We start from the raw sequence: 57,671 nt of genomic DNA on the forward strand, positions 1-57,671 counted from the left end.
CGGTGCGGTCGTGCTGCACAGCGCCGCCTGGCAGGTCCCCGAGAGCCTGTCGCAATTTCGGGCCGACGAAGACTCCTTCGGCCTGCACCGGTTGCGGGGGCTACCGGACTACATAGTGCTCAACAAGTCGGTGGGCAACGCTGGCTGGCGCCTGGTGTACTACGCACCGGTCAGCCAACTGCTGCAGGACACCTCGGGCCCTCTGTACAGCAGCGCATTGCTGACCCTGCTGCTGTTCGCGGCGATCTTCCTCGGGGCGCGCTACATCCGCCTGCGCCTGGTGGAGCCTGCGATACGCCACTACAGCGCCTTGAACGACAGCGTCTCGCTCAATCGCCGCTTTATCGAGGTGGCACCGGTGGGCCTGTGCCTGATGCGTCGGGACAACGGCCGGCTGATCCTTTCCAATGCGGCGGGCCGGTGCTGGCTGGCCTCGACGCCCGAATGGCGCGAGCGAATCCTCGACACACCCCATGATCAGGTGCAAACCATCGACCACGCCCTGGCGGACGGCAGGTTCATCCAGCTGACGTGCGCCCCTACCGGCTACAACGGCGTGGCGGCGGTGCTGTGCTGCATCAGTGACGTCACCAACTTCAAGCTGGCCGAACAGTCGCTGCTGCAGGCCAAAGGTCTGTCGGACCAGGCCAACCGCGAGAAGACCCTGTTTCTGAGCACCCTCAGCCACGAAATCCGCACCCCCATGTACGGCATCCTCGGCTCCCTGGAAATGCTCCGTACCACGGCCCTCAGTCCCGAGCAGAACGACTACCTGGAAGCCACCCAGCAAGCCTCCTCGGTGCTGATGCGAACCATCAACGACACCCTCGACATGTCGTTGATCGAGTCCGGGCGGCTGACCCTCAACTGCGCACCGTTCTCGGCGGTGCGACTGGTGGAAGAGGTCGCCTTCAGCTACTCGGCCAGGGCCCGCAGCAAGGGTCTGCGGCTGTATGTGACTCTGGACCCGGACACGCCGGAGCAGGTCATCGGCGACGGCGGACGCATTCGCCAGATCCTCAACAATCTGGTGAGCAATGCCATCAAGTTCACCGAATCCGGCCAGGTGGTCATGCGCTTGCACTGCGAACTGCCTCCGGGCCAGCCACCCAGGCTGCGCTTCCAGGTGACGGACACCGGACCGGGGATCGATCCGCAGTTTCAGGCCAGCCTGTTCGAACCCTACTATCGGGTGCCCGACTGGCTGGGCCAGAAAGCCTCTGGCACCGGGCTGGGCCTGGCCATCTGCGAACGGCTGGCGTTCATGATGCAAGGCCGGCTCGCAGCCATCAGCGAACCGGGGCTGGGCTCCAGTTTCAGTTTCAGCCTGGACCTGGAGCCGTGCGCCATCGTCAGCGAAGCCGAGGCGCCGCGCCTGGGGGTGATCCCGGTGTACGTGCACGGCGATGTGCGGGAGGTGACCCTCAACCTCTGCCAATGGTTGCGCCGCTGGGGCGCCCTGGCGCTGCCCTACTCCGCGGACCGCAACCCGCAGGCGCGCCAGGCGGTGCTGGTGGAGGCCTTCTTCGGCACCTGCCGGGCCATCAACTGGAGCGGCCCTCGGGTGATCATGCACGCCCCTGGCCTGGGCCCGCCGCAGCCTCAGGCCGGCGACAGCTGGGTGGCCCGCACCTTCAGCCTCGACAGCCTGCGCAACGCCGTGGCCCAGGCCCAGGCCGGGATTGTCAGCGAAGGTCGTTTTGCCTCACCCCAGGCCCTGGCCCCAAACCTGGACCTCAAACTGCTGGCGGTGGATGACAGCCCGCTGTCGCTGCAAGTGCTGTTCCAGCAGGGCCGCTACCTGGGCAACCGGGTGGTGGCCTGCAGCAGCGCCGTCGAAGCCCTGAAACGTGGCGACCTGCTGTCCTTCGATGGGGTCCTCACTGATTTGCAGATGGCACACATGGACGGTCTGTCGTTCGCTCGCACCCTGCGCAAACAGGGCTTTTGCGGCCCCATCATCGGCATTACCGGTGAACTCTCGCCCTTGCTGCGTGGCCGTTGCGAAGCCGCCGGGATCCGTCACCTGCTGATCAAGCCGGTGCCTCTGGACGCCCTTAGCGAAGTGCTTCAATCAATCAAGAGGAAAGTCACGTGAGCCTGCCCAAGCCGCTGCGAGTGCTGGTGCTGGACGATCATCCGCTCCACTGCCTGCAAGTCAGTCAACTGTTGCAGGAAGCCGGGTTCGGCCCCGTGGACACGGCCTTCGACGGGCGCCAGGCGCTGGCCATGCTGCACCGCCAGGTCTACGACCTGGTGCTGCTGGACCTGCACATGCCGGAAATGGATGGCGTGCAGTTCATCCATGCCCTGACCGGCGTTGAGCGGGTACCGATTCTGGCGATCGTGTCCTCCTGCTCCCGCCGACTGATGAACAGCGTCAGCCTGATGGCCAAGGAAAAGGGCCTGGCGGTGCTGGGCACCTTCTCCAAGCCCCTGCAAGCCAGGCATGTCGAGCAAATCAGCGCCATCATCGGGGCCGGCCAGGGCCCTGCCCTGCCACTGCCCCCGGAGCATGAGCCGGTGTTCGAACGCGAAGTCCTGGAACGGGCCATCGCCCGTCGTGAACTGCGCGCACGGTTCCAACCCCGGCGCGCCCTGGACAGTGGCCGGATCGTCGGCGCCGAAGCCCTGGTGCGTTGGCACAATCCGTCCTTCGGCCTGTTGATGCCCGATTCCTTCCTGGCCTCCATCAGCCGCTGCCGGCTGGATCACGCCCTGTTGTTGCTGATGCTCGACGACGCCATCCAGGCGCAACGGCACTGGCAGCGCCTGGGCCATCGCCTCACGGTCTCGGTGAACCTGCCCACCGGCCTGCTGGAAGACCCCGGCCTGCCGGACCAGTTGCAACGCATCACCCTGGCGGCCGGGCTGGCCACCCGCGATATCTGCTTCGAGTTGCTGGAAACCGAGCGGCCGTTGTCCCCCGGCCAGTACCACATGGGCGCAAGCCGCCTGCGCCTGAAAGGTTTCGGCCTGGCCCAGGACGACTTCGGCATGGGCTACAGTTCGATGTACGCGCTGATTTCCACGCCTTTTACCGAACTGAAGATCGATCGCCACTTTGTCCATGGCGCCGCAGCCGATGAGGCCCGGGCCGCAGCCCTGGTGGCGGCGGTGCAACTGGGCCGGCAGTTGGGCCTTGAAGTGGTCGCCGAAGGCGTAGAATCGGCCCGTGACCTGGAGTTTCTACGCTTGATTGGCTGCGACAGCGCCCAGGGTTACCTTATTTCCGCGGCATTGGAGCTGGACGCTTTTACACAACTGCTGGGATGCAGTGTCACACCGCCCTTTTCGCCACCCACCCGGCCTGTCTCTCCCAACCCATGCCAGATATCCCGCTACGACGCATCGCCCAAAACTTCCGACGGCTGAATGTCGTCATGTTCGTCATTCTGCCCTTGCTGCTGATCATGGGCGGCGCCCTGTTCTGGGGGGGCCAGCGGATCATCCGTCAGGAGCAGGAACGGATGGCCGTGGATTTCCAGTTGCTGACCCGCTACATGGGCGAGCAGCAAGCCCTGCTCCGGCGCCTGGCCGGAGAACCCATACTCGAAGACAACAATGCAACCCAAGGCTCACCGCAGGTTTTCCACCTCATGCACCAACAGCAGGCACTGGGCGCCACACTGTTCCAGGGCCGCCTGTCGTCGGTGGAAGTCCCGTTCACCCTGGTGTGCGAAGACATGACCCAGTGTCCCCTGGACAGCCCCCGGGCCGTTGGCCTGGGTCGCTACCTGGCGGATCTCTATTCGAGTTTCTGGGTGCGTTCGAGTTATCCGGCCTCGGCCCTGCTGCTGGTGGATGCCGGTGTCGGCAGCACCTATACCGTGCCCACCGTCGGCAGCAGCCAGCCGCGGCTGTCCGCCGCCCTGGCGATGGCCAGCATCAAGGCCATACGCACCAGCGCCACGGATCACAACGAGATCCGCTGGATTCACCTCAAGGACTTTCCGGAACAGATGCTGGCCTTTATCCCGCTGCACGGCCTGTCCCTGGGCAACGGCGTGGGCAAGACCTATGCTGCCACCCTCACCTACCGGGACCGCATCAACGTCTTTTCCCGACCACTGCAGCGCAACTTCTACGATGCCTTCTGGCTGCAAAGCCAGCACGACGGCCTGTTGCTGGGGGAGCTCCCGCCGCCCACGCAGCTGACCCGGGAGGTCAACCTGCGCAGCGACGGCCTGGTGTTCCGGATCAGTGACGAGAGTGCCATCTGGACCGGCTACTACCTGCTCACCTACAGGACCCTGTTCCTCGGGCATAGCTGGCCCTTGGTGGGCGTCTTGCTGCTGCTGTTGCTCAGCCCTCTGGCCGGCCGCAGCTACGCACGCTGGTACCAGCGCCGGGTAATAGTGCCGGCGCAACGGGCCCACACCGAGCTGGTGGAAAACGACCAATTCAGCCGCACCCTGCTGGAAACCACCCCGGTGGCCCTGTGCGTGCTCAGCCGCGAACACAGTCGGATCGTCTTCGCCAACAACCTGGCCTTGAAGTGGTTCGATACCCAGGTCGGGCAAAGCCTGCAGGACAGCGGGCTGGAACACGAACTGCTGGAGCGGATCACCCAGGCCCGGGGCCCGGGAGAAGTGGAGAACTATCAGAGCCACGACGGCCGCTCGTTCTACATCGCCTATGCGCCCACCCGCTACCGCAATCAGGAGGTCCTGATCTGTGCCTTCGCCGACCTCAGCGTCCGGGCCCAGATGGAGCAACAACTGACCCAGGCCAAGCAGGCCGCCGACAAGGCCAACGGTGCCAAGTCGGTGTTCCTCGCCACCATGAGCCATGAGATCCGCACACCGCTCTACGGTGTCCTCGGCTCACTGGAACTGATGGGGCTGACCGACCTGGACCGGGAGCAGCGCCAGTTGCTCGAACGCATCCAGGTGTCCTCGGCGCTCTTGCTGCAGATCATCAGCGACATCCTCGACATCACCCGGATCGAGTCCGGCCAGCTGTCCCTCGGCGATCAGCCCTTCGATCCCCGGGCGCTGGTGCAGCGCTGCACTGCGGCCTTTATCGACAGTGCCCGGAACAAGGGGCTGCTGCTGTTCTCCTGGGTCGACCCGACACTGCCCCAGGCCCTGCTCGGCGACCCCGGGCGGATCAGCCAGATCCTCACCAACCTGATCAGCAATGCGATCAAGTTCACCCATTCCGGGCAGGTGATCGTCCGCGCCCGGGCCGAACCCGGCAGTGACGGCCGGACACGGCTATCGCTGCAAGTGGCGGACACCGGCATCGGCATCGGCCAGGAGGAACAGCAGCAACTGTTCATCCCCTTCTACCAGATCGATACCCACTCCCACACCGTGCACGGCGCGGGCCTGGGCCTGTCGATCTGCGCCAAACTGGCCGCGCTGATGGGGAGCCGGATCCACCTCACCAGCGAACTGGGCCTGGGCAGCAGTTTCTCCCTGCAATTGGATCTGCCGGTGGCCAGCGAGCCCCTCGCCGAACGCCAGCCGGAGCTCAGCGGCGCCCGGGTCTATGTCCAGAGCCCCCACCATGAACTCAGCAGCAACCTGTGCCAATGGCTGGAAAAATGGGGCGCCCGAGCCAGCCCCCTGGAAGGCTCGAACCCCGCTCCCCAGGCCCCGGGCATTGTCCTGTGCCTACTGGACGACAGCCCCGACACGGCCCCGCAGCAGGCCAGCGGCTTGATCCGCATCGACCTGGGAGGCCATTACCAGGGCCCCGGCGCGAACCTTGCCCAAGCCTGTGATTTCAGTGCCATCGGCCGGCTGATCGAACGCAGCCTGGGGCGTCCCGCCGACACCCCCAGCGAGCAGGCCGAGGAACTCAGCGCCCTGCCGGCCCTGGGACTGAACGTGCTGGTGGCCGAGGACAACCCCATCAACCAGGCGACCCTGAGCCATCAACTGCAGCAACTGGGCTGCCGCAGCACCCTGGCCGCCGATGGCGCCGAAGCCCTGGACCTGTGGCGCGTGGGCGACTACGACCTGTTGCTGACCGACGTCAACATGCCGCGCATGAACGGTTACGAACTCACTTGCATCCTGCGGGCCTCAGGGGATGACCGCCCCATCATCGGCATCACCGCCAATGCCATGTGTGACGAGGAGACCCGGTGCCAGGCCGCCGGCATGGACGCCTGGCTGGTCAAGCCGGTGCCCTTGCAGACCCTGCGGGCCAGCCTGCTGCGGCTCACCCAGCTCGACCCGCAGGAAGACGATGCTTCGCCCTCCACCCTGCGCCAGCCCCCGGAACCTGCGAGCCTATCGAGCAACCTGCGACAGATATTCATCAGCACCATGGCGGTGGACCTCGAACAATTGCGCCAGGCCATCGACAGACAGGATTACCCACACATCTTCCACCTGCTGCATCGGATCCGCGGGTCCCTGGCGGTGACCGGCTACGACGCCTTGATTCAACAGCTGGAAGCCTTGGGACATAGCCTGCGACAAGCCGGTTTGACGCCCACCACGCGCGCGAATAGCCTGACGCTGCTGCACGCCTTGCAGGACATCAGCCAGCCCGACTGAGCTCTCGCTGCACTCGCATCTCTGCGCATTTCCTATAGAAAATGGATCGTGTCCACCATGAAAAAAATCCGAGTTGCCCTGGCCGACGATCATCCCCTGGTGCTCGCTGCCGTCAGCGACCTGTTGCACAAGACACCCAAGTACGAGGTGGTGGCCGCCGTCACCACCCCCAGCGCGCTGATCCAGCAACTCTCGGACGACCCGCGGATCGACGTGGTGATTACCGATTACTTCATGGAGGGCGACGAGAAGTTCGGCGACGGCATCCGTCTGGTGACCTACTTGATCCGCCACTTTCCACGGGTCCAGGTGCTGGTGTTGACCATGATGTCCAACCCGATGATCGTCGCGGCGCTGTACGACATCGGTGTGCGCTCGGTCCTGCTCAAGCGCCACGACATGAGCGAGCTGCTGTGCGCCTTGAAGAACGTCCGCCTGGGACGCATCCATTACCCGCCAAGCCTTGAACAGAACGAGCTTCTGAGCAGCCCGGTGCGCTCCATGGCCGACGGCTTGAGCAGCCTCACGCCCAAGGAATACGAGGTGCTGCGGCACTTCGTGCGGGGCGAATCGATGATGCAGATCGCCGCCAACCTCAAGCGCAGTGTCAAGACCGTCAGCGCACAGAAGATCTCGGCGATCCGCAAACTCAACCTGGACAGCGACCAGGCCCTGGTCGCGTTCTGCCTGGAGTCCGGAGAGTTCCAGTAACCCGGGTTCGATTCAACGGGCCGGTGCCGGGGCAATCGCCAGGCGGCTGGTGGCCTTGATCTCCCGCAGCGCCAGGCTCGACTGGATCGAGGCGATGCCCGGCTGGCGCCTGAGCACCTGCTCGACAAAATCGCTGTAGCTGTCCAGGTCCTGGGCCAGCACCTGCAACAGGTAGTCGGCGTCACCGGTGATCTTGTGGCAGGCCTGGACCTCGGGCAGACGCATGATCACCGCCTCGAAGTCATCCGGCGTCTGGTCGGAGTGGGTGGCAAAACGCACATGCACGAAGGCCATGATGTCCAGCCCCAGCAGGCGCCGGTCGAGGTTGGCCTGGTAATCCTTGATCACCCCTTCCTCTTCCATGCGTTTGCGTCGGCGCCAGCAGGGGGTGAGGCTCAGGGACAGGCGCTCACTGAGTTCGGCATTGGAAATGCTCGCGTCCTGCTGCAGCAGGGCGAGGATTGCCAGGTCGGTTTCGTCCAGGGACACCCTTCGAGTCATTTTTTTCACAATCAGCCTCCCAATGGAAAAATATTACCCAAAACTCTAATTCCATCAGAACAAAAAGCAAAGAAGTCGCAGGCATGCCGGAACAAACTGTTTGCACCGGACAACCACAATGGATGCGTTCAGCATGCTTACCGTCTTCAGCGAATCCCACCGCCTGCACCACGGCACCGAGTTGAAGGATGGGGTGCTCAAGCCCTCCTTCGAGCAACCCAGCCGGGCCGATACGGTCCGCGACCGGGTCAGGCACGTGGGGCTTGGCGACATCATCGTCCCCCGCAGTTTCGACCGCTCCTGCTACGTCGCCGCCCACAGCGAACGCTACGTGACCTTCCTGGAAAGCGCCTGGAGCGAATGGCACGCCACTGGCCGCAGCCACGACGCCCTGCCCCTGGTGTGGCCGGTACGCGACCTGGCCAACCAGCAGGTGCCGGAGTTCATCGACGGCAAGCTGGGCTTCTTCGCCATGGATGCCGGCTCGCCCATCACCGCCACCACCTGGAATGCCGTGCGCACCAGCGCCGATATCGCCCTCACCGGCCTGGCGCTGATCGACGAAGGCCACGACAGTGCCTTTGCCCTGTGCCGTCCGCCGGGCCATCACGCGGCCCGGGAATACATGGGGGGCTACTGCTACCTGAACAACGCCGCCATTGCCGCGCAACACGCCGTGACCCGGGGCGCGAAGCGCGTGGCGGTGCTGGACGTGGACTTCCACCACGGCAACGGCACCCAGAACATTTTCTACGAGCGTGATGACGTGCTGTTCGTCTCGCTGCACGGCGATCCGGCGGTGTCCTACCCCTATTACTCGGGGTTCGCCGCGGAGCGTGGGGCCGGGGCCGGCGAAGGCTGCAACCTGAACTTCCCCCTGCCCCGAGGCACCACCTGGCAGCGCTACCGGGAAGCACTGATCCAGGCCTGTGCCCGGCTTCGCGAGTTCTCCCCGGAGCTACTGGTGGTGTCCCTGGGCGTCGACACCTTCAAGGACGATCCCATCAGCCACTTCCTTCTGGAAAGCGAGGATTTCCTCGGCATGGGCCAGGTCATCGCCAGCGTGGGCGTACCCACCTTGTTCGTCATGGAGGGCGGCTACATGGTGGATGAGATCGGCATCAACGCGGTCAATGTGCTCCACGGCCATGCCAACCGCTAATGCGCCAGCGTCGCACCGCCCAGCAGTTTTCAACGTTCTGACCGAGAGGGAAAAGACATGACCTTGTTCATCGATGTGGATCACGCAGCGGACCTGTATTCACGCTTGGGCATAGCCCGGGCGATCCGGGAAATGGCCGGCTACATCCAGGCCGACTACCAGCGCTGGCAAGCCTTCGAGAAATCCCCGCGCACCGCCAACCACTCCGCCACCGGGGTCATCGAGCTGATGCCCGCCGACGATGGTCAGCAATACGCGTTCAAGTACGTCAACGGCCACCCCGGCAATCCCGCCCGGCACCTGCTGACGGTGATGGCTTTCGGCGTGCTGGCCCAGGTCGACAGCGGCTACCCGGTGCTGCTCAGCGAGCTGACCCTGACCACCGCGGTACGCACCGCCGCCACTTCAGCCCTGGTGGCGCAATCCCTGGCGCGCCAGGACGCCCGCCGCATGGCGCTGATCGGCAACGGCGCCCAGAGTGAATTCCAGGCCATCGCCTTCCATGAAATGCTCGGCATCAACGAGCTGCGGATCTTCGATATCGACATCGAGGCGTCCCATAAGCTCAAGCACAACCTGCAGGCCTGGCCGGGACTCGAGGTGCGCATCGCCGACTCGGTAGCCGATGCGGTCAAGGGCGCGGACATCGTGACCACGGTCACCGCGGACAAGGCCTACGCCACCATCCTCACCCCCGAACTGATCGAGCCGGGCATGCACCTCAACGCCGTAGGCGGCGATTGCCCGGGCAAGACCGAGCTGCACGCGGACATCCTGCGCAACGCCCGGGTGATCGTCGAATTCGAACCCCAGACCCGCATCGAAGGCGATATCCAGCAGATGCCGGCACACTTCCCGGTCATCGAGTACTTCCGCATTGCCCAGGGCCTGGCTCCGGGCCGCGAGCACGAGGCCCAAGTCACGGTGTTCGACTCGGTGGGTTTCGCCCTGGAAGACTTCGCGTCCCTGCGCTACCTGCATGACCTGGCACGCCAGCACGGCATCGGCGAGCAGATCCAGCTGGTGCCTACGCCGGCCAATATCAAGGACCTGTACCAGTTGCTCCAACCGCGCCCCGCCCCCCTGGCGACGGCACCGCGACGGATCGCCGCCGGCTGAAAGAGCGCTCCCGTGGCCCATGAACAGGGAACCGGCCTCGTGCCCCTGTTCACGGGCATTACCTGAACCGGCTGCACCACAACAATCACAGACCGCAGCCCCCTACGACCTTCCACTGCCAAAACTCGACAACTATAAAATCAAGAGGTTTTGTGATGAATCCAGATACCTTCGGGGCCTGCGAGCACCCGACGCTGCAACGCACCCTGCATAACCGTCATATCCAGCTCATGGCCATGGGTGGCGCCATCGGCACCGGGCTGTTCATGGGCTCGGGCAAGATCATCGCCATGTCCGGCACCTCGATCATCCTGATCTACATGATCATCGGCCTGTTCGTGTACCTGGTGATGCGCGCCATGGGCGAGCTGCTGCTGTCCAACCTGAACTTCAAGAGCTTTGCCGATTTCGCCGGTGCCTACCTGGGCCCCCAGGCGGCGTTCTTCCTCGGCTGGTCCTACTGGCTGAGCTGGAGTGTGGCGGTGGTGGGCGACGCTGTGGTGGTGGGCGGCTTCTTCCAGTACTGGTTCCCCGATGTACCGGCCTGGATTCCCGCCATCGCCATGATGCTGACCCTGTTCGCCCTCAACGTGCTGACGGTGAAACTGTTCGGCGAGGTGGAGTTCTGGTTCGCCATCATCAAGATCATCGCCGTGGTCACCCTGATCGCGGTGAGTCTGGTGCTGATCGCCAGCGCCTTTGTCTCACCTTCCGGGGTGAGCGCCTCCCTGAGCCACCTGCTGGACCGCCAAGCCGCCTTTCCCAACGGCCTGCTGGGCTTCTTCGCCGGTTTCCAGATGGCGATCTTCTCCTTTGCCGGCACCGAGCTGATCGGCACCGCGGCAGCGGAGACCCGCGACCCGCGCCGGACCCTGCCCAGGGCCATCAACGCGATTCCGCTGCGCATCATCCTGTTCTACGTGCTGGCTCTGGCGTGCATCATCGCCGTGACCTCCTGGCAGCAGGTATCGCCGAGCAAAAGCCCGTTCGTGGAGTTGTTCCTGATCGCCGGCTTCCCGGCCGCGGCGGGCATCGTCAACTTCGTGGTACTGACCTCGGCGGCGTCCTCGGCCAACAGCGGCGTGTTCTCCGCCAGCCGCATGCTCTTCGGCCTGGCGGACCAGGGCAACGCGCCACGCTTGTTCAAACGCCTGTCGGGGCATAGCGTGCCGGTGATCAGCCTGGCCTTCACCAGCCTGCTGATGCTGCTGGGGGTGCTGTTGCTGTACGTGGTTCCAGAGGTGATGACCGCCTTCACCCTGGTGTCGACGGTGTCGGCGATCCTGGTGATCTTCACCTGGTCGACCATCCTCGCGTCCTACATCGCCTACCGCAAAAAGCACCCTGAACTGCACGCCGCTTCCCAGTACAAGATGCCCGGCGGCGTGCCCATGGCCTGGTTCGCCCTGGCGTTCCTGCTGTTCGTCCTGGCGTTGCTGGCCCTGCGCCCGGACACCCGCCTGGCCCTGTGCGTGATGCCGGCGTGGTTCGTCTGGCTGGCCATTGCCTATCGCCTGACAGCCGGGCGCAAGGGGCGGCTCCCTGTGCAAGCGGCGGCGCAATACCGCTGAGGCGCGAGCCTGAAGGACTGGGCCAGGGACCGGCCCTGTCGGAGCCTGGTCCTGCGTGCAAAAGCATCGACAGAGCCCCCCTCGTCTTGCTCTACTCCCGCCGCCATCGCCGTTGCCAGGGAGTGCCCACATGCAAGTCGCAGGACCCACCTTCGAAGAGGTGTTCAGGAAAAACCTCAAACGCGTCCTCAACTACTGGAGCCAGATCGGCACCGTCATCGGCCTGAGCGCCGCCGCGCTGGGGTTGTTCAGCCTGTACATGTACACCCGGGCCATCGGCCGCACCGACCTGTTCATGGCCTCCATCGATGCCAGATCGGCGTTGGTGGTCTGGCTGGTCATGGTGCTGTTTCTCATGCTGATCTACTTGCTGCTGCTTACGGTCACCACCCTGCTGTTCGGGCTGGCAAACGATGTGTTTCGCAACACTCCAGAACACATGAAAGATGTGGTGGTATGGCTGACCTTGCCGGTCCTGGCAGGCTTCATGACCCTGATCGTGCTCAGCTACTACGTGCATCTGGGTGAGGCACTGGCGTCGCTGATACTGGTGGCGATGGTGGTACTGGTGACAGGGCTGGTGATGTCACGCCCCGCGTTCAAACGCGTGATCCACAGCAGTCTGGAGAAACACCCCGCTGCGGGCAGAGGCACCTGGGGTGGCCTGTTCGTGACCCTGACACTCTGCCTGCTGGGCACGGTGATCTCGGGGATCTTCACCAGCCTGCTGATCATCAATGCCTACAGCAACGAAGTGTCCAATGACTCGCCGCACTTACCAGCCTTGTTGAACTTCCTGGGGCTGCTCTTCTCCTTGCTGCCCATCGTGTTCTTCTACTGCAAGGCCGGTAGTCCCTACAAACGGGTCTTCTATGCCCTAATGTGCACCCTGCTCCTGGCCGCAGCATTTCTTCTGGTGCTGCCCGGAGCCATGAGTCAGATCACCTACAAGGCCGCCGGCAGCCTCGACGTGCGTCAGGACGGAATCGAACGATTCGTGCTGCACGATGACCTCGAACTGCATGACCTGGACCCACTGATGTGGAACACCCGCCTGACCTCTGAGCAGCGCCTGGAAGTTCAGGGCTTTCAACTCTTCTCTTTCGGCGAGGCCCTGTTGATCTGCCCCAAGGGGCTGCGCAACCTGGCGCTGAACCAGATGCACCGCTATACCCGCACCTGTATCAGGACCCGCAACAGCGCGGTAACCCGCAAGCCGGCAAAACCGCTGTATAGCCAAAACCGCGCCTGTGCCGGTGCCGCGCCACCGGCGGCATGCTGGAAACCCCAAGGCTTCTGAGTCCCCCACTTGCTGAACCTCCAGGCCGTAACCGGCCTGCTGGCTCAGGGCGCCGGGTTGACCAGCAACGGGGGTCTCAGGCTGTCGTGGTTGTGCGAGCCGGGAGCGCAGGCGACAAAGTCCTCCTTGCGCAGCACCACCAGGGCAATCAACGACACCACCCCGGTGGCCACGTAGAAGTACCAGGGCGCGGTGATGTCGCCGGTGAGCTTGATCAGCCAGGTGGAGATCAGCGGCGCACTGCCCCCGAACACCGCAACGGGGATGTTGTAGGCCACGGCAATCCCGGTGGAGCGGATGCGGGTCGGCAGCAGTTCGCTCATCAGGGCGTAGGTCGAGGAGGCGTAGAGCCCGAACAGGATCGCCACTGCCATCAGCGGCCAGAACAACGTGGCCGGGGTGGCGTTGGGCGCCGACTTGAAGAACCAGTACATGGCCAGGGTGGCCAGGGTGCCGATCACCATCAGGAACGGCTTGCGTCCGTAGCGATCGGTGAAGGCGCCGCCCAGGGGCATGACCAGCGCCGCCGAGAGGCTGGCGACGAACACGTAAAGCAAGGTGGTGCCGCTGTCGAACTTGAGGGTGTTGGACATGTAGGTCGAAGCGAAGGTCAGCACCAGGTAAAAGATCGAGCTGTGCAGGGTGATGATGAAGAACACCAGGGCAATCGAGCGTTTCCACTGCCAGACTTCCCGCAGCGGCGCCTTGGAGGTTTCTCCGGCGTGCACCAGGGCCAGGAACTCCGGGCTGTCTTCGAGCTTCAGGCGGATGTACAGCGAGATGAACCCCAGGGGCCCGGCGATCAGGAACGGAATCCGCCAGCCCCAGTCCTGCATCAGCTCGGCCCCCAGGGCCCAGGTCATGCCATTGGCCACGGCGCCGCCCAGCAGCAGGCCGAGCACCGCGGTGACCATCAGCCAGCAGGTGGCGAAGCCCCGGCGCCCAGGTCCGGCGTACTCGGAAATGAAGCTGGTGATGGTGCCGATCTCGCCTCCGGCAGAAAACCCCTGCACGCAGCGGATCAGTACCAGGAGGATCGGCGCGGCGATGCCGATGCTGGCGTAGGTCGGCAACAGGCCCAGCAGGCAGGTGGAACCGGCCATCAGCAGCAGTACGGTGATCAGGGTCTTGCGCCGACCGATCTTGTCCGCCAGGGGACCGAAGAACAGCCCGCCCAGAGGACGGATGAAAAAGCTCAGGGCAAAGGCCGCAAAACTTGCCAAGAGGCTGCTGGTGGGGTCATCGGAGACGAAGAACGCCTTGCCGATGTACAGCGCCAGGAACCCGTAGACGCCGTAGTCGTACCACTCGATCAAGTGGCCCGAGGTAGCGCCGATAAAAGCCCGGCGCCGCTGGCGCCGGGGATTGCAAGAGGACACGTCCATGCTTGGAGACTCCTGTCGTATTGCTGTCCATGGAAAAATCGTTCAGAGGTCGGCGACGGACCCTGTGGGGTCCTGCAACCACTGCCGCAAGCGGGTCTTGAGAATCTTGCCGTAACTGTTCTTGGGCAGCTCGCTGCAGAACAGGTATTTCCTGGGTTTCTTGAACGAGGCCATGCGGGTCACGAACCAATGGTTGAGCGCCTGTGGATCGAGGCCGCCAGGAGAACGCAGCACCACGAAGGCCACCACCGCCTCGCCCCACTCGGCATCCGCCTCCCCCACCACGCAGACCTCGAACACCTCGGGATGCTGCATCAGCACCTCTTCCACTTCCCGGGGATAGATATTGCTGCCGCCGGAAATGATCACATCCTTGGAGCGGTCCGTGAGGGTCAGAAACCCGCGACTGTCGAGGAAACCGATATCGCCGGTAAGCAACCAGCCGTCCACCAGAGTCGCCTGAGTGGCTGGCGGGTTGTCCCAGTAACCGTGCATCACCGGGGCACCGCGCACGGCGATCTCCCCGGGTTCGCCGGGCGTCAGGAACTGCCCGTCGGCACCGACTATCCGCACCTCCACACAGGACTGTGGCCGCCCCACCGAGGCCGCGATCGCGGGCCAGTCGGGGTGCTCGCGGTCGGCGATCAGCTCCCGGGACAGGGCGCTGATGGTCATCGGGCACTCGCCCTGGCCGTAGATCTGCACCAGCCGCGGGCCGAAGGTGTCCAGGGCCTGGCCCAGGTCCGCCAGGTACATGGGCGCCCCGCCGTAGACAATGGTCTTGATCCCCTCGCCCGAATACCCCTGGCGACGAGCCTGCTCCACCATGCGCTTGACCATGGTCGGCGCGGCAAACAGGCTGACCTGTCCCAGTTGCTGCGCCAGCCCGAACAGCTCCGCCGCATCGAACCCCCGTGACTCCGGCACCACATGCCGGGCACCGCAGCGCACGTGAATGAAGTTGTAGAGCCCGGCCCCGTGAGACATCGGCGCGGCATAGACCACCGCATCAAGGGCCTGCACCGGGTCCACATCCAGTGGGTAGCACAGCGACATGGCCATCAGGTTGCCGTGAGACAGCATCACCCCCTTGGAACGGCCGGTGGTGCCCGAGGTGTAGAACAGCCAGGCCAGCTCGTTATCCCCGCGCGGGCAGGGCTCCACCAGCTCGTGGCCCGGGGCTGCAGCCGGCACGGGGGTGGCGTAACCAGGCAACTCGCGGCAGTTGTCCGGCAAGTCCTGGAGCTCGAAAGTCCGACCGCTGTCGGTATAAATCGCCCGGGCCCCGGCGTTGCCGACGATCCAGGCGGCCTCCCGCGGATGCAGCTTGCTGTTGACCGGCACCGCCACCGCCCCGCTCCACCAGATGGCGTAGAGCAGCTCCAGGTAGTCGCAACTGTTCTTCATCAGCAACGCCACCCGCTCCCCCGGGGCGATGCCATGGCCGTGGCGCAAGTGCAGGGCCCGAGCCCGGACCCGCGCCGCGAAGTCCTGGTAGTCGGCCACCTGGCGGTTGCCCTCGAACAGCGCTGGACGCTGGGGCCAGCGTTGAGCCGCATCCAGAAGCCAATGAGCGATGTTCATCTCAGGCCCTGACCGCTTGCAGGACCGAGGCGTAGTTGGCCACGGCCATTCCGCCCATGTTGAACAGCAAGCCGAATTCGGCACGGGGCACGCCGAGGCCAATGGGTTCGCCGATCAATTGGCGAAAGCCCAGGGCATGCATCGAGACCCCGGTGGCGCCCACCGGGTGGCCCTTGGCCTTGAGTCCACCGGACAGGTTCACCGGCAAACGACCGCCCTGGCGCACGATGCCCTCATCCAGCGCCCGATGGCCTTGGCCCCTGGGCGCCAGGCCCATGGCCTCGTAGATCAACAGCTCGGCGATGGTGAAACAGTCGTGGACCTCGGCGAAGTTCATGTCCCCCAGGCTCACCCCGGCCTCGCGCAAGGCGCCGTGAATGGCCCGCTGCGGACCGTCGAAGGCCAGGATGTCGCGGCTGGCCATCGGCAGCAGGTCATTGACCTGGCTCAGGGCGCGGATCGCCACCTCGCGCCGGAACGAACGGGCGCGCTGCGGTGACGCCAGGATAATGGCCGCCGCGCCGTCACTGATCAGCGAGCAGTCGGTGAGGCGCAGCGACGGCGCGATCAGCGGATTGCTCTGGGAAACATTGTTGCAATGCTCGAAGTCCATCGGCCGGTGCATCTGCGCCAACGGGTTGGCCATGGCATTGGCGTGGTTCTTCACCGCAATCGCCGCCATCGAGGCCAGCGGGCTGTGGTAGCGCTCGGTGTACTGCTGCGCGACCCGGGCAAACAGCTGCGCAAAGCTCAGGCCGGCCTCCTGGGGATCGTTCTGGTAACCGGCCCCGGCCAGCGCTTGGGTGACTTCGGCGGTGGAGTTGCCGGTCATCTTTTCCGCCCCCACCACCAGCACCAGTTCGGCGGCGCCGCTGCGGATCGCGTTGACCCCGGCCTGGATCGCTGCCGAGCCCGAGGCGCAGGCGTTCTCGCAGCGGGTCGCCGGTTTGAAGCGCAGTTGCGGGTCGGCCTGCAGCATCAGTGAGGCAGCAAAGCCGTCCGGCACCAGGCCTGAGTTGAAGTGCCCGAGGAACAGGGCGTCGATCTCGGCCGCGTCAATCGCGGCATCCGCCAGGGCTTCACGAGTGACCTGGACAATCAGGTCCTCAAGGGTCGAGCCCTGCAGACGACCGAAAGGCGTGTGGGCAGCAGCAACAATGGATACGGAAGCATGGGTCATAGTGATTTTCTTCTGTGCTTGAAGCGGGCATTCCATACAATGGCGAGCGCCGAAATCAGACGCTAGTTGGGGCAACTACGTACAGCAGTAAGTAGTGCCTGCCCAGCTAGAGCGGCGCACCAACCCCCACGAGGCAGGATGCCCAATGACCGTACATGCCCAGCAGCTCCAGGACCTCGAGCGCCTGGCTTTCCAGGTTTCACCCGCACCGCAGTTGATCACTGGGCATCGGCGCATGCTCGATTGCAACCAGGCCTTCCTGCACCTGTTCGGCTATGAGCGCGAGCAGCTGCTGGATCACCTGACCCTGTTGCTGTATCCCTCCCAGGCCGATTACCAGAGCATTGGCGAACGCAGCGAACACTGGCTGCGCAACGGCCAAGGCGCTTCCTATACCGACGAACGCTTCATGCAGCACCGCGATGGTGAGGTGTTCTGGGCTCGGGCCCACGGCTTTTCCCTGACCCCGGACGACCCGTTCGGGCTGATGATCTGGCACTTCGAACGCCTGGACCGGCGATTGGCGCCGACCGTGCGCCTGACCCCTCGCGAGCGGGAAATCTCCCTGCACATCGTCAACGGCCTGACCTGCAAGGAAGTGGCGCGCAAACTGGCGATTTCCCACCGCACCGTGGAAGTCCATCGCGCCCGGCTGATGAAGAAGCTCCAGGCCAAGAACAGCGCGGAGCTGGTGTCGAAGATCATCTACATCAGCTAGGCGTTTGCTCCAGCACCTCGCTGGCGCTCAGCCGCAGCAACTTCAGGGGCCCGATCGTCCCGCCCTCCAGGCTGCCGCCCTGGTTCAGCACCTTATTCGCCGCGTTCATCTCGGCGCTGTGTTGAGTCACGCTGACAAAGGTGCTGTGCGGCAACTCCTCGCTCCAGCCCTCTTCGAGCGTGTTGTAGGCCAGCATCAGCGCGGCGGTGAAATAGTGCTGGCTGGAAACCGGGATTTTCACCTCCTGGTCATTGTCGTCGTAGGCGATGAAGTGACCGACGAAGGACTCCACCCCCAGGCGCTTGAGCAGCGGCCAGCTCAGGGCCGAGGGCACAAAGGCGTTGAGCTTCTCGGCGACGATGGCCGAGTAGCCACGCGCCTGGAGCATCTGGACGATTTCGTCTTCGCTGGCCTTGGGGTGGGCGCCCATCACTTGCAGGGCTTCGACCACGGCCTGGTGGGCGGTCTGGTGATCAGGGTATTGGGCGCAGTGCGCGCAGTTTGGCGGGCAGGTATCGGTCACGGGAGGCGAAGGTCCATATCGGTCTCGAAAAAAGTGCCGCAGGGTAACCCCATAACCTGCGGCCCGCCAGTGTCGAGCCGGGCGTTTACTCAAGCGCCGCCCTGGCATCCAGACGCAGCAGTTGCACGGGCTCCAGGGTGGACCCCTGCAAGGACTCCCCGGCATACAGCGCCTCGTTGGCCATGGCCATTTCGGCGCTGCGGCCAGCCACCATTTCGTAGGTCTTGCGCGGCAGCACCTTGCTCCAGCCGTTTTCAAAGGTGTCGTATGCCAGGGTCAGCGCGGCGGTGAAGTAGTGCTGGCCGGCCACCGGAACCCGGACCTCCTCGCCCTCCTCATCCAGGGCGATGAAGTGGTTGGGCAGGTGTTTCACCCCCAGGCGCTTGAGCACGATCCAGGCCAGGGCCGATGGCACGAAGGCGTTGAGTTTTTCCGCGGCGATGGCCGAGTAGCCACGCTCCTGCAGCAGTTGGACGATGTCGTCCTCGCTGGCCTCGGGGTGGTCGGCCATCAACTCCAGGGTATCGAGTACGCCCTGATGGGCATTGGCGTGATCCAGGCAGCAGCTGCAGTCCGGCGAGTGCGAATCGTCATGCATGATCGGTCGATGATCCCTATCGGTCTTGGTGAGGGGGCGCAGGATAAACCCTGCGCCCGCCTCTCCACCAGCAAGCGCCGGCTACTTGATGACGATGGGGTTCACCGGTGCCCCGCTGCCGCCGACGATCTTCAACGGCGCGGCGGTGTAGAGGAAGGTCCACTGGCCGTCGGCGGCGCAATCCTCGGCCAGGTCTTCGAGCAGCACGATCTCGGTGAAGGCGATCCCCAGGTTGCGCATCAGCGCGCAGTGCAGCGGAATCTGCACCCCGGACACCGGGTCGGTGATCACTTCGTTGGCAATGGTGTCGGTCACCAGATTGGGGATTTCCATCTGGTTGAACCAGTCCACCAGTTCGCGACTGTAGGTCAGCCCCGGCTCCACCAGTTCCTTGAAGAACTCGGTCTTGCCGTACTCGTAGAAGGCACCCATGGAGCCGGTACGGATGATCAGGATGTCGCGCTTCTCGATGGCCACGCCCTGGGCCTTGGCGGCGGCCAGCAGGTCCAGGTGATTGAAGGTCTCGCCGCGCCCCAGGTACTTCTTGCCGCGGTGGCGGGCCATGTCGATCAGCACCGCGCGGCCTACCACGCCACGCTCGGCTATCGGCAGCACGCTGGCCTTGGCCATGCCGCCAACGGTGCTGCTGGCGTCGTAGCCGTTCCACAGCTGGTTGTCGTACCAGGCGTGGCCCAGGGCGTCGTACTGGGTCGAGCCCTGCAGCTGCATGAAGATCACGTCGTCGCAGTACTCGGCACCGCCGGTCATGGACGGCTGCTTGCCGGCCTGATAGTGGCTGCGGTCCAGGGTGTTGAAGCGCATCGAGGGGTTGCGCGCCGGCCACATCGGGTCGCCGCCGGGGTGGCCGATCTGCACTTGCAGGGTGAAGGTCTTGCCCTGGCGCACGGCGGCCACGCCCCGTAGCACTTCGGCCTGTTGCAGGTAGTTGAGGGCACCCACCTCGTCGTCCGGGCCCCACTTGCCCCAGTTCTTGGGCAGGCCTTCAAGCAGCTGCTTGGTATTGGGGTGGCTAGTGTTGTTATCGATCCCACACATGTCGACTGCACTCCGTAGCTGGGTTTGGATTTAGCCAAAGGGCTTTCTACAGATCATCAGACGCAGCGTCCACCATCCACTTCCAGGCAGGTGCCGGTGATAAAGGCCGCCTCATCGGAGGCCAGGTACAGACAGGCGTTGGCCACGTCCTGAGGGGTGGAGAAACGTCCCAGGGGAATGCTGGCCATGAATTTCTGGCGGTTTTCCGGGGTGTCCGGCACGCCCATGAACTCACTGAGCAGGGCCGTGGCGCCGACCACCGGGTTGACGCAATTGACGCGAATGTTGTCCGGCCCGAGCTCGGCGGCCATGGTCTTGCTCATCACCACCACCGCGCCCTTGCTGCCGTTGTACCAGACCAGCCCCGGGCGCGGCCGGATCGCCGCGGTGGAGGCGATATTGATGAACACCCCGCCGCCCTGGCCGCGAAAATGCGGCACGAAGTGCTTGGCGCTGAGGTAGATGCTTTTCACGTTGACCGCAAACACCCGGTCGAACTCGGCCTCGTCCACTTCCAGCATCGGCCGGTTGCGGTGGGTGGTGCCGGCGTTGTTGACCACGATGTCCAGGCCGCCGTATTGCTCCAGGGTATTGCGCAGCAGGTCGCCAACGCTGGCGTCCTGGGCCACGTTGACCTCGATGAAGTGGGCCTGGCCGCCAGCGGCGCGGATCTGGTCCACCACCCGCTGGCCGCCCGTGGCGTTCATGTCGGCGACGATGACCCGGGCGCCCTGCTGGGCGAAAGTCTTGGCGATACCTTCACCAAAGCCGGAACCGGCGCCGGTGACGATGGCAGTCTTGTTGGCTAGACGCATGGGAGTGACTCCTGTTTTTGTTGTTATGGGCCGCCGTCGTGGCGGCCCTCAGTCGTGACGAATGGCAATGGTCTTCAAGGTGGTGAAACCCAGCAGCGCCTCGAAGCCCTTCTCCCGGCCATAACCGCTGGCCTTGACCCCGCCGAAGGGCAGTTCGACACCGCCTCCGGCGCCGTAGTTGTTGATGAACACCTGGCCGCAACGCAGCTTGTGGGCCATGCGCAACTGCCGCGCACCGTCCCGGGTCCAGACCCCGGCCACCAGGCCGAAGGCGCTGTCATTGGCCAGGCGGATGGCGTCGGCCTCGTCCTCGAAGGGCATCACCGCCAGCACCGGGCCGAACACTTCCTCTCGGGCCAGACGGCTGTCTGGCGGTACATCGCGAAACAGCACCGCCTCCTGGAAGTAGCCGCCGCTGCCGGCCTCGGCCACCACCTGCCCGCGCGCCGCCACCGGGATGCCGGCGGCTTCGGCCTCACGGACGAATTCGCGCACCTGGCGCAGCTGCTTCTGATTGATCAGCGGGCCCAGGTCCAGGTCCAGCTCCGAGGGCCCGGCACGTAGTTGGCCAAAGCACTGGGCCAGGCGCTCCAGCAGCGGTTCGTAGAGGCTGCGTTGCACCAGTAGGCGGCTGCCGGCAGAACAGGTCTGGCCGCTGTTCTGCACGATGGCGTTGATCAGTACCGGCAGCGCCCGCTCCACATCGGCGTCGGCAAACACGATCTGCGGCGACTTGCCCCCCAGCTCCAGGGTCACCGGGCAATGGCGCTCGGCGGCGGCCTTGGCCACCAGGGCGCCGGTGCCGGTGGAACCGGTGAAGGAGATATGCGCGACGCCAGGATGGGCGCACAACGCCGCGCCGGCTTCGTGGCCATAGCCGCTGACCACGTTGATCGTGCCTGCCGGAAAACCGACCTTGGCCGCCAGTTCCGCCAGCCGCAGCAGCGACAGGCTGGCGTCCTCGGCGGGTTTGACCACACAGGCGTTGCCCGCCGCCAGAGCGGCGCCGACGCTGCGGCCGAAGATCTGCATCGGGTAGTTCCAGGGAATGATGTGCCCGGTGACGCCGTGGGGCTCGCGCACGGTGAGCACGGTGTAGCCGGCCTGATAGGGCAAGGTGTCGCCGTGGAGTTTGTCGGCGGCCCCGGCGTAGTACTCGAAGTAGCGCGCGAGGGCCGTGACGTCGGCCCGGGCCACCTTCAGCGCCTTGCCGGTGTCACGGGCCTCGATCTGCGCCAGCTCTTCATGGTGCTCCAGCACCGCCTGGCCCAGACGCGCCAGCAGGCGCCCACGTTCCAGTGCCGAAAGGCTGCCCCAGGGTCCATCGAAGTTGTCCCCCAGGGCCCGCTGCGCGGCCTGCACCGCCAGGTCGATGTCCTCGGCAGTGCCGCGGGCGATGCGCGCGTAGCTGATGCCGGTGCTGGGGTCGAGTACCGGAATGTCCTCGGCCCAGGACGAGGCTTGCCATTGGTTGTCGATGTAGTGTTCCAGACTCATCAGCTCAGCTCCTGTTTCCAGCCAGACACTCGGCAATCGCCCTACCCACTTCCACGGTGCTGGCGTTGCCGCCCATTTCCCGGGTGCGCGGGCCTTCGGCGAGCACCGTCTCGATGCTTCCGACAATCGCCGCCGCGGCCCGTTGGTAGAGCTCGTCGCCCTGCCCCAGGTGTTCGATCATCAGGGCCGCCGACCAGATCTGGCCGATCGGGTTGGCCACCCCGAGACCGGCGATGTCCGGCGCCGAACCGTGCACCGGCTCGAACAGCGAAGGGTACAGACGCTCCGGATTGAGGTTGGCCGAGGGTGCAATGCCGATGGTCCCGGTACAGGCCGGACCCAGGTCGGAAAGGATGTCGCCAAACAGATTGGAAGCCACCACCACATCGAACCAGTCCGGGTGCTGGACGAAGTGCGCGCAGAGAATGTCGATGTGGAACTTGCGGGTATCGACCTGGGGATAGGCCTTGGCGAGTTGCTCCACCCGCTCGTCCCAGAACGGCATGGTGATAGCGATGCCATTGGACTTGGTGGCCGCCACCAGATTGCGCCGGGGTCGGCGGCTGGCCAGGTCAAAGGCGTACTTCACCACCCGGTCGACACCGTGACGGGAGAACACCGACTCCTGCAGGGCAATCTCCCGCGGGGTGCCCTCCCACATGCGGCCACCGACGCTGGAATATTCGCCTTCGGTGTTTTCCCGGACCACGATGAAATCGATGTCCCCCGGCACCCGTCCGGCCAGGGGGCACGGCACTCCGGGCATCAGGCGCACCGGACGGATATTCACGTATTGGTCGAACTGGCGGCGGATCTTCAGCAGCGAGTCCCAGACCGCAATATGGTCGGGGACGATGTCGGGGGCGCCGACGGCGCCGAAGAAGATCGCCTCGTGGTCGCCGATCTGCTCGGCCCAGTCCTCGGGCATCATGCTGCCGTGGACCTGGTAGTGCTCGCTGCACCAGTTGAAATGATCGAACTCAAGATCGATGCCGAAGCGCCGGCTGACGGCTTCCAGCACGCGCAGGCCTTCGGGCACCACTTCGCGGCCGATGCCGTCACCGGCGATCACGGCAATGCGGTGGCACGGTTTTACAGCGGAATTGATCCTGGACAAGCCGTATCTCCTGGTCTGACGTGTTGTTGTTATTGAGGCAGGTCAAGCGCAAGGGCGAGCCCATTCTGGGCACGGGGAAGCGCCCAGGGGAATTGCTCATTGTGGAAACCGCCTTCGCAAAATTCGAAGGCTCGCGGCGCCAGCCAGCCAGGGGCGCGCGACTAGGGCGGCGGCGCTCCGCTCTGGTCGCAGTCAGCCAGGTAGTCGAACAGCTCACGGCTGGCCAGGGACGGTTGCTCCAGACGTCGGCACAGGAACATCTGACGATCGGCCCAGGGGTCGTCGATTTCGATAAAACGCAAGGCCATCTCCTTGCGAAAGATCTGCACCGCGCCCTGGGGCAACACCCCCACGCCCTGCCCGGCGGCGATCAGCCGGCACACCGCCTCGAAGCTGCGCACCTGCACCCGCAGGCGCAGAGGCATGCTCACCGCAGCCGCTGCCTCGGTGATCAACGGGGTGATGGCGGCGTTGTCCTCCAGGCCGACGAAGTCGTAGCCCAACAGGTCCTGGAAACGCGCATGGCTCATCTTGAACGGGTGATCCTGGGGCACGATCAGGCACAGACGGTCGCGGCAATAGGGCTTGAAGTACAGGTCCCGGGCCTGGGGCAAGGTGGTAACGATGCCCACATCGGCGATGCCGTCGCGCACCGCCAGGAGAATCTCGCGGCTGCGCTCCTCGCGGATGTCCACGCGAATCCCCGGGTGCAGGTCGCTCCACTGGGTCAATTGCCGGGGCAGTTCCTGGCTCATCGCCGAGCTGTTGGCGTACAGGCTGACCCGGCCGGTGGCGCCCTTGGCAAAGTCGGCCAGGTCAGCGTGCATCACATCCACCGCCCGCAGGATGCTCCGGGCATGTTCGGCCAGGGCCTGCCCGGCCGCGGTCGGCTGCACCCCGGTGGAGGTGCGAGTCAGCAGCGCCACCTTGAAGTGCTGCTCCAGCAGCGACAGACGCCGGCTGGCGGCCGACAGCGACAGGTGCGACTGCTCGGCAGCCCGAGACAGGTTGCCCAGGGTCAGGGCCTTGAGAAACAGCTCGATGGAAGTCAGGTCCGGAGACATGGCGGAGTCCTTGTGCGCAGTCCGTGAAAACTACGCAGTTGGCGCGGCCCTGTCCAACGCTGCAGCGACGGTTCAAGCCCCCTCGGAGAGGGCCCCGCCGGCCAGCGCCAGCAGCCTCGAATATTGTCCGACAATAATCTTCAAAGCCCCGTACACACGGGCTGAAACACGCACTAATGGCAAACTGGCATTTCGCCAAAACTGGACAATACTAGGTCGCGACGGACCTCCCTGTCCGCCTTCCAGCGAAAAGGACTTCAGCATGAAACCTCAAGAACTCGAACTCGATGTCGCGGTGGTCGGTGGGGGCGTGTCCGGCACCTACAGCGCCTGGCGCCTGCAGCATGAACAAGGTGAAAAACTGCGTGTCGGCCTGTTCGAATATGGCGACCGCATCGGCGGCCGGCTGTTCAGCATCAACCTGCCGGGGCTGCCCAACGTGGTCGCGGAAGTCGGCGGCATGCGCTATATCCCCGGCCCCACCGGCCATGTGCTGGTGGACAGCCTGGTCAAGCAGTTACGCCTGCCAAGCCAGAAATTCCCCATGGGCGCGCCGCCCCCGGTGGGCTCGCTGAACAACCTGTTCTACCTGCGGGGCAAGCGCTTCCGGTATCGCGACTTCAAGGAAGCGCCACACAAGATCCCCTACGACCTGGCCTGGTCCGAACGTGGTTTCGGCCCCGAGGACCTGCAAGTCAAGGTGATGAACTACGTCTACCCGGGCTTCGACCAGCTCAGCCTGTGCCAGCAGATGCAGGTCAAGGTGTTCGGCAAGGAGATCTGGCGCTACGGCTTCTGGGACCTGCTGTACCGGGTCATGAGCAATGAGGGCTACCAGTTCATGAAGGACGCCGGCGGCTACGACGCCAACGTCGCCAACGCCAGCGCGGTCACCCAGCTGCCCGCCACCGAATACAGCGACGACACCGAGTTTCTGACCCTGACCAAGGGTTTCCAGAGCCTGCCCCTGACCCTGGAGGCCAAGTTCCGCAATCTGCCAGGGATCTTGCCCGGCGCCCAACGGGTGCAGATGAACCAGCGCCTGGTGCAGATCAGCTACGCCAAGGACCGCGACTTCCCCTATCGCCTGCATTTCCAGAGCACCGTCACCGAGCAGGGCAGCACCCGGGACGTCGGCGGCAGCCAGGTAGTCAAGGCGAAGCAGATCATCCTGGCCATGCCTCGTCGCGCCCTGGAGCTGATCGATGCACCGCTGTTCGACGATCCCTGGCTCAAGGAAAACCTCGGCTCGGTGCTGATGCAGTCGGCGTTCAAGCTGTTTCTGGCCTACGAACAGCCCTGGTGGCGCAGCCTCGGGCTGGTGGCCGGGCGCTCGGTCACCGACCTGCCGGTGCGCCAGGTCTACTACATGGGCACCGAGTGCGAACAGCCCGGCGGCCAGCCGAACCTCAACTCGTTGCTGATGGCCTCCTACAACGACATCGGCACCGTGCCTTTCTGGAAAGGCCTTGAAGGCGGTGCGCCCTTTGTCGGCTATGTGCCCTCCAGCCTCGCCGGGCAACTGCAAGCCGCGGCAGTGGTGCCCAGGAGCGAGTTCCAGGTCAGCGACGAAATGGTCCGGGTGGCGCAGATGCAAGTCACTCAACTGCATGATCAGGTGGAGCTGCCACGTCCCTATTCGGCGGTCTACCACGCCTGGGACGCCGATCCCTACGGCGGCGGCTGGCACGAATGGAAGGCCAACTACCGGATCGACCAGATCCTGTGCCGCATGCGCAAACCGGTGGCCGACCAGCAGATCCATATCGTCGGCGAGGCCTATTCCATGGGCCAGGGCTGGGTGGAAGGCGCGCTGACCGTGGCCGAGTCGACCCTGCAGGACTTCTTTGGCCTCAAGCGCCCCAACTGGCTGCCCAAGGACTATGCCCTGCTGCCGGTGCCGACCCCGGACGGCTGCACCCTGCCCGGCGACCAGCCGCTGCCCTGCCAGGACTGCGCCAAGACCCTGGACAGCGTCACCCAGTTCGCCTACGAGGGGATCGCCCATGGCCAGCAATGACAATTTCAGCGTCGCCGACTACCTGCTGACCCGCCTGCAGCAACTGGGCCTGACCAAGGTATTCCAGGTGCCGGGGGACTACGTCTCGCACTTCATGTCGGCCCTGGACGACTTCGACGGCATCGACGCGGTGGGCGAGATCAACGAGATGGCAGCCGCCTACGCGGCCGACGGCTATGCCCGTTACACCGGGATCGGCGCGGTATCGCTGCAATACAGCGTCGGCACCTTCAGTGCCCTGAATGCCATTGCCGGTGCCTATGTCGAACGCAATCCGCTGGTGCTGATCAGCGCCAGCCCGTCGGCGCAGAACCGCAACCTGATCTGGTCCCAGGATGTGCTGTTCCACCACTCCACCGGTGATCTGGACGTGGGCCGCAAGGTCTTCGAGCCGGTGACTGTGGCCAGCCTGATCCTTGACGACAGCCTGCGCGCCCCGGCGCTGATCGATGAGGCGCTGGTCAAGGCCATCAGCGAGCGCCGGCCGATCTACCTGGAGGCCTGGCAGAACGTCTGGGGCGAACCTTGCCCGCGCCCTCAGGGCGAACTGCAACCGCGGGCTACGCGCTGCGACGAGGACTCGATGCGCGCCGTCATCGAGGCTAGCCTGCTGCGCCTGGGCAGCGCTCGCTCGCCGCTGATCATGCTGGGCATCGAAGTGGCCCGCTACGGCCTGCAGGAGCAGGTAATGCGCCTGATCGAGGCCAGCGGCCTGCCCTTCACCACCAGCCTGGAAGCCAAGACCGTGGTCGACGAAAGTCACCCGCAGTTCATCGGCACCTGCGCCGGCACCGCTTCGCGCCTGTGGACCCAGGCCTTCATGCAGGACGTGGACTGCATCCTGGCCCTGGGGGTGATCTTCACCGACGACTACCTGCAACTGCTGAACAAGGACTTCAGCCGGATCATCCTGGTCAACAGCCAACTGGCCCGCACGGGCCTGCAGTACTACCCCCACATACCGCTGCCGGACTATGTGCAACGGCTGCTGGGGGCCATGGGCCTGGACAGCGACTACCCTCTGCGCAACCAGGTTCCTGAACCCGCGCGCCCGCCGCTGCTGCAACAGGGCGCAGCCGACGATGCCCTGGGCTACGACCTGTTCCTGGAGATCCTCGACGGTTTTGCCCGGCAACAGAATCTGTGGCCGAGCAGCAGCCTGATCCTCGGTGAAAGCTCGGCCCTGTATGCCGCCAGCAACCTCAACGGCCTACCTCGGGACAGCTTTGTCGCCGATGCCATCTGGGGTTCCCTGGGCCACGAAACCGGCTGCGCCCTGGGGGTGGCCATGGGTAGCGGTCGGCGGCCGATCGTGGTGGCCGGCGACGGCGGCTTCATGATGATCTGCCAGTCGCTGTCGACCCTGGCACGCAACCGGATCAACGCCCTGGTGTTCGTCATGAGCAACGAGGTCTACGCCATCGAACAGGCTTTCGTCGACATTGACGCCTTCGAACCCGGCGGCCAGTTCGCCCCATTCGACACCCTGCCAAGCTGGGACTACCTGGCCCTGGCCAAGGGTTTCGGCGCCGAGGGGTTCAAGGTCTCGACCCGGGCCGGGCTGGAACAGTTGCTGCCGCAGCTGCTGCAGATCAAGGACCGCCCGGCGCTGATCCAGGTGGTGATTCCCCGGCAGGACCTGGCACCGCAGATCAAGCGCCTGGCCAAGCCGGACGGCCCGTTGTTCGTCGCCCGCCATAGCCACGACAACGACTGAACCCCGGCGGTTGTCATTGCCCCGCCCACTGTAGGAGCCGGCTTGCCGGCGGACAGATCGCTAAGATCGCCTGCGCCGACAAGCCGGCTCCTGCCGAGCATGTCCTCTTAGGAGCAACACAGCATGGACGTCCCCTTCCTGCGCTCTACCCTCGCCGCCGGCCTGCTGCTGGTCAGCGGCTGCGCCCTGGCCCACACCATGAACCACGGCAGCGATGAACACAGTGGCGGCTTCACCCCGGTGCCGCCGGACACGCCCTACCTGCAAGTGCTGCACAAGTGCGTCAGCCCCCAGGACACCGAGGGCGACCAACTGCTCTCGGGCCTGGGCGGCACCCGTTACCCCCTGGTCAGCCTCAAGCAGCCGGAGCAGGTCCAGGCCTTCTACAGCCAGGGCATGGCCCTGCAATACGGCTTCAATTTCTCGGCAGCGATCCGCGCCTTCTACCAGGCCAGCCGCTTCGACGAAGGCTCGGCCATGCCCTATTGGGGCATCGCGCTGTCGGCCAACTCCAACATCAACAGTGTCGCCACCACCGGTTGCAACCAGTTGGCCTACCGCTCGGTTCAGATCGCCCTGGAGCACGCCAGCGCCCGGCTCAAGGACAGCGCCGCTCAAGCCGCCTTCAGCCAGCGTCAGTTGCAGCGCGAGGTGGACTACGCCAAGGCACTGCTGAGCCTGTATAGCGAAAAGGACGGCCAGGTCAGCCTCGGCGATGAGGGCAACAAGCGCTACGCCGACGCCATGAAAACCCTGTCGGAAAACTACTTTGACGACCTCGATGCCGCGACCCTGTACGCCGACGCCTTGCTCAGCCGCGACCCGTGGAAATGGTGGGACGGCACCGAGGCCGTATCCAATCAGGTCAAGCCGACCGACGCCGCCTACGAGGCCCTGCAAGTGCTCAACCGGGTACTGGTCCAGGACCAGCAGCACACCGGGGCCAATCACTTCTACATCCACGCCATCGAAGAATCACCGTTCCCCGACAGCGGCCTGCCCATGGCCAATCGCTTCCGCGACCAGAACCCGGCCATCGGCCATCTGGTGCACATGGCCTCGCACATCTACCAGCGCACCGGCAACAACAACCTGGCCAGCGTGGCCAACTACACCGCAGTCTCGGTGGACCGCGCCTATGCCCATCAGGTCCAACCGCAAAGCCCCTATGCCTTGCACTACCTGGGGCACAACATTCACTTCCTGACCTGGACCCTGTCCATCGAAGGCCGGCAGAACGAATCCCTGAACATGGCCGAGGAACTGGTGGAGAACACCACCCGCTACTCGGCCGTGCCCTTCCTTTGCCAGCAGTACCCCGAAGAGCTCAAGACCAAGACCGACTACTTCTACGCGGTGCCCTACTACTTCGCCGTGCGCTTCGAGGACTGGGACGCCCTGGCACGGATCGAACCGAAGATCGACGCCGGCCTTGCCACCATCAACCAGGCTTGCCGCGAGGCGAACCAGGGAACGGACAAGCCCTGGCAAGACTTGACCAAGCCCTACACCCAACTGATGAAAGCCTATGCCCTGGCGTACCGGCAACTGAGCGCCCAGAACCTGAACCAGGACCAGGCCCGTGATGCCCTCAAGGGTTTCTGGCAGGCCGTCGCCACCTCGCCCCAGCCCCTGACCGGCAAGAACGCCCTGCAATATGGCAACAATCCGGCGCTGCAGCTGCTGCGCATCGCCAACCTGATCCTGCTCGACCGCGCCCAGACCGGTGCTGCCGGCCCACTGGATCTGGCAGCCCTCAAAAACCTCGGCAACCAGGTATTCAACAACGCTAAAGAGGGCCTCAACGCTGACCTGCAGGCCCTGACGGGCGATGCCGGCCAGCAGCAGATTGCCGCCTGGCGCAAGGCGGTGGAGGTGCAAGACGCCCTGGCCTACAACGAGCCGCCGGACTGGTACTACACCCTGCGCGAGTCCCTGGGTTATGCCTTGCTGGCGCAGAAACGCTATGCCGAGGCGGAACAGGTGTTCCGTGAGGATCTGGCGGGCAACCGCCTCAGCGGCCGCTCCCTCAACGGCCTGAAGCTGAGCCTGGAAAACCAGCCCGGCAAGCCGGTCCCGGCGTTGCTCGAGGAGCAACTGCAAACCGCCTGGCGCAATGCCACGGTGAGCCCGGCGCCGCGGTTGTAGGCCTTAGGCAAAGGCTACCAGGGGCGGGATCGCAATCGCGGGCGCCCCGCCCCTGGGCAACCTCAGGCAACGACTAGGACAGACCCCGCGGATGCCGCGGCCAGGGCCAGTACCAGCGCAAGACCCGAGGCCGCAACAGGCGTTCGTAGAGCATCCACAGCATGCCCAGCAGCATCAGCGCCACATGCCCCTGTTCCAGCAGCACCGGCAACAGCATCAGCGGCCAGCAGGAACCTACGCACCAAGCCCCGGCGGACAGGCCAAAACCCAGGCAGTCCCTCAGGTAGCCCAGGCCAAAGGCACTGATCCGCGGCTGCCGGTGGCACTGGTTCAGGCAATGTTGCTTGAACGGCGAGGCCTGCCAGGCCAGGCACAGCAGCAACACGGCGAAAAAACCCTGCCACGCACTCAGGCCAAACCACACCCGAACCGCCACCACCAGCCCCATCAGCACCACGCCTGCCAGGCTCCAGACCGCACCGAAGCCCAGCACGAACAGGGCAACGCCCTGCCAACGCTTGCGCCGCAAACTACGGTGCCAGACGTAGAGCAAGGGTTGCACCAACAGCAGTGGCAGCATGGCAAGCAGCATCAGCCACCAGCCCAGCAACAGTTGCTGCGGTGGATTGAACAGCAACGCCTGCTCGATGCCCTGCCAGCCCAGGGCATAACCGGCCAATGGCAGGCTGCCGCAAAACGCCGGAATCGACAGCATCGCCGTCGACCCCAGCAACCACCCCCAGCCCACCAGGCTGGTCAGCAGCAACCAGGGCCGCGGGTTCTGGCCCGAAGGTCGCAGCCCGCGTAGCACGCCCCTCAACCGCCCAGCCGGGTAAGGCTGACCCGCGCCACCGTGATCTGGTTCTCGGCCAGCACTGCCGCCCTGGACACCAGGCGGATATTCAGCTGATCCGCCGAGGTGATACCCCCCAGGTGCAGGGCATCGATGATATCGGTGATCTCAAACACCTCGGTGATGCCGTGCCCGCCATGCTCACGGTCGGTACGACTGGCCTGGCTCACGCCGAACAGCGACAAGACGCCGGCGCGCAACTCCGGATGCTGGCTTGGGTCGGCATCGGGCGGCAGGTTGACATAGACCTCCAGCAGCACCGCATCGCAGTTGCCACGAATGTTTTCCAGATTGAGGAAGACCCGGTCCGGCGGCGTGAAGCTGGCCGCGAACAGGTTCGACTTCAGGCTGTTGAACATTTGCTGCGTGACCTGCTTGTCCAACTGCACCGAGGTCTGCACCGAGTGCCCGACTATTTCCAGCGGTGCGCGATTGGCGCCTATCAGTTCTGTATCCGGTTCCTTGGCCATCAGTGCTCCGTTTGCGCTGAAGTTTTGCAGTTGATCGGCCTCCAGTCCCAGACGCTGCAAACGCAAGTGCAGCAGGTTGACCGGGCTCTTGGCGGCAGCGCTGGTGTCATAGCGATAGTTGAGCTTGGGCGCCAGGGTATCGAGCATCTCCACCACCTTGAACTTCCACGGCTCGCCGCTGACGGTGGGTACGATAAACGACCGGCTCAAGCTGTCGGGGGCGTTGTACCAGTCCGATTTGTCGGGGTTGCTGTGATCGGCGGAGCTGTCTAGCCAGACCTGCCACAAGCGGTCGATATTGGCATGGTGCAGCCAGAAGATCGGGTCCAGCGCGGCGGTATTGGGATAGCTCATCAGGCCACGAACCGTATACCGAGAACCGTCGGGTGCGGTTCGCACCTGGTCGTAGCCACCCACTTCGGTATGGACGATGTTGTGCGGGGACGACTCCAGGCCGCCGGGGACGCCGCTGTCAAGCGAGGAATCCGGCACGCCGCCAAACCCTGGCGGGGTGCCCCTGACATTGCCTTCGTACAGCGGATCATCCAGGCAGCCGAGACCGATCAGGCTGCCATCGAGCACCACGTTGCCGTCGCCCGAAAGGCCAAAGCGCTTTTCAACATACAGCGGGTTGGGCCCCTCATTGTTGGGCAGGGTCTTGGCGGCAAAGCACGCGGGCAGGTGCAGGGACTGCTGCCCCTCGTTGTAATTCCAGTAAGGCAGCGCCCAATCCTTGGGACCACCCAGCTGGACGACCACATCGCGGACGATCTGTTCGAAGGACGCCAGGTAACCGCGGTGCCAGGGCAGGAAGAACCAGTTGCCATGCTGGCACTGGTCCCAGTACAGCAGCTGTTCCGCTTCGTTGGGCAGTGCCTCACCGGCCTTGAGGTAGCCGTCCATCCTCCACCACGACTCGGAGAACCCGTGAATTGCCGCGAGGAATCGCCAACTGGTGCGATCGGTGATCGGGCGCTGGCGCAGGACGCCCACCGCTCTGGCATACCACAACAGGGTCGGGTCCCAATCGCCGCTCAATTTCCCTACATCACGCCGTATATAAACCATGATTTATCTCCCTGAAAAGGCTCCGTTGCGGAGGGAGCGCTCGCTCCGCTGGCAACGCTAGATCAGGTGATATCAATTTGCCTGTTCCGGCCCCGTAAAAGCGGACCGGTGGCAGGCCGTTCGGCGGCTCGGTTCAGCGCCCGGAAAAACGCAGGCGCGACAGCTGGCGCAGGTCGCCGTCCAGGTAGTAGTCATTGCTCCAGCTGTCGTCCATCGCCAGGGGCTGGACCTGTTTCAGGGCCAACTGCCTGGCGAAATAGCGAAACCGGTAATGCTCGTAGAAACGCAGCAGTTCCAGGCCGTAGCGATCCGCCAGGTCGGTGTCGCCACGGATGATCAGGAAGTTCTCGTCATTGCTCTGGCTGGCGCCGACGCTGAGGTTGTGGCTGCCGCTGATGATCACCGGGGCCTCGCTGGTGAAGTCGGTAACCAGCGCCTTGGTGTGCACCAGCAGGTTGCCCTTCTGGCCCTTGAGGCCCTCCTTGAGCCAGCCCTCGAGGCCATTGTTGAGCAAAGCGGTGGCGGCGAATTCGGCGGTGCGGTCGGCGTGGAAGCCGGTGATGCGGCTGGCGGTGTTTTGCAGGCCATAACGCAGGACATCGTCGTGGGGCTGGCCGAGCAAGGCGTCGAGAATGCTGTCGGGCAAAGCGAAGGCGGTGACGAACAGCAGGTCGCGGCGGGCGCTGTTGATGATGTCGACGAACTCACTGAGATCGCCCTGACCGCTGCGCGGGGAAAAACCGGCGAACAGCGGTGCATCAGGCTGCATGGGATTGTTCTGGGTCAACCATTTGCGGGTGGCACCCACGTCCGTCGGCGCCTGCCAGATCTGCTCGAATACCTGCAAATAGCGCCCGGCAATGTCCGGGTGATCGAGGCTGTGCAGCACATTGGCCTGGCGGTAGACCCCGTTGGCGGTGAAGTTGGTGCTGCCGCAGAGCACCGCTTCGGGCTGACGCTGGCCGGCGGCGTCGAGGCGGCTGAGGACGATGAACTTGTCGTGGAAGATCGCGTGGGTCACCCGCCCGCGTTTACTGTCCTCGGGCAGGTGCTGCAGGCTGGCCTGGTTCTGCGTGGTGTCGTCGTCCCCGGGGCCGGCGTGGTACAGCACCCGCACCTGCACGCCACGGTCGAAGGCGGCGTTGACCGCGTCAATGACGGCCTGCAACTGGTACTCGTAGATGGCGATATCCAGGCTCCAGCTGGCATCCGTGGCGCGCTGGATAAACCCCAGAAGCTCCTCCAGCAAACCGTTTTCCAGCCATTGCCGGGGTGCGTCGGGCCAGGCCTCGATGGGCAGTTTCTTGTTGCTGCTGAGCAACCCATCCAGTTCGGGAAACTTGCGCGAGAAGGCCTGGCTGGCGGCCACGGCACGGTTGAAGATCACCCGTTGCCCCGGGGGCTGGCCGTTGTCGGCGGTGATACTCAGTTCCAGGGCCTCACCCAGTTGCAGTGCATCGGGACTGCCGTAGACCAGGTGAACCCGATAGTTGAGGGTGGTGCCGGGACGGACCGCGTAGTCGGCCCAGCGAAATTTCTGCAGCGGCGCCTGATCGCTGGGGGTGGCGTTGTATTGGGGGAAGGTGTGGGGCTTGCCGGGGAAGGTCAGGCTATTGAACAGAAACAGCCAGGGCTTGCTGTCGACCTGCTTCTCGATGGCGAAGCCCAGCAGCCCCTTGCGCCGCGACGCATCCAGATCCATGGCCAGCAACACGCCGTTGGTCCCGGCATAGGCCTTGACCCGGAAATCGTCCTTATCGTTACGCACCAGTACCCGCATGGATTCACTCCTGTGAAAGACAGCGCAAAGCGTAGCCGTTCCCGCGATACCCAGGCACTAGGCCCCCGCAAGTCACGCATCGCCCCGACCGACGCCTTCGCTGGCAAGCCAGCTCCTACGGGGGGATGTTTATCCCTCGAACCGCCCCGCCCCCTGTAGGAGCCGGCTTGCCGGCGAATTGGCCCGCAAGCCTTGCACCGTCCCGACCGACGCCTTCGCTGGCAAGCCAGCTCCTACGGGGGGATGTTTATCCCTCGAACCGCCCCGCCACCTGTAGGAGCCGGCTTGCCGGCGAATTGGCCCGCAAGCCTTGCACCGTCCCGACCGACGCCTTCGCTGGCAAGCCAGCTCCTACGGGGAGATGGGCATCCCTCGAAACGCCCCGCCCCCTGTAGGAGCCGGCTTGCCGGCGAATTGGCCCGCAGCCTTGCACCGCACCGGACGACGCCTTCGCTGGCAAGCCAGCTCCTACACGGGGGCGTCGAGGTGGCGGTAGTCGGCGTTGAGAAGCTGCGCCAGTTCCCGGGCGCGGCCCAGGCGGATCGGGCCGCGTTCGATGTCGAGCATCAAGGTCGGGCAGTTGAGGGGTATCTGGGCGGGTAGGGTTTTCAGCCGGCCATCGGTGATCAGCAGCACGCGCTGGCGCTCCGCCGGCAGGCGCCGCTGGCGCTGTTCCAGCCATTGGGCGGCCTCGACCAACGCTTGTAGCAAGGGCGTGCCACCGCCAGCTCCGAGACCGTCGAGCCAGTGGCGCAGGTCCTTGGAGGCTTTCAGGCCCTGGACCTGCCAACGGGGCGCTTGGCCGCTGGCAGTGAGCAGGGCCAGGCGCGCACGCCGGCGGTAGGCGTCGTCGAACAGTTGCGCCAGCAGGCCCTTGGCGTCGCTGAGGGCCGAGTGCCGACGGGTCGAGGCCGAGGCGTCGACGATCACCAGCCACAGTTCATGGGGCGTGCGGCTGCGCAGGCGAAACAGCAGGTCTTGGCGCAGGCGCGGCCGGCCTTTGAGCAAGGTGCCGGGCCAGTTGATGGAACCGGCGCGGGCCTCGCGGCTTTTGCCTTGCCGGCCCTGATCCAGGTGCCCCGCCCGGGGCTTGGCATCCGCCCCCCGGTCAGTGCGGGGACGAATGCCTAGGGCTTTTTTGGCCAGCTGGGCACTTCACGACGGGCGCCGGTCGGCAGGGCCTGGGCCGGCATTTCGCCCCATTGGCCCTGGCCTTCGCTGGGCTGGGCGTTGTGTGATGCCGGTGCCTGGGGGCTTTGTCCTGATTGAGGCGCGTTGGGCGCAACCTCCCGGCGGCGGTGGCGCAAGGCGAACTCGGCCACCGCGTCGATATCCTCCTCGGCGATGGCGCTCGCACCGCGCCAGGCGGCGTGGGCTCGGGCGGCCCGCAACCACACCAGATCGGCACGCAGGCCGTCGACTCCTGCAGCAAAGCAACGCTCGGTGATCAGCTCCAGGGACCGGTCATCGAGGGCGATGGCTGGCAGCAGGGCTCGGGCCTGCTGGCAACGCTCGCGCAACGCTGTTTGTGCCTCGGCCCATTGGCCGCAGAAGCCCTGGGGATCGCTGTCGAAATCCAGGCGCCGCCGGATGATCTGCCCGCGCTCCAGCGGCGCAGTCTGGCCACTGAGGGCGACGTTGAGGCCGAAGCGGTCCAGCAGTTGCGGACGCAGTTCGCCCTCTTCCGGGTTCATGGTGCCGATCAGCACGAATTTCGCCGAATGGCGATGGGAAATGCCGTCGCGCTCGATCAGGTTGGTGCCGCTGGCGGCCACGTCCAGCAGCAGGTCCACCAGGTGGTCGGGCAGCAGGTTGACTTCATCGACATAGAGCACGCCGCCGTCCGCCTTGGCCAGAACCCCCGGGGAGAACTGCGCCCGGCCTTCACCCAGGGCGGCATCCAGGTCCAGGGTGCCCACCAGGCGCTCTTCGGTGGCGCCCAGGGGCAAGGTGACGAACTGCCCGCTGGCCAAGAGGTCGGCCAGGCCCCGGGCCAGGGTCGACTTGGCCATGCCCCGGGGGCCTTCGATCAGCACACCGCCGATCTTCGGGTCGATGGCGGTCAGGCACAGGGCCAGTTTCAGGGCGTCGGCGCCGACCACAGCGGACAGCGGAAAATGGGGGGTGTCGCTCATGTCGGGGTCTCGCTTGGGTCGGGTCAGGGGTGTCTGGGAGGACGCCTTCGCGAGCAAGCTCGCTCCTACAGGTAGGGCATTGCCGTTGTAGGAGCGAGCTTGCTCGCGATCTACGCCGAATCAGGAATCTTCTTCTATATCCAGCAGCAGGTTTTCCAGGGCTTCACGATAATCGCCGGGCTCTTGCCACAAGCCACGCTGCTGAGCCTCCAGCAGGCGCTCGGTCATGTCGCGCAGGGCGTGGGGATTATGCTGGCGAACGAACTCGCGGGTCGAGTCATCCAGCAGGTAGGCGTCCGCCAGCAAAGCGTATTGGTGATCGTCGATCAGCTCGGTGGTGGCGTCGAAGGCGAACAGGTTGTCCAGGGTCGCGGCCATTTCGAAGGCGCCCTTGTAACCATGGCGCTTGACCCCTTCGATCCACTTCGGATTGGCCGCCCGCGAGCGGATCACCCGGTTCAGTTCTTCCTTGAGCGTGCGGATCTTCGGCAGGTCCGGCTGGCTGTGGTCGCCGTGGTAGCTGGCGGCCTTGGCGCCGCTGAGGCTTTCCACCGCCGCCAGCATGCCGCCCTGGAACTGGTAGTAGTCGTTGGAATCCAGTAGGTCGTGCTCGCGGTTGTCCTGATTCTGCAGCACCGCCTGTACTTGGCTCAGGCGGGAGGCGAACTGCTCACGGGCGGCAGTGCCTTCGTCGCTGCCGCCATAGGCGTAGCCGCCCCAGTTCAAGTAGACCTCGGCCAGGTCTTCGCGGCTCTGCCACAGGCGGCCGTCGATGGCCCCCTGGACCCCGGCGCCATAGGCCCCGGGCTTGGCGCCGAAGATCCGCCAGCCGGCCTGACGCGCGGCGGTGTCCTGATCCAGACCGGAGGCAATCAAGGCTGCGCGTTCAGCGCGGACTCTGGCCGCCAGCGGATTCATGTCATCGGGTTCGTCGAGGGCCGCCAACGCTTGCACCGCCGCGTCGAACAGGCGGATCAGGTTGGCGAAGGCGTCACGGAAGAACCCGGACACCCGCAGGGTTACGTCAACCCGGGGCCGGTCCAGCAGGCTCAGGGGCAGGATCTCGAAATCGTCGACCCGCTGGCTGCCGGTGGCCCACACTGGACGCACCCCCATCAGGGCCATGGCCTGGGCAATGTCGTCGCCGCCGGTGCGCATGGTGGCGGTGCCCCAGACCGACAGGCCCAACTGCAACAGGTGGTCGCCGTGGTCCTGCAGGTGGCGTTCGAGGATCAGGCTGGCTGACTGGAAACCGATGCGCCAGGCGGTGGTGGTGGGCAGGTTGCGCACGTCCACCGAATAGAAATTGCGCCCGGTGGGCAGCACGTCCAGACGGCCACGGCTCGGCGCACCGCTGGGGCCGGCGGGAACGAAGCGGCCGCTCAAGGCGTCCAGCAGGCCGCGCATTTCTGCGGGGCCGCAAGCGTCCAGGCGCGGGGCGACCACCTCGCGCAACGCCTCGATGATCACCTGCACCGGCTCCCAGCCCGCCTCGTCCAACTGCGCCACCGGGCCCTGGAGCGCGGCTTCGATCAAGGCTGCGGCATACAGCTCCAGGCGTTCGCGCACGTCACCCGCCGTGCGCCACAAGGCCTCGCTGAGCCGTTGCAACGACTGCGGACGGCGCCCGGTCCAGGGTTCGGCCAGGGCGCAGTCCAGGGGATCGAAGCCCAGGCCGAAGGCCTTGGCCAAAGCTCGCAGCAAGCTGGCGTGGGCACCCTTGCCATCGCCCCGGGGAATGCGCAGCAAGGCCAGCAGGGTGTCGATGCGCAGTCGGCCGTCAGGGGATTCGCCGAACACATGCAGGCCATCGCGGATCTGCGATTCCTTGAGGTCGCACAGGTAAGTGTCCAGGCGCGGCAGCCAGATCGCCGCATCGGCGTCGCTGTCGAGCTGCTCGCCCAGTTGCAACTCGCGGTCGATGTGGGTCTCGCGCACCAGTTGCAGGATGTCCCGCTGCAGCTCCCGGGCACGACGTGGATCCAGCAGTTGGGCTTCGTAGTACTCGTCCGCCAGCAGCTCCAGATTACGCAGCGGGCCGTAGGTTTCGGCACGGGTCAGGGGCGGCATCAGGTGGTCGATGATCACCGCCTGGGTGCGGCGCTTGGCCTGGGCGCCCTCCCCCGGATCGTTGACGATAAACGGGTAGATGTTCGGCAGCGGGCCCAGCAGCGCATCCGGCCAGCAACTCTCCGAGAGGCCGACGCCCTTGCCCGGCAGCCATTCCAGGTTGCCGTGCTTGCCGACATGGATCAGCGCATGGGCGCCGTAGGTCTGGCGCAGCCAGAAGTAGAACGCCAGGTAGCCATGGGGCGGCACCAGATCCGGGTCGTGATAGACCGCGCTGGGGTCCACCTGATAACCCCGGGCCGGCTGGATGCCGACGAAGGTCAGGCCAAAGCGCAGGCCAGCGATCATCATCCGCCCGTCGCGGAACATCGGGTCTTGCTGCGGTGCGCCCCAGCGCGCTAGCACGGCCTGACGATTGGCTTCCGGCAAGGCCTGGAACATCACCGCGTAGTTGTCCAGGGCCAGACTTTGCTGACACGGGCGTTGGTCGAGGCTGTCCAGGTCGTTGCTGACCCCGCCCAGCAGTTGCCGGATCAGCTCGCTGCCGCTGGCGGGCAACTCGGCCGGCAGCGGGTAGCCTTCGGCGTGCAGGGCCTTGAGGATGTTCAGCGCGGCGGCCGGGGTGTCCAAGCCGACGCCGTTGCCAATACGACCATCCCGGGTCGGGTAGTTGGCCAGCACCAGGGCAATGCGCTTCTGGCCATTGTCCAGGCGTCCCAGCTCGACCCAGCGTCGAGCCAGTTCGGCGACAAAATCCATGCGCTCGGGCTGGCCGCGATAGCAGACCACATCCGACTGGCTGCGCTCGCTGCGCCAGGCCAGGTCCTTGAAACTGATGGGCCGGCTGATGATGCGCCCGTCCAGTTCCGGCAAGGCAATGTGCATGGCCAGGTCCCGCGGCCCCAAGCCCTGCTCGCTGTCACGCCAGACGGGTTCGTTGTCCTGGGCGCAAATGGCCTGGATCACCGGAATATTGCGCCGGAACGGCCGCAGGTGCGGGGCTTCGGGGCTGGATTGGGCAAAGCCGGTGGTATTGAGGATCACCCCGGCCGCGGTTGCATCCAGCCAGTCTTCCACCTGGCTCAGGCAACCGGCTTCCTTGAGGCTGGCCACGGCCATCGGCAAGGGGTTGAGCCCCGCCGCCTGCAGGCGCTGGCAGAACAGATCGATAAAACCGGTGTTGGCCGCCTGCAGGTGGGAACGGTAGAACAGCAGCGCCGCCACTGCTTGATCGGGCTGCCAATCGGCCTGCCAGTCGCTGAGGGTGGCCTGGCTTTTGTGTGGGTGATAGATCGCCGTGCGTGGCAGGGTCTGCGGTTCGCTCCAGGGGTAGTCGCGCCCCAGCAGGCCGCTGGCCAGGCAACGATAGAAGTTCAAGGCGTTATCGCGGCCGCCCTGACGCAAGTATTGCCACAGGCGATCACGCTCGGTGGCCGGTACCGTGCTCAGGTCGCTGAGCTCCGGGTCCGGGCGATCGTCCCCCGGCACCAGGATCAACTGCACTCCGCGTCGGGACAGTTCCACCAGCCGTTCGACGCCGTAACGCCAGTAACCAATGCCGCCGTGCAGGGAAATCAGGATCACCTTGGCGTGGCGCAGCACTTCGTCCACATACAGGTCCACCGACGCATGGTTCTGCACCTGCATCGGGTTGGCCAGGCGAAAGCTGGGGTAGTCCTCGGGCAATTGCTCGGCAGCGTCCGCCAGCAGCGCCAGGCTGGAGTCGCCGCTGCACAGGATCACCAGCTCGGCGGGGGTCTGTCCAAGGTCGGCAATATTGTCATCCGACACGAAACCGCCGGGCTGGGTCCTGAGCAGGTGCATGGGTTACACGCTGAGGGCGGCGCGCAGTTGCGCTTCGAGCTGAGCGGCGTCCAGTTCCTGGCCGATCAGCACTAGGCGCGTGGTGCGGGCTTCGTCAGCCCCCCACTTGCGGTCGAAGTGCTTGTCGAAGCGCGTGCCCACGCCCTGGATCAGCAGACGCATCGGCTTGTTGGGGATCGCGGCAAAACCCTTGACCCGCAGGATGCCGTGCTTGACCACCAGTTGGGTCAGGGCGTCCAGCAGCAGGCTTTCGTCGGCCTGGGGCAGTTCGATGGAGATGGAATCGAAGGCGTCGTGATCGTGATCGTCGTGGTCGTCGTCACCGTCGTGGTGGTGATCGTGGTGGCTGTGGCGGCCGTCGATGTGCTCCTCGGAGCCGGCGCCCAGGCCCAGCAGCACGTCCAGCGGCAGGCGGCCGCTGCTGGCTTCGATGACTTTGACTGCTGGCGGCAGCTCTTCGGCCACTTCCAGGCGCACCTTGGCCAGGTCTTCGGGGTTGATCAGGTCGGTCTTGTTGAGGATCACCAGATCGGCGCTGGACAGCTGGTCGGCGAACAGCTCATGCAGGGGCGATTCGTGGTCCAGGTTGGGGTCGAGCTTGCGCTGGGCGTCCACCTGATCGGGAAACGCGGCGAAGGTGCCAGCGGCCACGGCCGGGCTGTCGACCACGGTGATCACTGCATCGACGGTGCAGGCGCTGCGGATTTCCGGCCACTGGAAGGCCTGGACCAGGGGCTTGGGCAAGGCCAGGCCGGAGGTTTCGATGAGGATGTGATCCAGATCGCCGCGGCGCGCCACCAGTTCGCGCATCACCGGGAAGAACTCTTCCTGCACGGTGCAGCACAGGCAGCCGTTGGCCAGCTCATAGACCCGGCCACTGGCCTCTTCCTCGGTGCAGCCGATGGAGCATTGCTTGAGGATCTCGCCATCGATGCCCAGCTCGCCGAACTCGTTGACGATGACCGCGATGCGCCGGCCCTGGGCGTTGTCCAGCATGTGCCGCAGCAAGGTGGTCTTACCCGAGCCAAGGAAGCCGGTGACGATGGTGACGGGAAGTTTGGCCAGTGTTTTCATCGGATGCCCCTTGGCAAAGGTGGCGGGCAAACGGGACGAGAGCCGCAGCGCAGGAGCGCGCGGAGATTTCGCCACCGGATCACCCCGCCCGGTTGTAGTGAGAATCTGGGATCGAGGCAGGTCTCCTGGCTGAGGGCTTGCCAGTCATTGGACTGGCGGTTTCTACGCCTTCCCGCAGGCGTTCCGGACGCGAATGCAGTGGCCTTGCAGAAATGAAACCCTTCACAGTTGCGGGGGCAGCCGCGGCATCGACCGCGTTCCCTTCTTAGCTTCGACCGCTGGTCGAAGAACCTCGAAGGCGCAAGGCTACGCAGAGCGCGGGGGACGGTCAATCGGCAATGCGCCGGCGTCCGCAATTGACGACGTTACCCCGGCCATGATTTCCTACGCGCCTTGTTACGGGTGCCCTTCACAGGGTGAAACGGGAAACCGGTGAATCACGTGCTTTACTACAAAAGCCGTGACCAGTCCGGTGCTGCCCCCGCAACGGTAAGCGAGCGAAGTGTCAGATCCACTGTGCCAAGGCATGGGAAGGCGACACTTGCCGGCACGGTCCGACATGACTCGGCCCCTGCCCCTCGCCAGCCCGGAGACCGGCCCGCAACACACACATAACAAACCCGCGGTGGGCGGGCGCTGTTGCAAACCCTGCGTGCCGGTCACGCGGGGTTTTCCTGCGCCACTCTCCCCGCTGACACTCCAGAGGGAAGCGCCATGTCGATCATCAGCAGCACCAGCCATTCCACCAGCAGCACCTCCACCCTGAGCCAGCGCCTGGTGGCCGCCATCGGCGCTTCGCTGCTGGGCGCCTGCCTGGTGTACTTCGCCGGCTTCTCCCATATCGAAGCGGTGCACAACGCCGCCCACGACACCCGTCACAGCGCTGCTTTCCCTTGCCACTGAGACCTGCCGACATGATCAAGCGTATTGCGCAAACCGCAGGGTTCACCGGGTTGCTGGCGGCCTTGCTGCTGACCCTGCTGCAAAGCTTCTGGGTGGCCCCGCTGATTCTGCAGGCGGAAACCTATGAAAAGGCCCCGGCCGCAGAAGTCCATGAACACGCCGAAGGCGCCATGGCCGGCCACAGCCACGACGCCGAAGCCTGGGAACCGGAAGATGGCTGGCAGCGAGTGCTGTCCACCACGGGCGGCAATCTGGTGGTGGCCGTCGGCTTCGCCCTGATGCTGGCCGGGCTCTACACCCTGCGGGCGCCCAGCCGCACCTCCCAGGGCCTGCTCTGGGGCCTGGCGGGTTATGCGACCTTCTGCCTGGCGCCGACCCTGGGCTTGCCACCGGAGTTGCCGGGCACCGCCGCCGCCGACCTGGTACAGCGCCAGGTGTGGTGGGTCGGCGCTGCCGCTTCCACCGCCGTGGGCCTTGCCCTGATCGTGTTCGCCGGCAACTGGCTGCTGAAACTGCTGGGCGCGGCCATCATCGCCGTGCCTCACGTGATCGGCGCGCCACAACCGGAAGTGCATTCGATGCTGGCCCCGGAAGAGCTGGAGGCACAATTCAAAATCGCCTCGCAGTTGACCAACGCCGCCTTCTGGCTAGCCCTCGGGCTGATCAGCGCCTGGTTGTTCCGGCGCAGGAACACGGATCAGTACTCAGCATGATCGAAGTGCGCGCAGCGTCGACCCTGGTGGTCGGCCTGGGCTGCCAGAAAGGCTGCCCGGTGACCACGCTGCGCGCGCTGCTGGATCAGGTGCTGGAAGCCCATCGCATCGATACGCAGCAGGTTTTCGCCCTGGCGAGCATCGACCTGAAACAGGCCGAGCCCGGTCTGCTGGAGTTGGCCGAGCAACTGGCACTGCCACTGACCTGTTTCAGCAGCATGCAACTGGCACCTTATGCCCTGCGCCTCAGCCACCGTTCACAGATCGCCTTTGAACGCACCGGCTGCTACGGCGTTGCCGAAAGTGCTGCCCTGGCCATGGCCGAACAGCTGCATCCCGGCCCGGCCCAACTGCTGATCCCTCGTCAGAAATACGCCCAGGCCACCCTGGCAATGGCCGCTTGCCGGTAAAATCCTCGATAATCCCCCGCCTTGATCATGAGCAATCTTCATTTGAAGCACGGCTCCAGCCCCTTTCTCACAGGAGACAGCCATGACTGTCTATTTCATCGGTGCCGGTCCCGGCGACCCGGAACTGATCACGGTCAAGGGCCAGCGCCTGATCCATCGCTGCCCGGTGATCATCTACGCCGGCTCCCTGGTGCCTCAGGCAGTACTGGAAGGCCACCGGGCTGAGCGGGTGATCAACAGCGCCGAACTGCACCTTGAACAGATCATCGAGGCCATCCGGGAAGCCCATGCCCAAGGACAGGATGTGGCCCGGGTACATTCCGGCGACCCGAGCCTGTATGGCGCCATCGGTGAACAGATCCGCTGCCTGCGGGAGTTGGGCATTGCCTTCGAAATCGTCCCCGGAGTCACCGCCACAGCGGCCTGCGCCGCGCTGCTGGGGGCCGAGCTGACCTTGCCGGATGTGTCCCAGAGCGTGATTCTCACCCGCTATGCGGACAAGACCGCCATGCCTGCCGGTGAGGAATTCGCCAGCCTGGCGGCCCACGGCGCCACCATGGCGATTCACCTGGGGGTCAATCACCTGGAGAAAATCGTCGCCGAGCTGCTGCCGCACTACGGCGCCGACTGCCCGATTGCGGTGGTGCATCGTGCCACCTGGCCGGACCAGGACTGGGTCCTGGGGACCCTGGCCGACATTGCCGAGCAGGTCGCGGCCAAGGGTTTCCGGCGCACGGCGCTGATCCTGGTGGGCCGGGTGCTGGCCACGGATGTTTTCAGCGAGTCGTCCCTGTATCGCGCCGGACACGCGCACCTCTATCGCCCCTGACACCTCTCCCCCTTTGTAGGAGCTGGCTTGCCAGCGAAGGCGTCCTCGGTATCGGTGCAAGGCTCGGGGGCCCATTCGCCGGCAAGCCGGCTCCTACGGAAGCTTTTTTGGGGGGGGCTGGCTTGCGGGCATAAAAAAACGGCGCTCACGGGGCGCCGTTTTTTAGTTCGCAGTGAACGCCTTAGTAGTAGGCGTTTTCTTTCTGCGTATGGTCAGTGACGTCGCGGACGCCCTTGAGCTCGGGGATGCGCTCGAGCAAGGTGCGCTCGATGCCTTCCTTCAAGGTCACGTCGGCCTGGCCGCAACCCTGGCAACCGCCACCGAATTGCAGCACGGCGATGCCGTCGTCAACGACGTCGATCAGGCTGACCTGGCCGCCGTGGCTGGCCAGCCCCGGGTTGATCTCGGTTTGCAGGTAGTAGTTGATGCGCTCGTTGACCGGACTGTCGGCATTGACCATCGGCACCTTGGCGTTGGGCGCCTTGATGGTCAGTTGGCCGCCCATGCGGTCGGTGGCGTAGTCGACCACCGCATCATCGAGGAAACCTTCGCTGAAGGCGTCGATGTAGGCGGTGAAGCTCTTCAGGCCAAGGGCCTTGTCTTCGGGTTTCTCTTCGCCCGGCTTGCAATAGGCGATGCAGGTCTCGGCGTACTGAGTCCCTGGCTGGGTAATGAAGATGCGGATGCCAATCCCCGGGGTGTTCTGCTTGGATAGCAGATCAGCCAGATAATCGTGGGCGGCGTCGGTAATGGTTATGGCGCTCATGGTGGTTCCTCGCAGACGTGGGCGCAGTTTACGCCAATCGACGCCGCTGACAAAGTCCTAGTATTTTTGTCGGGATAGACCTTGGTATAGGGCATCCCCGGGCCCCGTCAGTAGGCGGCCCGAGGACAGATAGCGGCCCTGTATCAGAGGTTTTCGTAACGGTTCATGTCCATGACGCCGGCCTCGACCGGGTCGACTTCCTGTAGATAGCGGGTCTGGTCGTGGAAGTACTGCCAGAACTGCGGATGACTGCGGCGAATCCCCCAGCGATCGACGATCTTCTCGAAGCCGGCAGCGTCCCGGGCCTCTTGCATGGCCTGGACAAACGCCGGCACCTGCTCGGTGGGAACGTTGAACATGAAGTTCGGATAACTGCTGAGAATGCCCGGGAAAATGGTCAGGGTGTCCAGGCCCGGCTGGTAGCGTAGCGACTCGCCCAGCATGAAAGCCACGTTACTGTGGGCGCGATTGCGCAGCATGCTGTAGAACTCGCGCTTGCCGCTCGGGGCCTGGACCCGCAGCAGGGTGGCTTCCGGCAACTGTTCGATGACCTTGAGCCCCGCCGCCGGGCGCGACGCCAGGCTGCTCAGGGCCTGCTCGGCATCCTGCAGCGCCGGGTCGATATTGGGCCGCGAGCAATAGGCACTGTCACAGCGATTGATCGGGTCGGGCTTGGCATTGAGCTCGCCATAGCGCGCCAGCAACTGATGGGCGAAGTCTTTCTTCGGGTCCTTGGGGTCCAGTTTCAGCGCGCTGCGCTTGTCATCGTCGATGGACTCGTAATCCAGCCACATCTTGAACTTGCCGCTGTTCTGGTACCAATCGTCGAGGAAATCCTCGCGGGTACCGGCGGGCATCAGGCGCAGGAAGTTCTGCTCGGCGCCGTTGCGGATCAGGTCGAAGTACAGCCGGGTCTGGGCCTGGTGGGAAACGTTGCCGAACACATCGAAATTCACTGCCAGCTGATAATAGGTGCGCTCCAGCAGCGGGTAGTCGAACAGCCACATCGTCTGCGGCACCTCGCCGATCAGGCCCTTGGTCACCGAAGCACTGTCGAAGTGACGGAAGATGCTCAGCAGCGCGTTGTCGTTGCCGGCCCACAGGGTTGACCAACTGGGTGCCGGAGAGTCTGCATAGAAGTCGCGGCGCAGGGCTTCGTACTCGTTGCGCTTGTCGCGATAGGACAGCCACAAGCTGAGCACGCTGCCGACATCGTCGTTCTGCCCGGGCATGGCCAGCAGCGGCGTGACCTGGCCGCGATAGGTAGGATCGGTGATGTACAGGTCATGTTCCGGGGCCTGGAACAGCGCCCAGAAGTTGTCGCGGATCACATCGGTGGCGATCTGCCCGCGGCACACCGGGCCACGAATGAAGGTGCGCACGAAGTATTCGGCGTTATCGAGCATGAACTGGTAGCGGGCCTTGGCCGGAATCGCCTCGAAGGTCTCGAACGGATTGGCTCGACGCCCGGGTCCGTAGCCCGGCAAGGCAGTGACCTGCCAGTCGCCGCTGTAGAACAGGGTCTTGACCCGGGCCATCTTCGCCGCGCTCAGCGGGTAGGTGATGTGGGTCTTGTGCACGATCACCCCTTGCACCGGCCACAGGCGGTAATACACCTGGGTGCCCGGGTCGTCGTTGGGGCGACGGGTGTTGATCAGGTCAATGGGCTGGCCGCTGGGGGTACGCGAGCGCACCCACTGGAAGAAGTGCCCCGGCTCGCCGCCTTCGAAATAGACATGGGCCAGGAACCAGTGTTCGTAGAGCCAGCGCGCCACCAGGCTTTCCCGAGCGCCAGGGGCGTTGAGCAGGTTCTCCCACTGAGCCACTTGCAGGCTTTCCCGGGCACTGGGGGCCAGGCCCTGCTCGTCGATGGGTGCGCCGGAGGCCAGCCAGCGTTGCAGGGTCTGGTATTGCTGATCGGTAAGACCGGTGACCGCCAGCGGCATGCCCTCTTTCGGATGCGCGCCGGCATAGGCGTCGAACTCCGCCGGCTGCGGGCACATGTTCTCCCGGTTCAGGCCCAGGGCGATTTCACTGGGCAACTTGGCATTGGGCTGCAATGGCGTGCGATGCCCCAGTTCCAGCATCCGCGCCATCAGCGCGGCCTGGCTGCCCTGGGCATCGAGCACCGAATAGAAGCCCTGGCGCTGCCAGGCCGCCTTGCCACTGGCGTCGTAGAACAGTCGGGTCGGGGCCTGGGCCTTGCTGCGCTCGCCGTCATACACCGGAATTTTCGAGGCACCGCGACCGGCCCCCTCACCACTGCCCAGGTTGAGCTGACAGGCGGAGTCGTAGCAGGCATGACAGGCCACGCACTTCTCGGTGAAGATCGGCTGGATGTCGCGGGTGTAGGAAATAGCCGGAGCCGGACCTTGGGCCATGCACAATGAACTGAGAAGCAGCAAAGCGCTGGCAACGACAAAACGATACGGCATGTCCCTGATCCCGAAAATAAAAAACGCCGCGATTCTACCGGGGTCGCCCACCGACCAACATGAGCGATATTCATGAAAAACCCGTACATGCCGCAAATCCATGCAGGTTTGCTATGATCCACGCCCTTCGTAATGGCCCTACCAGGTAGTTCTCATGTCTGACCGCAGTGCTCGCCTCCACGCTCTCCAGCAAGCCCTCAAAGAGCGCATTCTGATTCTCGATGGCGGCATGGGCACCATGATCCAGAGCTACAAGCTCGAAGAACAGGACTACCGTGGCAAGCGTTTCGCCGACTGGCCCAGCGACGTCAAGGGCAACAACGACCTGTTGGTGATCACCCGTCCGGACGTGATCGGCGGCATCGAAAAAGCCTATCTGGATGCCGGCGCTGACATCCTGGAAACCAACACCTTCAACGCCACGCGCATTTCCATGGCCGACTACGGCATGGAAGAACTGGCCTACGAATTAAACGTAGAAGGCGCACGCCTGGCGCGCAAGATCGCCGACGCCAAGACCCAGGAGACCCCGGACAAGCCACGTTTCGTCGCCGGCGTCCTGGGCCCGACCAGCCGTACCTGCTCGCTGTCGCCCGACGTCAACAACCCCGGCTACCGCAACGTCACCTTCGATGAACTGGTGGAGAACTACACCGAGGCCACCAAGGGCCTGATCGAAGGCGGCGTCGACCTGATCCTGATCGAGACCATCTTCGACACCTTGAACGCCAAGGCGGCGATCTTCGCCGTACAGGGCGTGTTCGAGGAACTGGGCGTCGAGCTGCCGATCATGATTTCCGGGACCATCACCGATGCCTCCGGCCGCACCCTGTCGGGCCAGACCACCGAAGCCTTCTGGAACTCCGTGGCCCACGCCAAGCCGATCTCGGTGGGCCTGAACTGCGCCCTGGGCGCCAGCGAACTGCGTCCGTACCTGGAAGAGCTGTCGAACAAGGCCAGTACCCACGTTTCGGCGCACCCCAACGCCGGCCTGCCCAACGAATTCGGCGAGTACGACGAACTGCCGGAACAAACCGCGAAGATCATCGAGGAGTTCGCCCAGAGCGGCTTCCTCAACATCGTCGGCGGCTGCTGCGGCACCACCCCGGGGCACATCGGCGCCATCGCCAAAGCCGTGGCCGGTTATGCGCCGCGACAGATTCCGGACATTCCCAAGGCCTGCCGCCTGTCGGGCCTGGAGCCCTTCACCATCGATCGCAACTCGCTGTTCGTGAACGTCGGTGAACGCACCAACATCACCGGTTCGGCCAAGTTCGCCCGACTGATCCGCGAGGACAACTACACCGAAGCCCTGGAAGTCGCCCTGCAGCAGGTGGAAGCCGGCGCCCAGGTGATCGACATCAACATGGACGAAGGGATGCTGGATTCGAAGAAGGCCATGGTCACCTTCCTCAATCTGATCGCCGGCGAGCCGGACATCTCCCGCGTACCGATCATGATCGACTCCTCCAAGTGGGAAGTGATCGAAGCCGGCCTCAAGTGCATCCAGGGCAAAGGCATCGTCAACTCCATCAGCATGAAGGAAGGCGTGGAGCAGTTCATTCACCACGCCAAGCTGTGCAAACGCTACGGCGCTGCCGTGGTGGTGATGGCCTTCGACGAGGTCGGCCAGGCCGACACCGAAGCGCGCAAGAAGGAAATCTGCAAGCGCTCCTACGACATCCTGGTCAATGAAGTGGGCTTCCCGCCGGAAGACATCATTTTCGACCCGAACATCTTCGCCGTGGCCACCGGCATCGAGGAACACAACAACTACGCGGTGGACTTCATCAACGCCTGCGCCTACATCCGCGACGAGCTGCCCTACGCCCTGAGCTCCGGGGGCGTGTCCAACGTGTCGTTCTCGTTCCGCGGCAACAACCCGGTGCGCGAGGCGATCCACTCGGTATTCCTGCTGTACGCGATCCGCAACGGCCTGACCATGGGTATCGTCAACGCCGGCCAGCTGGAGATCTACGATCAGATCCCGCAGCAGTTGCGTGATGCCGTGGAAGACGTGGTACTCAACCGCACGCCCAATGGCACCGATGCCCTGCTGGCCATCGCCGACCAGTTCAAGGGCGATGGCAGCGTCAAGGAAGCCGAAACCGAGGAATGGCGCAGCTGGGAGGTCAACAAACGCCTGGAGCACGCCCTAGTCAAAGGCATCACCAGCCATATCGTCGAAGACACCGAAGAGTCGCGCCTGAGCTTCAGCCGCCCGATCGAAGTGATTGAAGGCCCGCTGATGTCCGGCATGAACGTGGTCGGCGACCTGTTCGGCGCCGGCAAGATGTTCCTGCCCCAGGTGGTGAAATCCGCCCGGGTGATGAAGCAGGCGGTAGCGCACCTGATCCCGTTCATCGAACTGGAGAAAGGCGACAAGCCGGAGGCCAAGGGCAAGATCCTCATGGCCACGGTCAAGGGCGACGTGCACGACATCGGCAAGAACATCGTCGGCGTGGTTCTGGGCTGTAACGGCTACGACATCGTCGACCTCGGGGTGATGGTGCCGGCGGAGAAGATCCTCCAGGTGGCCAAGGAGCAGAAGTGCGACATCATCGGCCTGTCCGGGCTGATCACCCCGTCCCTGGACGAGATGGTCCACGTCGCCCGCGAGATGCAGCGCCAGGATTTCCACCTGCCGCTGATGATCGGTGGCGCCACCACCTCCAAGGCCCACACTGCGGTGAAGATCGAGCCCAAGTACAGCAATGACGCAGTGGTCTACGTCACCGACGCCTCCCGCGCCGTGGGCGTGGCCACGCAGTTGCTGTCCAAGGAACTCAAGGCCGGTTTCGTGCAGAAGACCCGCGAGGAATACGTCGAAGTCCGCGAGCGCACCGCCAACCGCAGCGCCCGCACCGAGCGCCTGAGCTACGCCGCAGCCATCGCCAAGAAGCCGCAGTTCGACTGGGCCGGCTACCAGCCAGTCAAACCGAGCTTCACCGGCGCCCGAGTGCTGGACAACATCGACCTCAAGGTGCTGGCCGAGTACATCGACTGGACGCCGTTCTTCATCTCCTGGGACCTGGCCGGCAAATACCCGCGCATCCTTGAAGACGAGGTGGTCGGTGAAGCCGCCACCGCGCTGTACAAAGACGCCCGGGAGATGCTCGATAAGCTGATCAACGAGAAGCTGATCAGCGCCCGTGCGGTATTCGGTTTCTGGCCGGCCAATCAGGTGCAGGACGACGATCTGGAAGTCTACGGCGATGATGGCCAGCCTCTGGCGCGCCTGCATCACCTGCGCCAGCAGATCATCAAGACCGACGGCAAGCCGAACTTCTCCCTGGCGGACTTCGTGGCACCCAAGGACAGCGGCATCACTGACTATGTCGGCGGCTTCATCACCACCGCCGGGATCGGCGCCGAGGAAGTGGCCAAGGCCTACCAGGATGCCGGCGACGACTACAACTCGATCATGGTCAAGGCCCTGGCCGACCGTCTGGCCGAAGCCTGCGCCGAATGGTTGCACCAGCAGGTGCGTAAAGACTACTGGGGCTATGCCAAGGATGAGCAGCTGGACAATGAGGCGCTGATCAAGGAGCAGTACAGCGGCATCCGCCCTGCCCCGGGTTATCCGGCCTGCCCGGATCACACCGAGAAGAGCACCCTGTTCGCCCTGCTCGACCCCGAGGCCAGCGAAGGCCGCGCCGGCCGCAGCGGCGTATTCCTCACCGAACACTTCGCCATGTTCCCGGCGGCGGCGGTCAGCGGCTGGTACTTCGCCCACCCTCAGGCGCAGTACTTCGCCGTGGGCAAGGTCGACAAGGACCAGGTGCAGAGCTACACCGAGCGCAAGGGCCAGGACCTGACCGTAAGCGAACGCTGGCTGGCGCCGAATTTGGGCTACGACAACTGATCCGGACGCGGTAGGAGCCGGCTTGCCGGCGAGGGCGCTCGAGCGTGCGCTGCAAGACTCTCGGGCCTCTTCGCCGGCGATCCGGCTCCTAGGTAAGTGCAGCCCCCATCACAGGCGGCATTGTCTATGCTCTGTTGACACCCAACCGTGTCGAGGGATTTATGGACGATCCAAGCAGCGACAATCAGCCCCCAACCTTCCTGCAGATGCTGCAAAGCGTGCTGGCGGCCGCCTTCGGCGTACAAAGCGGGAAAAATCGCGCCCGGGACTTCAGTCACGGCAAACCCAGTCACTTCATCGTGCTGGGCATTCTCTTTACCACCCTGTTCGTACTGGTGCTGCTGGGTATCGCCAACCTGGCCATGCACCTGGCGGGGGTCTGAGCGGCGTCAGTGCAGCAGCAGTTGCAAACTGAAGGGATAGCGGTAGCTGTCCGGCTTGCCTTGGGCGGACAGCCCGCGAAAATCGAACCGGGCACCCATCTGATCGCCCATCCGCAGCAGTTGCTGGGCCTGGGCTCGGGTCAGTGACTGGAACAGCGACAATTGCCAGTCCGGCCCACCCTGGCGCCTGGCATCGAGCCCCAGTGCATCATCATGCAGGGCAACCAGGGCCCAACCGCCGATAGTGAAATGTCCGGCCATCAGCACCGACAACTGCCCGTCGATCAATGCCTGTAAGGCTTCGGGCGAACTGTTGACCCCACTGAACAGCAGGTCGACACCCGGCTTTCGGCCCAACTCCCGAGCAGCCTGCATGGCCCCCAGAGCCATTTCGTCGTTAGCCGACCAGATCAGTTGCGTCAGCGGGTAGCGCTGCAGCAACTGTTGCGCCTGCTCGTGCGCCCGCTGCCTGTTCCATTCGCCATACACCAGTTGCCGCAGGCGCACCTGCGGATTCTCAGTCAGGGCCCGGTGCAGTCCCTGCTCGCGCAACTGCGCCGCCGGCGTGACTTTCACCCCGGAAAAGGCCAGCAAATCGATTGTTTGCCCTTGAGGCACAGGGCCATGCTTGCGCAACAACTCCTTGAGCATCCGATAACCGGCCTCTTCATCGTTGCCCATCATGCTGCCGATCCAATCGGAGTAACTGCTGCGGCTTTGGCTGATCAACGCCCGCTGATCCTCGGTCAGCGGGCTGTTGACGATAAACAGCTTGACCCCGGTACCCTGAGACATGCGCAGGATCTGCGGAGCGACATACTGTTCGTTGACCAACATCAGATAATCGGGCTTTTGCGCTCGCTGAAACAGCTCCCGAGCCTGATCGAGAGAGTTCTGGGGATTGCGTTCGCCATAGAGAATTTGCAGATCCATACCCAGATCCCGGGCGGCGGCCTGCATGAACTGCGAATAACTGACCCAGAAGATTTCTGTCGAATTACCGGGGTTGAGAAACACCACCGACGTTGCTTGAGCCACCGTCCAGAACGGCAAACTCAGCCATATCACCCACTTGCACAGAACCTTGAACATTGTGAAAAGAGCCCCTGGATTATCCCAGGCAGTATAACTGGCAAAGTGCTAGCCAACGGCGGCAAATCGTCCTGATTGTCCGACAATTCGGGCTCTTCTTTTACGTTCGACTACTGGTGGCTGACCCAAAACACGGCCGTACCCACGACCAGTATGATCAGAAAAAGAATCGCCCATGCATCAACGCTACTGTCACTTTTCCTTACTTTGGTTGGATGGCTCATAGCATCGCCTCTAGTAGATTTTGTCGGTGACTGCTCAAAGACACGACCACAGTTAAGACCAGGATTGTCCCCACCTCAAATGTGGATACTCATATACCCCTACCGTTAGTCGTTTTGGTTCTTTGCATATACTCAAACATCACTTTTGCGCATAACCGCAAACTGGTATCGTTCGGCGGCTCCGATCGGAGTGCGCGGCCGTGCGCGCAGATTTGCTTACATGGGTGGGGTTGAGCGTGAACGAAGGCAGGACGAGGTGAAACCGGCGACAAGCCCCGGTCGACGCCAGTCGAAGCAACGTACCGAAGCCGTTCACCGCAGTATTTGCCAAGTGCGCTTTGGCGCCACCTGTAGCCTGAGAACTGGACCTATATGTACGTATACGACGAGTACGATCAGCGGATCATCGAGGACCGCGTCAAGCAGTTCCGTGATCAGACCCGACGCTATCTGGCAGGCGAGCTGAGCGAAGAGGAATTCCGTCCCCTGCGCCTGCAGAATGGCCTTTATATCCAACGTTTTGCCCCGATGTTGCGGGTTGCCGTGCCTTACGGCCAATTGACCTCGCGCCAAGCGCGGATGATGGCCAAGATCGCCCGCGACTACGACAAAGGCTATGCGCACATCAGCACCCGGCAGAACGTGCAGTTCAACTGGCCGGCCCTGGAAGACGTGCCGGAGATCCTGGCCGAGCTGGCCACGGTACAGATGCACGCCATCCAGACCAGCGGCAACTGCCTGCGCAACGTCACCACCGACCAGTTTGCCGGTGTCGCTGCCGACGAGTTGATCGACCCGCGTCCCTGGTGCGAGATCGTCCGTCAATGGACCACCTTCCACCCTGAATTTGCCTATCTGCCGCGCAAGTTCAAGATCGCCATCAATGGCTCGACTTCCGACCGCGCAGCCATCGAGGTCCACGACATCGGCCTGGAGCCGGTGCACAACGCTGCCGGCGAACTGGGCTTTCGCGTGCTGGTGGGTGGCGGTCTGGGCCGCACCCCGGTGGTCGGCGCCTTCATCAACGAATTCCTGCCATGGCAGGACCTGTTGAGCTACCTCGACGCCATCCTGCGGGTCTACAACCGCTACGGCCGTCGTGACAACAAGTACAAGGCGCGGATCAAGATCCTGGTCAAGGCCCTGACGCCGGAAGTGTTCGCCGAGAAGGTCGAGGCGGAAATGGTCCACCTGCGCGGTGGCCAGACCACCCTCACCGAAGCCGAAGTGCATCGCGTGGCCAAGCACTTCGTCGACCCGGACTACAAGACCCTGAGCAACCAGGATGCCGAACTGGCCACCCTGGACCAGCAACACCCAGGCTTCGCCCGCTGGCGCGTACGCAATACCCTGGCCCACAAGAAGCCGGGCTATGTCGCCGTCACCCTGTCGCTCAAACCCACCGGCGTAGCGCCTGGGGATGTCACCGACAAGCAATTCGACGCCATCGCCGACCTGGCCGACCGCTACAGCTTCGGCCAACTGCGCACGTCCCACGAACAAAACGTGATTCTGGCGGACGTCGAGCAAAGCCAACTGTTCACCCTGTGGGGCGAGCTGCGCGAAAACGGCTTTGCTACACCGAACATTGGCCTGCTGACCGACATCATCTGCTGCCCGGGCGGCGACTTCTGCTCCCTGGCCAACGCCAAGTCGATCCCGATCGCCGAATCGATCCAGCGCCGTTTCGATGACCTGGACTACCTGTTCGACATCGGCGAGCTGGACCTGAACATTTCCGGTTGCATGAACGCCTGCGGCCACCATCACGTGGGCCATATCGGCATCCTCGGTGTCGACAAGAAAGGCGAGGAGTTCTACCAGGTCTCCCTGGGTGGCAGCGCCAGCCGTGACGCCAGCCTGGGCAAGATCCTAGGCCCATCCTTCGCCCAGGACGACATGCCCAACGTGATCTCGAAGCTGATCGACGTGTACGTTGAACAACGTACCGAAGACGAACGCTTCATCGACACCTATCAACGTATTGGCATCGACCTCTTCAAGGAGCGCGTCTATGCAGCGAATCATTAAGAACAACGAGGTCATCGACGAAACCTGGCACCTGCTGCCCAAGGACGCGACCCTCGACGGCATCTCCAACTGCGACGACCTGATCGTGCCGCTGGCCCTGTGGCGCGATCACGCCCATGCCCTAAAGGCTCGCGACGGCGGCCTGGGCGTGTGGCTGGATGCGGACGAAGAAGCCGAGGAAATCGGTGACGACGTCCAGCATTTCCAGGTGATTGCCCTGAACTTCCCGGCCTTCACTGATGGCCGCAACTACTCCAACGCCCGCCTACTGCGTGACCGTTATGGCTACAAAGGCGAACTGCGGGCCATTGGCGACGTGTTGCGCGACCAGCTGTTCTACCTGCACCGCTGCGGCTTCGACGCCTATGCACTGCGGGCCGACAAGGACCCCTATGAAGCCTTGGAAAGCCTCAAGGACTTCTCGGTGACCTACCAGGCTGCCACCGACGAACCGCTGCCGCTGTTCCGTCGCCGCTAAGCCCTGGCGCCAACAAAAAGCCCTGAGCCGGTTTCCCGGCTCAGGGCTTTTTTGTATCGGCTCCCCCAACCACTGTAGGAGCCGGCTTGCCGGCGAAGAGGCCCTCGGGCCTTGTGCAAATATTGCGATCGCCTTCGCTGGCAAGCCAGCTCCTACAGCACACGCCAACAAACAACGCGCCCTTTGTAGGAGCCGGCTTGCCGGCGAAGGGGCCCTTGAGCCTTGTACAAACCTTGCAACCGCCTTCGCTGGCAAGCCAGCTCCTACAGAACAGGCGCCTGCAATTCGGGGCTTACCAGAACCGCTGCTGGGTCAGGCGGCTCCACCAGGTCAGCAACACGCGATCGATGGAACCGCTGGCCGCCAGGCCTACGCGCTCCTGCAGGCTCTTGCGCTCGGCATAGTGCAGGTGGAACACCTCGGCATTCTTGGCCTTGTCCGCCAGGTACTCGTCGCTGGTCTGCAGCTCGTCCACCAGCAGTTTTTCCTGCGCTGCCACCCCCAGCCAGACTTCTCCGGTGGCCACCTCATCAATGGCCAGTTGCGGGCGATAGCGGGATACGAAGTTCTTGAACAACTGATGGGTCACGTCCAGGTCTTCCTGGAACTTCTCCCGGCCCTTCTCGGTGTTTTCGCCAAACACCGTCAGGGTGCGCTTGTACTCACCGGCGGTCAGCACTTCAAAATCGATGTCGTGTTTCTTCAGCAGACGATTGACGTTGGGCAACTGCGCCACCACGCCAATGGAGCCGAGGATGGCGAACGGCGCACTGATAATCTTCTCGCCGATGCACGCCATCATGTAGCCGCCGCTGGCCGCGACCTTGTCGATGCATACGGTCAAAGGCACCCCGGCCTGGCGAATACGCGCCAGTTGCGACGAGGCCAGACCATAGCTGTGCACCATGCCGCCACCGCTTTCCAGACGCAGCACCACTTCATCCTTGGGCGTGGCCAGGCTCAGCAAGGCGGTGATTTCATGGCGCAGGCCTTCGGTCGCCGAGGCCTTGATATCACCATTGAAATCCAGCACGAACACCCGAGGCTTGGCCTCGGCCGGTTGTTTCTTCTGTTTCTTCTCGGTCTTGCCCTGGGCCTTGCGCAGGGCCTTGAGCTGATCCTTGTCCAGCAGGCTCTGCTCCAGGCGCTCGCGCAGGTCCTTGTAGAAATCATTCAGCTTGCTGACCTGCAACTGCCCGGCGCCTTTGCGGCGACCCTTGCTGCGCAGGGCAGCGGCAGTGATCAGCACCACCAGGATAGCGACCACCAGGGTCACGGTCTTGGCCAGGAAACTGGCGTATTCGGCGAAAAACTCCACAGGGACTCCTCAAACATGAACCGCTGCCAACCAGCAGCGTAATGGGCTCAAGCATACCGACGAGACCGGCCGGCCACCAGTCGCGAAACCTTGTGTAACGAGGCTCCAACAAGCATTTCAAACAAGCGTATGTTTTTTCATTGACAGCTCACCGGCATCCTCATAACCTCGCAAAACTTTCAACGTACCGGGACGACGCGGACGTGGGCAGCATCTACTTGATTCGACATGGCCAAGCCTCTTTCGGTGCAGACGACTACGACGTGCTGTCTGCCATCGGCGTGCGCCAGGCGGCAGTTCTCGGCGATCATCTGGCCGCCCTTGGAGTGAGCTTCGATCGCTGCCTGTCCGGTGACCTGCGGCGCCAGCAGCACACCGCGCAAACCGCCATGGAACAGATGAGCGCTGCCGGTTTTGACCACCCGCCACTGGAAATCGATTCAGCCTTCAACGAATTCGATGCCGACGCCATCATCCGTGCCCTGCTCCCCGACCTGTTGCCCCAGGAACCCGAGGCCCTGAATATCCTGCGCAATGCCGCGCAGAACCGTGCCGAGTTCCAACGCATCTTCGCCCTGATCATCCAACGCTGGCTGGCCGGCACTTACGATCCGCCCGGGCTGGAAAGCTGGCTGGGGTTCGTCGAGCG

At 64.2% G+C, this 57,671-nt stretch carries 43 protein-coding genes and 2 riboswitches (2 of these 45 cut by a window edge); of the genes, 21 read left to right on the forward strand and 22 right to left on the reverse strand.

Annotated elements, in window-relative coordinates:
• The 4 genes in view from FW796_RS17260 to FW796_RS17275 are tightly spaced (at most 57 nt apart) and all read left to right on the forward strand, a layout consistent with a single transcriptional unit that may run on beyond the window.
• Positions 1–2,098: the 3' portion of an ATP-binding protein gene (locus tag FW796_RS17260; protein ID WP_446439644.1), read on the forward strand. 743 nt of this gene lie to the left of the window's left edge; only the last 2,098 of its 2,841 coding nucleotides appear in the window; the start codon falls outside the window, past its left edge; its stop codon occupies positions 2,096–2,098.
• Positions 2,095–3,375, forward strand: coding sequence for an EAL domain-containing response regulator (locus FW796_RS17265; RefSeq protein ID WP_346635345.1), 1,281 nt, complete (start codon positions 2,095–2,097; stop codon positions 3,373–3,375). Before FW796_RS17260 ends, FW796_RS17265 begins: the two co-directional genes overlap by 4 nt.
• 8 nt (positions 3,376–3,383) lie before the next feature.
• Positions 3,384–6,515 carry an ATP-binding protein gene (locus tag FW796_RS17270; RefSeq protein WP_446439645.1) on the forward strand — a complete coding sequence of 1,044 codons (3,132 nt, stop codon included), beginning with the start codon at positions 3,384–3,386 and terminating at the stop codon, positions 6,513–6,515.
• Between the two features lie 57 nt (positions 6,516–6,572).
• Complete coding sequence (locus tag FW796_RS17275) at positions 6,573–7,226, forward strand: response regulator (RefSeq protein WP_346635343.1); 654 nt, start codon at positions 6,573–6,575, stop codon at positions 7,224–7,226.
• Positions 7,227–7,238: 12 nt separating this feature from the next.
• Here FW796_RS17275 and FW796_RS17280 read toward each other — a convergent pair whose 3' ends face one another.
• The gene (locus FW796_RS17280; RefSeq protein ID WP_170004083.1) at positions 7,239–7,727 is read right to left on the reverse strand and encodes an Lrp/AsnC family transcriptional regulator; all 489 of its coding nucleotides are present in this window, start codon (positions 7,725–7,727) and stop codon (positions 7,239–7,241) included.
• A gap of 133 nt (positions 7,728–7,860) precedes the next feature.
• On the opposite strand from FW796_RS17280, the gene FW796_RS17285 reads away from it, so the two are divergent.
• The 4 genes from FW796_RS17285 (at position 7,861) to FW796_RS17300 (ending at position 12,879) form a co-directional block, all read left to right on the forward strand.
• Complete coding sequence (locus FW796_RS17285; RefSeq protein ID WP_346635342.1) at positions 7,861–8,889, forward strand: histone deacetylase family protein; 1,029 nt, start codon at positions 7,861–7,863, stop codon at positions 8,887–8,889.
• Positions 8,890–8,946: 57 nt separating this feature from the next.
• On the forward strand, positions 8,947–10,008 hold the full coding sequence (locus FW796_RS17290) for an ornithine cyclodeaminase (RefSeq protein ID WP_446439646.1): 1,062 nt from the start codon (positions 8,947–8,949) through the stop codon (positions 10,006–10,008).
• A 155-nt stretch (positions 10,009–10,163) separates the two neighbouring features.
• A complete protein-coding gene (locus FW796_RS17295) occupies positions 10,164–11,579 on the forward strand; it encodes an amino acid permease (protein WP_346635340.1) in 1,416 nt (471 codons plus the stop codon).
• A 130-nt stretch (positions 11,580–11,709) separates the two neighbouring features.
• Positions 11,710–12,879 carry a hypothetical protein gene (locus tag FW796_RS17300; RefSeq protein WP_346635339.1) on the forward strand — a complete coding sequence of 390 codons (1,170 nt, stop codon included), beginning with the start codon at positions 11,710–11,712 and terminating at the stop codon, positions 12,877–12,879.
• Positions 12,880–12,923: 44 nt separating this feature from the next.
• On the opposite strand, the gene FW796_RS17305 is transcribed toward FW796_RS17300, so the two are convergent.
• The 3 genes from FW796_RS17305 to FW796_RS17315 are packed head-to-tail and all read right to left on the reverse strand — an operon-like array spanning position 12,924 to position 17,028.
• The gene (locus tag FW796_RS17305; protein ID WP_446439647.1) at positions 12,924–14,264 is read right to left on the reverse strand and encodes an MFS transporter; all 1,341 of its coding nucleotides are present in this window, start codon (positions 14,262–14,264) and stop codon (positions 12,924–12,926) included.
• 42 nt (positions 14,265–14,306) lie between these two features.
• Positions 14,307–15,848 (reverse strand): class I adenylate-forming enzyme family protein, encoded by a 1,542-nt coding sequence (locus FW796_RS17310; RefSeq protein ID WP_446439648.1) that lies wholly within the window; start codon positions 15,846–15,848, stop codon positions 14,307–14,309.
• Position 15,849: 1 nt separating this feature from the next.
• Positions 15,850–17,028: an acetyl-CoA acetyltransferase gene (locus FW796_RS17315; RefSeq protein WP_346635336.1), complete on the reverse strand. Its 1,179-nt coding sequence runs from the start codon at positions 17,026–17,028 to the stop codon at positions 15,850–15,852.
• A gap of 145 nt (positions 17,029–17,173) precedes the next feature.
• Between FW796_RS17315 and FW796_RS17320 the strand changes: the two genes are divergently transcribed.
• Positions 17,174–17,746 (forward strand): LuxR C-terminal-related transcriptional regulator, encoded by a 573-nt coding sequence (locus tag FW796_RS17320; protein WP_404937201.1) that lies wholly within the window; start codon positions 17,174–17,176, stop codon positions 17,744–17,746.
• Here FW796_RS17320 and FW796_RS17325 read toward each other — a convergent pair.
• From FW796_RS17325 to FW796_RS17355, 7 genes are all read right to left on the reverse strand, one after another.
• Positions 17,739–18,269 carry a hypothetical protein gene (locus FW796_RS17325; RefSeq protein ID WP_404937202.1) on the reverse strand — a complete coding sequence of 177 codons (531 nt, stop codon included), beginning with the start codon at positions 18,267–18,269 and terminating at the stop codon, positions 17,739–17,741. The two genes, FW796_RS17320 and FW796_RS17325, sit on opposite strands and share 8 nt — an antisense overlap.
• Positions 18,270–18,354: 85 nt before the next feature.
• Positions 18,355–18,867: a hypothetical protein gene (locus FW796_RS17330; RefSeq protein WP_446439649.1), complete on the reverse strand. Its 513-nt coding sequence runs from the start codon at positions 18,865–18,867 to the stop codon at positions 18,355–18,357.
• Positions 18,868–18,948: 81 nt separating this feature from the next.
• On the reverse strand, positions 18,949–19,923 hold the full coding sequence (locus FW796_RS17335) for a cyclase family protein (RefSeq protein ID WP_446439650.1): 975 nt from the start codon (positions 19,921–19,923) through the stop codon (positions 18,949–18,951).
• Between the two features lie 56 nt (positions 19,924–19,979).
• The gene (locus FW796_RS17340) at positions 19,980–20,738 is read right to left on the reverse strand and encodes an SDR family oxidoreductase (protein WP_346635332.1); all 759 of its coding nucleotides are present in this window, start codon (positions 20,736–20,738) and stop codon (positions 19,980–19,982) included.
• Positions 20,739–20,786: 48 nt separating this feature from the next.
• Positions 20,787–22,235: an aldehyde dehydrogenase family protein gene (locus FW796_RS17345; protein WP_346635331.1), complete on the reverse strand. Its 1,449-nt coding sequence runs from the start codon at positions 22,233–22,235 to the stop codon at positions 20,787–20,789.
• 4 nt (positions 22,236–22,239) lie between these two features.
• A complete protein-coding gene (locus tag FW796_RS17350; protein ID WP_446439651.1) occupies positions 22,240–23,352 on the reverse strand; it encodes a tartrate dehydrogenase in 1,113 nt (370 codons plus the stop codon).
• Positions 23,353–23,513: 161 nt separating this feature from the next.
• Positions 23,514–24,416 (reverse strand): LysR family transcriptional regulator, encoded by a 903-nt coding sequence (locus FW796_RS17355; protein WP_346635329.1) that lies wholly within the window; start codon positions 24,414–24,416, stop codon positions 23,514–23,516.
• 262 nt (positions 24,417–24,678) lie between these two features.
• Between FW796_RS17355 and FW796_RS17360 the strand changes: the two genes are divergently transcribed.
• The 3 genes from FW796_RS17360 to FW796_RS17370 all read left to right on the forward strand — a co-directional run bounded on the left by FW796_RS17360 (position 24,679) and on the right by FW796_RS17370 (position 30,301).
• Entirely contained in the window at positions 24,679–26,436 is a 1,758-nt protein-coding gene (locus FW796_RS17360; protein ID WP_446439652.1) for a flavin monoamine oxidase family protein, read from the forward strand.
• Complete coding sequence (locus tag FW796_RS17365; protein WP_446439653.1) at positions 26,423–28,153, forward strand: thiamine pyrophosphate-binding protein; 1,731 nt, start codon at positions 26,423–26,425, stop codon at positions 28,151–28,153. The genes FW796_RS17360 and FW796_RS17365 overlap by 14 nt, the downstream gene beginning before the upstream one ends.
• Positions 28,154–28,276: 123 nt before the next feature.
• Positions 28,277–30,301 (forward strand): hypothetical protein, encoded by a 2,025-nt coding sequence (locus FW796_RS17370; protein WP_346635326.1) that lies wholly within the window; start codon positions 28,277–28,279, stop codon positions 30,299–30,301.
• Positions 30,302–30,374: 73 nt separating this feature from the next.
• On the opposite strand, the gene FW796_RS17375 is transcribed toward FW796_RS17370, so the two are convergent.
• The 7 genes from FW796_RS17375 to cobW form a co-directional block, all read right to left on the reverse strand.
• Entirely contained in the window at positions 30,375–31,112 is a 738-nt protein-coding gene (locus tag FW796_RS17375; protein WP_346635325.1) for a copper chaperone, read from the reverse strand.
• 5 nt (positions 31,113–31,117) lie between these two features.
• A complete protein-coding gene (locus FW796_RS17380; RefSeq protein ID WP_346635324.1) occupies positions 31,118–32,692 on the reverse strand; it encodes a tyrosinase family protein in 1,575 nt (524 codons plus the stop codon).
• 133 nt (positions 32,693–32,825) lie between these two features.
• A complete protein-coding gene (locus tag FW796_RS17385; protein ID WP_446439654.1) occupies positions 32,826–34,472 on the reverse strand; it encodes a phospholipase D-like domain-containing protein in 1,647 nt (548 codons plus the stop codon).
• Positions 34,473–34,940: 468 nt separating this feature from the next.
• Positions 34,941–35,546: a vWA domain-containing protein gene (locus FW796_RS17390; protein WP_446439826.1), complete on the reverse strand. Its 606-nt coding sequence runs from the start codon at positions 35,544–35,546 to the stop codon at positions 34,941–34,943.
• Positions 35,547–35,599: 53 nt separating this feature from the next.
• The gene (locus tag FW796_RS17395; RefSeq protein WP_446439655.1) at positions 35,600–36,607 is read right to left on the reverse strand and encodes an ATP-binding protein; all 1,008 of its coding nucleotides are present in this window, start codon (positions 36,605–36,607) and stop codon (positions 35,600–35,602) included.
• 120 nt (positions 36,608–36,727) lie between these two features.
• Entirely contained in the window at positions 36,728–40,501 is a 3,774-nt protein-coding gene (cobN, locus tag FW796_RS17400; RefSeq protein ID WP_446439656.1) for a cobaltochelatase subunit CobN, read from the reverse strand.
• Positions 40,502–40,504: 3 nt separating this feature from the next.
• A complete protein-coding gene (cobW, locus tag FW796_RS17405; protein ID WP_102881550.1) occupies positions 40,505–41,575 on the reverse strand; it encodes a cobalamin biosynthesis protein CobW in 1,071 nt (356 codons plus the stop codon).
• Positions 41,576–41,673: 98 nt separating this feature from the next.
• Positions 41,674–41,885: riboswitch (cobalamin riboswitch) on the reverse strand.
• A 73-nt stretch (positions 41,886–41,958) separates the two neighbouring features.
• A riboswitch (cobalamin riboswitch) is annotated at positions 41,959–42,191 on the forward strand.
• 98 nt (positions 42,192–42,289) lie between these two features.
• Here cobW and FW796_RS17410 point away from each other — a divergent pair.
• The 4 genes from FW796_RS17410 to cobM all read left to right on the forward strand — a co-directional run bounded on the left by FW796_RS17410 (position 42,290) and on the right by cobM (position 44,430).
• Positions 42,290–42,478: a CbtB domain-containing protein gene (locus tag FW796_RS17410; RefSeq protein WP_123725945.1), complete on the forward strand. Its 189-nt coding sequence runs from the start codon at positions 42,290–42,292 to the stop codon at positions 42,476–42,478.
• A gap of 11 nt (positions 42,479–42,489) precedes the next feature.
• Complete coding sequence (locus FW796_RS17415; RefSeq protein ID WP_346635320.1) at positions 42,490–43,191, forward strand: CbtA family protein; 702 nt, start codon at positions 42,490–42,492, stop codon at positions 43,189–43,191.
• Positions 43,188–43,601 carry a cobalamin biosynthesis protein gene (locus FW796_RS17420; RefSeq protein ID WP_346635319.1) on the forward strand — a complete coding sequence of 138 codons (414 nt, stop codon included), beginning with the start codon at positions 43,188–43,190 and terminating at the stop codon, positions 43,599–43,601. Before FW796_RS17415 ends, FW796_RS17420 begins: the two co-directional genes overlap by 4 nt.
• Positions 43,602–43,683: 82 nt before the next feature.
• Positions 43,684–44,430: a precorrin-4 C(11)-methyltransferase gene (gene cobM, locus FW796_RS17425; protein ID WP_346635318.1), complete on the forward strand. Its 747-nt coding sequence runs from the start codon at positions 43,684–43,686 to the stop codon at positions 44,428–44,430.
• 181 nt (positions 44,431–44,611) lie between these two features.
• On the opposite strand, the gene nfuA is transcribed toward cobM, so the two are convergent.
• Together nfuA and FW796_RS17435 are read right to left on the reverse strand one after the other, a co-directional pair.
• Positions 44,612–45,196: a Fe-S biogenesis protein NfuA gene (gene nfuA, locus FW796_RS17430; protein ID WP_102864880.1), complete on the reverse strand. Its 585-nt coding sequence runs from the start codon at positions 45,194–45,196 to the stop codon at positions 44,612–44,614.
• A 143-nt stretch (positions 45,197–45,339) separates the two neighbouring features.
• Positions 45,340–47,631, reverse strand: a complete 2,292-nt coding sequence (locus FW796_RS17435; RefSeq protein ID WP_346635317.1) for a fatty acid cis/trans isomerase — start codon at positions 47,629–47,631, stop codon at positions 45,340–45,342.
• A gap of 154 nt (positions 47,632–47,785) precedes the next feature.
• On the opposite strand from FW796_RS17435, the gene metH reads away from it, so the two are divergent.
• Complete coding sequence (gene metH / locus FW796_RS17440) at positions 47,786–51,496, forward strand: methionine synthase (RefSeq protein WP_346635316.1); 3,711 nt, start codon at positions 47,786–47,788, stop codon at positions 51,494–51,496.
• Between the two features lie 161 nt (positions 51,497–51,657).
• Positions 51,658–51,879: a DUF2970 domain-containing protein gene (locus tag FW796_RS17445; RefSeq protein WP_102864877.1), complete on the forward strand. Its 222-nt coding sequence runs from the start codon at positions 51,658–51,660 to the stop codon at positions 51,877–51,879.
• A 6-nt stretch (positions 51,880–51,885) separates the two neighbouring features.
• Here the strand turns inward: FW796_RS17445 and FW796_RS17450 are convergent, their stop codons facing one another.
• Positions 51,886–52,971, reverse strand: coding sequence for an ABC transporter substrate-binding protein (locus tag FW796_RS17450; RefSeq protein WP_446439657.1), 1,086 nt, complete (start codon positions 52,969–52,971; stop codon positions 51,886–51,888).
• Positions 52,972–53,567: 596 nt separating this feature from the next.
• Here FW796_RS17450 and FW796_RS17455 point away from each other — a divergent pair.
• Together FW796_RS17455 and FW796_RS17460 are read left to right on the forward strand one after the other, a co-directional pair.
• The gene (locus tag FW796_RS17455) at positions 53,568–55,226 is read left to right on the forward strand and encodes a nitrite/sulfite reductase (RefSeq protein WP_346635314.1); all 1,659 of its coding nucleotides are present in this window, start codon (positions 53,568–53,570) and stop codon (positions 55,224–55,226) included.
• A complete protein-coding gene (locus FW796_RS17460) occupies positions 55,210–55,704 on the forward strand; it encodes a DUF934 domain-containing protein (RefSeq protein ID WP_159892932.1) in 495 nt (164 codons plus the stop codon). The genes FW796_RS17455 and FW796_RS17460 overlap by 17 nt, the downstream gene beginning before the upstream one ends.
• Before the next feature lie 292 nt (positions 55,705–55,996).
• On the opposite strand, the gene sohB is transcribed toward FW796_RS17460, so the two are convergent.
• On the reverse strand, positions 55,997–57,022 hold the full coding sequence (gene sohB, locus FW796_RS17465) for a protease SohB (RefSeq protein ID WP_123725935.1): 1,026 nt from the start codon (positions 57,020–57,022) through the stop codon (positions 55,997–55,999).
• A gap of 203 nt (positions 57,023–57,225) precedes the next feature.
• Here sohB and FW796_RS17470 point away from each other — a divergent pair, with 203 nt between their 5' ends.
• Positions 57,226–57,671: the 5' portion of a histidine phosphatase family protein gene (locus FW796_RS17470; protein WP_346635313.1), read on the forward strand. The gene runs 265 nt beyond the window's last position; 446 of the gene's 711 nt are visible here — the first part of the coding sequence; the start codon lies at positions 57,226–57,228; its stop codon lies off the right edge, out of view.

It is taken from the genome of Pseudomonas sp. 910_21 (assembly GCF_052850735.1).

Excerpts from the sequence above, each read along its gene's own strand:
- FW796_RS17270 (WP_446439645.1), top strand. The coding sequence starts at position 3,384 with ATGTTCGTCATTCTGCCCTTGCTGCTGATCATGGGCGGCGCCCTGTTC.
- FW796_RS17275 (WP_346635343.1), top strand. The coding sequence starts at position 6,573 with ATGAAAAAAATCCGAGTTGCCCTGGCCGACGATCATCCCCTGGTGCTC.
- FW796_RS17280 (WP_170004083.1), bottom strand. The coding sequence starts at position 7,727 with ATGACTCGAAGGGTGTCCCTGGACGAAACCGACCTGGCAATCCTCGCC.
- FW796_RS17285 (WP_346635342.1), top strand. The coding sequence starts at position 7,861 with ATGCTTACCGTCTTCAGCGAATCCCACCGCCTGCACCACGGCACCGAG.
- FW796_RS17290 (WP_446439646.1), top strand. The coding sequence starts at position 8,947 with ATGACCTTGTTCATCGATGTGGATCACGCAGCGGACCTGTATTCACGC.
- FW796_RS17295 (WP_346635340.1), top strand. The coding sequence starts at position 10,164 with ATGAATCCAGATACCTTCGGGGCCTGCGAGCACCCGACGCTGCAACGC.
- FW796_RS17300 (WP_346635339.1), top strand. The coding sequence starts at position 11,710 with ATGCAAGTCGCAGGACCCACCTTCGAAGAGGTGTTCAGGAAAAACCTC.
- FW796_RS17305 (WP_446439647.1), bottom strand. The coding sequence starts at position 14,264 with ATGGACGTGTCCTCTTGCAATCCCCGGCGCCAGCGGCGCCGGGCTTTT.
- FW796_RS17310 (WP_446439648.1), bottom strand. The coding sequence starts at position 15,848 with ATGAACATCGCTCATTGGCTTCTGGATGCGGCTCAACGCTGGCCCCAG.
- FW796_RS17315 (WP_346635336.1), bottom strand. The coding sequence starts at position 17,028 with ATGACCCATGCTTCCGTATCCATTGTTGCTGCTGCCCACACGCCTTTC.
- FW796_RS17320 (WP_404937201.1), top strand. The coding sequence starts at position 17,174 with ATGACCGTACATGCCCAGCAGCTCCAGGACCTCGAGCGCCTGGCTTTC.
- FW796_RS17330 (WP_446439649.1), bottom strand. The coding sequence starts at position 18,867 with ATGCATGACGATTCGCACTCGCCGGACTGCAGCTGCTGCCTGGATCAC.
- FW796_RS17335 (WP_446439650.1), bottom strand. The coding sequence starts at position 19,923 with ATGTGTGGGATCGATAACAACACTAGCCACCCCAATACCAAGCAGCTG.
- FW796_RS17340 (WP_346635332.1), bottom strand. The coding sequence starts at position 20,738 with ATGCGTCTAGCCAACAAGACTGCCATCGTCACCGGCGCCGGTTCCGGC.
- FW796_RS17345 (WP_346635331.1), bottom strand. The coding sequence starts at position 22,235 with ATGAGTCTGGAACACTACATCGACAACCAATGGCAAGCCTCGTCCTGG.
- FW796_RS17355 (WP_346635329.1), bottom strand. The coding sequence starts at position 24,416 with ATGTCTCCGGACCTGACTTCCATCGAGCTGTTTCTCAAGGCCCTGACC.
- FW796_RS17360 (WP_446439652.1), top strand. The coding sequence starts at position 24,679 with ATGAAACCTCAAGAACTCGAACTCGATGTCGCGGTGGTCGGTGGGGGC.
- FW796_RS17365 (WP_446439653.1), top strand. The coding sequence starts at position 26,423 with ATGGCCAGCAATGACAATTTCAGCGTCGCCGACTACCTGCTGACCCGC.
- FW796_RS17370 (WP_346635326.1), top strand. The coding sequence starts at position 28,277 with ATGGACGTCCCCTTCCTGCGCTCTACCCTCGCCGCCGGCCTGCTGCTG.
- FW796_RS17380 (WP_346635324.1), bottom strand. The coding sequence starts at position 32,692 with ATGGTTTATATACGGCGTGATGTAGGGAAATTGAGCGGCGATTGGGAC.
- FW796_RS17385 (WP_446439654.1), bottom strand. The coding sequence starts at position 34,472 with ATGCGGGTACTGGTGCGTAACGATAAGGACGATTTCCGGGTCAAGGCC.
- FW796_RS17395 (WP_446439655.1), bottom strand. The coding sequence starts at position 36,607 with ATGAGCGACACCCCCCATTTTCCGCTGTCCGCTGTGGTCGGCGCCGAC.
- cobN (WP_446439656.1), bottom strand. The coding sequence starts at position 40,501 with ATGCACCTGCTCAGGACCCAGCCCGGCGGTTTCGTGTCGGATGACAAT.
- cobW (WP_102881550.1), bottom strand. The coding sequence starts at position 41,575 with ATGAAAACACTGGCCAAACTTCCCGTCACCATCGTCACCGGCTTCCTT.
- FW796_RS17410 (WP_123725945.1), top strand. The coding sequence starts at position 42,290 with ATGTCGATCATCAGCAGCACCAGCCATTCCACCAGCAGCACCTCCACC.
- FW796_RS17415 (WP_346635320.1), top strand. The coding sequence starts at position 42,490 with ATGATCAAGCGTATTGCGCAAACCGCAGGGTTCACCGGGTTGCTGGCG.
- FW796_RS17420 (WP_346635319.1), top strand. The coding sequence starts at position 43,188 with ATGATCGAAGTGCGCGCAGCGTCGACCCTGGTGGTCGGCCTGGGCTGC.
- cobM (WP_346635318.1), top strand. The coding sequence starts at position 43,684 with ATGACTGTCTATTTCATCGGTGCCGGTCCCGGCGACCCGGAACTGATC.
- nfuA (WP_102864880.1), bottom strand. The coding sequence starts at position 45,196 with ATGAGCGCCATAACCATTACCGACGCCGCCCACGATTATCTGGCTGAT.
- FW796_RS17435 (WP_346635317.1), bottom strand. The coding sequence starts at position 47,631 with ATGCCGTATCGTTTTGTCGTTGCCAGCGCTTTGCTGCTTCTCAGTTCA.
- metH (WP_346635316.1), top strand. The coding sequence starts at position 47,786 with ATGTCTGACCGCAGTGCTCGCCTCCACGCTCTCCAGCAAGCCCTCAAA.
- FW796_RS17445 (WP_102864877.1), top strand. The coding sequence starts at position 51,658 with ATGGACGATCCAAGCAGCGACAATCAGCCCCCAACCTTCCTGCAGATG.
- FW796_RS17450 (WP_446439657.1), bottom strand. The coding sequence starts at position 52,971 with ATGTTCAAGGTTCTGTGCAAGTGGGTGATATGGCTGAGTTTGCCGTTC.
- FW796_RS17455 (WP_346635314.1), top strand. The coding sequence starts at position 53,568 with ATGTACGTATACGACGAGTACGATCAGCGGATCATCGAGGACCGCGTC.
- FW796_RS17460 (WP_159892932.1), top strand. The coding sequence starts at position 55,210 with ATGCAGCGAATCATTAAGAACAACGAGGTCATCGACGAAACCTGGCAC.